Below are 54890 nucleotides of genomic sequence, written 5' to 3'. Positions count from 1 at the left end.
CATCCGGGCCTCGGCGAAGTGGCAGGCGCTCGGGTGGCCCTGCCCGCGGTCGACCAGCGCCGGCGCCTCGGTGGCGCAGACGTCCTGCGCCTTCCAGCAGCGGGTGCGGAACCGGCAGCCCGACGGCGGGTCCGCGGGGCTGGGCACGTCGCCCTGCAGCAGGATCCGGTCCTTCTGCCCGCGCAGGTGCGGCTCGTGCAGCGGCACCGACGACAGCAGCGCCTGCGTGTAGGGGTGCGACGGCGAGGCGTACACCTGCTCGTCGGTGCCCTCCTCGACGATGCTGCCGAGGTACATCACCGCGACGCGGTCGGAGATGTGCCGCACCACCGACAGGTCGTGGGCGATGAACAGGTAGGACAGGCCGAACTCGTCCTGCAGGTCCTCGAGCAGGTTGACCACCTGCGCCTGCACCGAGACGTCGAGCGCCGACACCGGCTCGTCGCAGACGATGACCTCCGGCTGCAGCGCCAGCGCGCGGGCGATGCCGATGCGCTGCCGCTGGCCGCCGGAGAACTGGTGCGGGTAGCGGTTGACGTAGTCGGGGTTGAGACCGACGCGGTCGAGCAGCTCCTGGGTGCGCTTGAGCCGGCCCTTCTTCGGCGCGACGTCGTCGTGCACCGCCCAGCCCTCGGCCACGATGTCGCCGACGGTCATCCGCGGGTTCAGCGAGGCGTAGGGGTCCTGGAAGATGATCTGGACCTCGCGCCGGTACTCCTTGAGCGCGCGCCCGCCCATGCGGGCGACGTCCTTGCCCTTGTAGAGGATCGACCCGGCCGTCGGCCGCTCCAGCGCGACGATCAGCTTCGACACCGTCGACTTGCCGCAGCCGGACTCGCCGACCAGGCCCACCGTCTCGCCGCGGCGCAGCGTCAGGTCGACGCCGTCGACGGCGCGGACGTGGCCGATCGTGCGCTTGAAGACGATGCCCTGGGTCAGCGGGAAGTGCTTCTGCAGCCCCCTGACCTCCAGCAGCGTGTCGCCCAGCGGGCCGCGCGCGCCGGACGCCGCGGGCTCCTCCAGCGTCGGGGCCACCGGGGTGGGAGCCGGCTTCGACAGGGACGACGCCGCGGTGGCGCCGTGCTCACGGGGCTCGGACACCGAGAACCTCCTCGCTGTAGTGGCAGGCCGCCTCGCGCCCCGGGACGACCAGCCGCAGCGGCGGGACGTCGGTCGAGCACTCGCGGCCCGGAGCGGCCTCGGCACCGAGCCGCCGGCGGGCGCAGCGCGGGTGGAACGGGCAGCCGCTCGGGATGCGCGCCAGGTTCGGCGGCTGGCCGGCGATCGGCTGCAGCCGCCCGCCCTTGGCCTCGACCTGGGGCACCGACCCCATGAGCCCCTCGGTGTAGGGGTGCGCGGGGCGGGTGAAGACGTCGTCGACGGTACCCCGCTCGACGATCTCGCCGGCGTACATGACGGCGACGTTGTCGGCCACCTCGTTGACCACGCCGAGGTCGTGGGTGATGAGGATCAGCCCCATGCCCGTCTCCCGCTGCAGGTCCTTGAGCAGGTCCATGACCTGCGCCTGCACGGTGACGTCGAGGGCGGTGGTCGGCTCGTCGGCGATGAGGATGCGCGGGTCCAGCGCGATCGCCATGGCGATCATGACGCGCTGGCGCATGCCCCCGGAGAACTGGTGCGGGTAGTCGTCGACGCGGCGGGCCGCGGCGGGGATCCGCACGCGGTCCATCAGCTCGACGGCGCGCTTGCGGGCCTCCTTCCGCGACATCCCCCGGTGCGCCCGGAACATCTCGCCGATCTGGAACCCGACGCTGTAGACGGGGTTCAGCGACGACAGCGCGTCCTGGAAGATCATCGAGATGCCGGGGCCGCGGACCTTGCGCTGGTCCTCGGCCGACATCTCCAGCACGTTGCGGCCCTCGAACCAGATGCCGCCGCCGCTGATGACCGCCGGCGGGGTCTCGAGGATCCCCATGATCGCCTGGGCGGACACCGACTTGCCCGACCCCGACTCGCCGAGGATGGCCAGGGTCTCCCCCGCCGCCAGGCTGTAGCTCACGCCGTTGACGGCGTGCACGGTGCCCGTGCGCGTGCGGAACTCCACGCGCAGGTCGTCGACGTCGAGCAGCGGGGTGCCGGCCGGGGCGGCGTCGGACGTGGGCTTGGACAGGTCGAGGTTGGTCATGCGCGCTGCCTCGGGTCGAGGGCGTCGCGCAGGGCGTCGCCCATCATCACGAACGCCATCACGGTCACGGTCAGAACGATGCTCGGGAAGAGCACCAGGTGGGGCGCGGTGCGCAGCAGCGACTGGCCGTTCTCGATCTGCAGGCCCCAGGAGATCGCCGGCCGCTGCAGCCCCACGCCGAGGAAGGTCAGGGTCGCCTCGGCGGCGATGAGCACGCCGATGGTGATCGTCGTGTAGACGAGCACCGGCGCGACCGCGTTGGGGAGGATGTGCCGCAGCAGGATGCGGCCGTTGGAGGCGCCCATCGCGCGGGCGGCCGCCACGTAGTCGGAGCTCTTCACCGCGATGACCTGGGAGCGCACCAGCCGCATCGCCGTCATCCAGCCGAAGGCGGCCAGGGCGATCGCCACGGCGACGACGCCCCGACCGAGGATCCCGCTGCGCAGGACCACGATCGCGCCGAGGATGAACGGGATCGCGTAGAAGATGTCGGTCAGCCGGCTCAGCAGGCTGTCGACCCAGCCGCCGTAGAACCCGGAGACGGCACCGACGACGACCCCGAGCACCAGGACGACGGCGACGGCGAGCAGGCCGATGATCAGCGAGTTGCGCGCGCCGTAGACGACGTTGGCCAGGTAGTCGCAGCCCTGCTGGTCGAAGCCGAACCAGTGCTCGGCCGAGGGCTTCTGGTTGCTGTTGCTCAGGCTGCAGGCGCGGGGATCGGCGCCCCGCGCGAACAGCTGCGGGACGATGGCCATCAGCAGGAAGAGCAGGCCGAACACGGCGCCGATCCAGAAGAGCGGGTTGCGCTTGAGCTCGCCCCAGGCATCGCTCCAGAGGCTGTTCTGCCGCTCGTTGGTGACGTCGACCGAGGGACTGGCCAGCCCCGTCGTCGTCCCGGCCTCGACCTCGTCCTTGCGCAGGTCCACCTGCTGCTGGTCAGTCATAGCGGATCCTCGGGTCGAGGACGGCGTAGAGCACGTCGACGACCAGGTTGAAGAAGATGAAGAAGAACACCATCAGGGTGACGATGCCGACGACGACCGCCCCCTCCTGGGCCTGGACGCTGTCGAAGACCGCGCGGCCGATGCCGGGGAGGTTGAACACCGTCTCGGTGACGATGGCGCCGCCCATGAGGGTGCCGATGTCGGCGCCGATGAAGGTGACGACCGGGATGAGGCTGTTGCGCAGCGTGTGCCGGGTGATCACGGTCCGGTTGGGCAGGCCCTTGGCCCGCGCCGTCCGGACGTAGTCCGCCCGCAGGTTCTCCGCCACGCTCGTGCGCGTGAGCCGCGCGACGTAGGCGAGCGAACCCGACGCCAGCACCAGGCCCGGGAGCAGGTAGCTGTACCAGCCCTCCGTGATGCCGGCGATGGGGAACCAGCCGGCCTTGACCCCGAGCACGTACTGGGCGACGAAGGCCAGCACCAGGATCGGGATCGCCACGACGATCGTGCTCGAGACGAGCACGAGGTTGTCGAGGAACCCGTTGCGCCGGATGCCGGCCAGGAGCCCGGCGATGATGCCGATGACCGTCTCGATGGCGATCGCCACGATGGTCAGCCGGATCGTCACCGGCAGGCGCTGCTCGATGGTGTCGATGACCTCGCGGCCGCGGAAGTCCGTGCCGAAGTCCCCCTGGACCAGGTCGCCGAGGTACTTGACGTACTGGACCGGCAGGGGGTCGTCGAGGTTGAACTCGTCGCGCAGCTCCGCGACCACGGCCGGGGCGAGCGGACGGTCGCCCCCGAGCGCGCGGATGGGGTCACCCGGGAGGGCGTACACCAGCGCGAAGATCAGGAAGGAGGCGCCGATCAGGACGGGGATCGTCAGCAGGAGTCGGCGCGCTATGTAGCGGCCCATGTCCCCCCTCGGGTGAGCGCGCCGGTGACGATCGCCGGCGCGGGTTCATCGTGCTCCTGTCCGGACACACGCGCCGCCGGGGGCGGCTGTCCCGTGGCGGGACGGCCACCCCCGGCGGGCGGTGGTGCGGACCGTGGGTCAGCTGTTGACGGTCACCGCGGCGACGTCGATGTCACCGAACACGTCGATGACGACGTCGCTGACGTTCTCCGAGCGGAGCGCCTGCTCCAGGTCGAAGAACATCGGCATGATCGGCATGTCCTCGAGCAGGATGTCGTCGGCCTGCTGGTACAGCTCGATCGCCTGCTCGTTGTCCGACGCCCCGTTGCCCTGCTGCACGAGGGAGTCGAACTCCGGGTTGGAGTAGAACGAGGCGTTCGAGCCCGCCGGCGGGAGCGCCGCGGTCGAGTACAGCGGCTCGAGGTAGTTCTGCGGGCTCGGGTAGTCCATGCTCCAGCCGAGCCGGAACGGACCGGTCATGCCCTTCTCGTCCTGCAGCGGCAGGTACTCCGAGAAGTCGAGGTCACCGCGCAGGGTGTACTCGATCCCGAGGTTCTCGCGCAGCTGGTTGCCGACGGCCTCGACCCACGCGTCGTGGCCGGCACCGGCGTTGAACCACAGCTCGATCGGCTGGCTGCGGTCGAAGCCGGCCTCGTCGAGCAGCTGGTTGGCCCGGTCGACGTCGAGCGCGCAGTACTCGCAGGCGCCCTCGCGGTAACCGTCGACGACCGGCGCGATGGCGTCGTCGGCGGCCGTGCGGCTGCCGCTGAAGATCGCGTCCGAGATCGCCTGGCGGTCGACGGCCATGGACAGCGCCTGACGGACCCGCTTGTCGGAGTAGCGCGGGTCGTAGGTCGGGAACGCCATGTACGTGAAGCCCGACGACGGCGCCTCGATGAAGCGGTCACCGAAGGTGTCCTCGGCCCCGGCGAGCGCGTCCGGCGGCATGTCCGGGAGCACGTCGAGGTTGCCCGCCTCGACGTCGTTGAGGCCGGTGTTCAGGTCGGCGTAGACGCGGAACTCGACCTCCTCGGCCTTCGCGGCCTCCTCACCGGCGTAGTCGTCGTACCGGGTGACGGTGAAGCCCTGGCCGGGGACGAAGTCCTCGCTCGCCTGGAACGGGCCGTTGCCGACCGGCCGGGTGCCGAAGGCCTCCGGGTCCTCGAAGAAGGACTCCGGCAGCGGGTAGAAGGCGTTGTAGCCGACGGTCACCGGGAACTGGGCGAACGGGCTGGCCAGCGTGACGGTGAAGGTCTGGTCGTCGACGACCTGCAGGCCGCTCATCTCGGTGGCGGCGGGCTCACCGGTGGGGTTGCCGTCGGCGTCGGTCGGGGCCTGGAGCTCGTCGTAGCCCTGGATGTTCGAGAAGAAGTACGAGGCGCCCTGGGCGTTGGGGCTGTAGGCGCCCCAGTTCCACGCGTTGACGAACGACTGGGCGTTCACCGGGGTGCCGTCGTGGAAGGTCCAGCCGTCCTTGAGCGTCACGGTCCAGGTGGTGTTGTCCTCGGACTCGATCGACTCGGCGACGCCGGTGTACTCGACCGCACCGTCCGCGGCGTACTGCACCAGACCGGTCCAGAGCGAGGAGATGACCTGGTGCCCCTCGGACTCGGTCGTGTTGCTCGGGATCAGCGGGTTCTCGGGCTCGCCGATGTAGATGCTGAAGGTGCCACCCTCACCACCGCCGCCGCCGCTGCCCGACTCGCTGTCGTCGCCGCCGCCACAGGCGGTCAGCAGCAGCGCGGCCGACAGACCGGTCGCGACGAGCGCCGACCGGCGCTTGCTCAACTTCACGTGCGATGCCTCCCTCGTCCCGCAGCTGCGGGGGGAACGGACTGGTCGATGCTCACCCGGACGCGCTGGCCGGGCGTCGGCGTCCATCAGGTGAACACCCGGGATCGGTCCCGGAACGCCGCGAGCGACACTAGGCAGCCCCGGAGAGGACCGTCCACGACCGTCACCGATTTGTGACCCTGGCTCACGACCTTGCGGGGCGCGATGCAAACGGCACGGTACGCGGCCCCCGTCACGACACGTGTTGCGGCCCCCGCCCGCTCATCCCGGAGGACTTCCGCCGACCGGGCGACCGGCGTGTCGGAACCGCAGCGAGGGGTAACCCGGGGTCTCCCGAGGAGAGGAGCTCACGGTGAGCGGGATCGACAAGATGAAGAACAAGGCCCAGGAGCTCTCCGGCGAGGGCAAGGAGCGCCTCGGCGAGGCGACCGGCGACCGCGACCTGCAGGCCGAGGGCGCCAACGACAAGGCGGCCGGCAACCTCAAGCAGGCCGGCGAGAAGGTCAAGGACGTCTTCAAGTAGAGGAAGGACCCCGTCCAGAGGCTCACCCCTCGCAGGCTCGGGGTGAGCCTCTGGACGGGGCCGTTCCAGCACGTCACCGGCCGCCCCGGTGCCGTCCCACCCGGGACGGTCACCGGGGCGTGCTCACGTGCCGGTGAGCAACTCCCGGACGGCGGGCAGCAGCGGACGGTCGGCGGCGATCCAGTCGAGGTCCTCGAGGTCGCCCGCGCGCACCCAGCGCAGATCGCGGTGCTCGTGGGCCACCGGCTCCCCGCCGACCAGCCGCGCCTGCCACACCCGCAGCGTGGAGGCGCCCGGCGCGCCCCCGGCGACGACGCCGTCGAGCGGCACCTCGCCCAGGAAGACCTGCGGCGCGACGGTGACCCCGAGTTCCTCGGCGCACTCCCGGACCAGGGCCGCCGCCTGGTCCTCCCCCGGCTCGACCTTGCCGCCGGGGAACTCCCACAGCCCCGCCAGCGGGCCGGCGTCCCGCTGCGCGACGAGCACCTCGTCCCCCCGGACGATCGCCGCGCCCACCACCTGGACGACGTCGAGCGCCCGCAGCGCCGCCGCCGCGGCGTAGCCGTCGAGGTGCCGCCGCATCGCCCGCCGCACCCGGCGCCGCAGCACCGCCCGGTCGACCAGGCCGCCGAGCACGCCGGGCAGGCCGGTGTCCCAGTCCACCCGCTCGTCGACGACGGTGCCCTGCCCGGTGGCGGTGAACGTCCGCGCGTGGGTGAGCCGGCGCCACCCCCGGCCGGGGCCGGCGGCGTAGACGTCGGACACCGGGCGGAGGGACTCGACCTCCTCCAGCGGGAACGGCCAGGGGCGGCCGAGGGCACGGGCGACGTCGAAGGCGACGGTCAGCGGCGCCGCCACGACGGTGGTGAAACGGAGCCGGTCCACGTCCCGACCCTCGCAGAACGGGCAGGATGGGCCCCGTGCGCATCACGGCCCGGGTCGACTACGCCGTCCGCGCGGCCGTCGAGCTGGCCGCGGTGGCGCCGGACGCGCTGACCTGCGACCGCATCGCGCGCGCCCAGGAGATCCCCTCCCGCTTCCTGCAGGGCATCCTCGGCGACCTGCAGCACGCCCGGCTGGTCACCAGCCAGCGCGGCCGCGAGGGCGGCTACCGCCTGGCGCTGCCGCCGTCGGAGATCTCGATCGCGCGGGTCATGCGCGTGGAGCAGGGCTTCCTCGCCGAGGTCCACGGCCAGCGGCCCGAGGACGTGAGCTACCCGGGCGTGGCAGCGGAGCTGGCCGGCGTCTGGGTGGCCGCGCGGGAGGCCTACCGGCGGGTGCTCGAGGAGGTCACCCTCGCCGACGTCGTCGCCGGGAAGCTGCCCGGCCACGTCGCCCAGCTCGTGGCGCTCGACAGCGCCTGGCGCTCCTTCGGCGACGACCCCGCCTGAGCGGCCCGCCCGGCGGCTGGGCGAGACTCGGCCGGTGAGCAGCGCGCAGCACGGCGGGGTCACCGTCTTCCTCACCGGACTGTCCGGCGCGGGCAAGTCGACGATCGCCGACGCCCTGGTCGCCGGGCTCGAGGCCGAGGGCCGGCCGGTGACGGTCCTCGACGGCGACGTCGTGCGCACGCACCTGTCCAGCGAGCTGTCCTTCTCCCGCGAGCACCGCGACCTCAACATCCGCCGCATCGGCTTCGTCGCAGGCGAGGTGGTCCGCCACGGCGGCACCGTCGTCGTCGCCGCCATCGCGCCCTACGAGCAAGCGCGCGAGGAGGCGCGGGCGCTGGTCGAGCGGCACGGCCGGTTCGTGCTCGTGCACCTGGCCACGCCGCTGGAGGTCTGCGAGGCCCGCGACGTCAAGGGCCTCTACGCCCGCGCCCGCGCCGGGGAGATCCCCGGCTTCACCGGCGTCGACGACCCCTACGAGCCCCCGGCCCGCGCCGAGCTGGTCATCGACACGTCGGTCACCCCGCTGGAGGAGTCCGTGGCCCGCATCCGCGCGGCCCTCGACGGCGGGACGGGTGACGGCGGGACACCCGCCCCCTGACCGGACGGGCTCCCCGGACGGGTGTGCGACCATGGGGGCGTGACGGATCGCGGCAGCCTGCTCGTCGCGCGTCTGCACGTCGACCTCGCCCGGGTCAGCAGCGCCGCCTGTCGCGCCGCGCGCTGACCACCAGTCCTCCCCGCGGCGCGAGTCGCGTCCCCGATCTGGCAGCGCGTTCCGCGCGGGTCGTCAAACCAGCGCGGACGGCGCAGGAAGAAGCCACCGTGTCCGCACCACCCCGTTCTGCCCGGCCGGTCCGCGGCCAGGGCCAGTGGGCCCTCGGCTACCGGGAGCCACTGAACCCCAACGAGCGCATGAAGAAGGACTCCGACGGCCTCGAGGTCCGGCAGCGGATCCTCGACGTCTACTCGAAGACCGGCTTCGACGGCATCGACCCGAGCGACCTGCGCGGCCGCATGCGCTGGATGGGCCTCTACACCCAGCGGGCGCCCGGCATCCCCGGCGGCAAGACCGCCGTCCTGGAGCCCGAGGAGCTCGAGGACTCCTACTTCATGATGCGGGTGCGCACCGACGGCGGGGCGCTGACCAGCGAGCAGCTGCGCACCCTCGGCGCGATCAGCACCGAGTTCGGCCGCGACGTCGCCGACGTCACCGACCGGCAGAACGTCCAGTACCACTGGATCCGCATCGAGGACGTCCCCGAGATCTGGGAGCGGCTGGAGGCGGTCGGCATGACCACGACCGAGGCCTGCGGCGACACCCCGCGCGGGATGCTCAACTGCCCGCTGGCCGGCGTCCTCGAGGACGAGGTCATCGACGCCACCGAAGTCATGGCGCAGACGGTGGCCCGCTACGTGGGCGACCCGGAGTTCAGCAACCTGCCGCGCAAGTGGAAGACGTCGATGTCGGGTTGCGTCGACCACTGCACCGAGCCCGAGATCGACGACGTCTCCTTCGTCGGCGTCGTCGGCCCCGACGGCGAGCCCGGCTTCGACCTGTGGGTGGGCGGCGGGCTGTCGACCAACCCGATGTTCGCCAAGCGGATCGGCGTCTTCGTCCGCCCGGAGGAGGTCACCGAGGTCTGGGCGGCCTGCACCGCGGTCTTCCGCGACTACGGCTACCGCCGGCAGCGCAACCGGGCCCGGATCAAGTTCCTCATGGCCGACTGGGGTCCGGAGCGATTCCGCCAGGTGCTGCAGGACGAGTACCTGCACCGCGCCCTGCCCGACGGCCCCGCCGCCGCGGCGCCCGCGCACGCCTCGCGCGACCACGTCGGCGTGGCGCGGCAGAAGGACGGCCGCAACGCCGTCGGCTTCGCGCTGCGCACCGGCCGGGTCACCGGGACGGTGCTCACCCGGATCGCCGACCTCGCCGACCGCTACGGCGCCGGCCGCATCCGGACCACGACGCAGCAGAAGATGGTCGTCCTCGACGTCCCCGACGAGCACGTCGAGGACCTGGTCGCCGCGCTGGCCGAGCACGACCTGCTGGTGCGCCCCAGCGCGTTCCGCCGCGGCACCATGGCGTGCACCGGCCTGGAGTTCTGCAAGCTCGCGATCGTCGAGACCAAGCAGCACGCGCAGGACCTCTACGCCGAGCTGGAGAAGCGGCTGCCCGGCTTCGACGAGCCGATCGGGATCAACGTCAACGGCTGCCCGAACAGCTGCGCCCGGTTCCAGACCGCCGACATCGGCCTCAAGGGCTCGATGGTGCGCGACGACTCCGGCGAGATGGTCGAGGGCTTCCAGGTCCACCTCGGCGGGCACCTCGGCGTCGAGGCGTCCTTCGGCCGGAAGTTCCGCGGCCACAAGGTGACCAAGGCCGAGACCGCCGACTACTGCGAGCGGGTGCTGCGCGGCTACCTCGAGCGGCGCGAGCCCGGCGAGGGGTTCGCCGCCTACGTCGCGCGGGCCGAGGAGGCCTGGCTGCTGTGAGCGAGGAGGAGTCGGGGGGAAGGCAGCGCCAGCTCCCCGTGTTCCACTGCCCGTACTGCGGTGACGAGGAGCTGACCCCTGCCGGGGAGTCCGGCGGCGAGTGGCACTGCGCCGCGTGCCTGCGCACGTTCACCGTCCGCCTGACCGGGACAGGAGTCCAGCGACCGTGACCACCGCCGTGCGGGCCACACCGGAGCTGGCCGCCGAGGCCGACGCCCGCTTCGAGGGGATCGCCGACCCGGTCGAGCAGGCGCTCGCCGTCCTCCGCTGGGCCGGCGAGACCTTCGGTGACGGGTTCGCCGTCACCTCGTCGATGGCCGACGGGCTGCTCGCCCACCTCGCCTCCCGGGCGGTGCCGGGCGTGCACGTCGTCTTCCTCGACACCGGCTACCACTTCGCCGAGACGATCGGCACGCGCGACTGGATCAGCAGCGTCCTGCCGATCACGCTGGTGAACGTGACGCCGCCGCGCACGGTGGCCGAGCAGGACGCCGAGCACGGCCCGGCGCTGCACGACCGCGACCCCGACCTGTGCTGCTCGCTGCGCAAGGTGCAGCCGCTGGCCACCGCGCTGGCCGGCTACGTGGCCTGGGGCTCGGGCGTGCGCCGCGACGAGGCGTCCACCCGCGCCGGCACGCGCGTCGTCGACTGGGACGCCAAGCGGGGCATGGTGAAGGTCAACCCGCTGGCGGCCTGGACGCAGGACGACGTCGACGCCTACCTCGCCGAGCACGACGTGCCGGTCAACCCGCTGCAGGAGCTCGGGTACGCCTCCATCGGGTGCGCGCCGTGCACCCGCCCCGTCGCCCCGGGCGAGGACCCGCGCGCCGGGCGCTGGGCCGGCCGCGGCAAGACCGAGTGCGGCCTGCACCTCTGAAGGACCTCGGCCCACCCCACGACCCGCTCCGCACGCCGCGGGACCCGAGGACGAGGCAGTTCCAGCACGGCAGGATGGGCACGTGCCCCGGCCGCCGAAGCTGTCCCCCGACGACGTCGCCGCCGCGCTGCGCGACCTGCCGGCGTGGTCCGGCGGGCCCGACGGCATCCGGCGCAGCCTGGAGCTGCCCGGCTTCCCGGACGCCGTCGCCGCGCTCGTGCGCATCGCGTTCGTGGCCGAGCAGCTGGACCACCACCCCGACGTCGACCTGCGCTGGCGCACCCTGCACCTGACGCTGGTCAGCCACTCCGCCGGCGGGGTCAGCGAGCTGGACCTCGAGCTCGCCCGCCGCATCGACGACCTCTTCCCCGGCTGACACCTCCCCGGCTGAGCCACCGGAGTCCAACGACTCTCCCGGCCCGCCCCCGCGCGCTCCTAGCGTGCGGCAGGGAGCGGGAGGAGGCCGCCATGGCCGACGTCGTCGTGCTCGGTGGCGGGGTGTGCGGCCTCGCCACGGCGCTGCTGCTGGCCCGCGACGGGCACGAGGTGACCGTCCTGGAGCACGACCCCGACCCCGTGCCGGGCACGCCCGGGGAGGCGTGGCAGCAGTGGCACCGCGGCGGGGTCGCGCAGTTCCGCCAGCCGCACTACCTGCAGCCGCGGGCGCGGCTGGTCCTCGACGCCGAGCTGCCGGACGTGAGCGCCGCCCTCGCCGCCGCCCACGCCGTCCGCTTCGACACCCTGACCACGGCCCCGGCCACGGTGCCGCCGCTGGACCGGCGGCCGGACGACGACCGCCACGTCACGCTGACCGCCCGCCGCTGCGTGCTCGAGCAGGTCCTCGGCCGCACCGCCGACGAGCAGCCGGCCCTGCGGGTCCGGCGCGGCGTGACCGTCACCGGCCTGCTCACCCGGCCGCTGGACGGGCGCCCGCACGTCACCGGCGTCGCCACGACCGGCGGCGACGTGGCCGCCGACCTCGTCGTCGACGCCACGGGCCGGCGCTCGCCGCTGCCGCGGTGGCTGCTCGAGGCCGGCAGCGCCCCGGTGCGGGAGGAGTCGGTGGACAGCGGGTTCGCCTACTACACCCGCTACTTCCGGTCCCGCGACGGCCGCCTGCCCGAGCCCCGCGACCGGCTCAACGTCGCGCTCGGCTCCTTCTCGGTGCTCACCCTGCCCGCCGACTCCGGCACCTGGTCGGTGACCCTCTACACCGCCTCCGACGACCGGCCGCTCAAGGAGCTGCGGCACGAGGCCGCGTGGACGGCGGTCGTGGCGGCCTGCCCGCGGCAGGCGCACTGGCTCGACGGCGAGCCGCTGACCGGGGTCCTGCCGATGGCGGGGATCCTCGACCGGCACCGCCGGCTGTCCGACGGCGAGCGCCCGGTGGCCACCGGCGTCGCCCCCGTGGCCGACGCGTGGGCCTGCACGAACCCCTCGATCGGCCGCGGCATCGCACTCGGCCTGGTGCACGCGGTCGCGCTGCGCGAGGTCGTCCGGCAGCACCTCGGCGACCCGCGGGAGTTCGCGGCGGCGTGGGACGCGGAGACGGAGGCCCGGCTGACCCCCTGGTACCGGGCCACGGTCGCCGTCGACCGGGCCCGGCTCGCGGACATGGACGCCGCGCGGGAGGGCCGTCCCCCGCCCCGGCCGCACGGCCCGGGGACGCCCGGTGCGGCGCTGGCCCGGGCCATGGCGTTCGACGCCGAGGTCTACCGCGCGTTCATGGAGGTGGTGGACTGCCTGACCCTGCCCGCGGAGCTGTTCACCCGCCCGGGGTTCGCCGACCGGGTCCTGCAGGTGGCCGGCGAGCACGAGCCCCCGCCGCCGGCCGGCCCGACGCGCGCGCAGCTCCTGGAGCTCGTCGGGGCGGCCTGACCGCGGGACGTGCTGCCGGTGGTCACTCCGCGACGGGGAGCACCAGCAGCCGCAGCAGCCGGTCGGCCTCGGCGTCGGGGTCCTCGGTCAGCCCGGTGTGCACCGGCCCCGGCTGCACCACGGTGCTCCGCGGGGCGGTCAGCCAGCGGAACCGCGAGCCCAGCGCCTCCCGGCCCGCCGCCCCCGCGGCGGGATCGGCGGCGCACACGTCGGCGGCGGCCTGCAGCGCCTGCGCGATCGCCGCCGGGTCGGCCGTCGGGTCCAGCACGCGCAGCCGGTCGGCGTCGAGGTGCACCCGGCTGCCGAGGTAGTCGCGCTGCCGGCAGTAGACGAGGACGCCGGCGTTGATCGCCTCGCCGCGCTCGACCCGCGGCACCACCCGCAGGACGGCGTACTCGAAGGTCTCCCGGCTCACCGCTGGGTGATCCCCTCGGGCGGGGGCGGGCCGAGCCAGGCCGGCCGGTTCTCCCCGCGCGGCGCCCGCCGCCGCGACCCGCCCGCGGCCGCCGCGGCCACCAGCCCGGGCAGCCAGGCGTCGCGGGCGGCCAGCCGGGCGAGCAGCTGGGCGACGTAGCGCTCCCGGACGTCGTCGGGGTCCTCGTCGGGCGTGGGTCCCTCGAGCCAGTCGTCGGGCACCTGGCGCAGGACCTCCTCCAGCAGCGGCCGGGTCACCCGGCCGGCCAGCGCGGTGTCGGCCGCGGGCACGTCGGGCGAGCACTCCACGAGCGCGTGCTGCGAGGCGTCGTAGGGCCGGGCGACGGCGGCCGGTGCGCCGGGCCAGTTGTGGTGGAAGGTCAGCGCGGCGCCGTGGTCGATCAGCTGCAGCCGGCCGTGCCAGAACAGCATGTTGGGGTTGCGCCAGGACCGGTCGACGTTGCCGACGAGCGCGTCGAACCACAGCACCCGCCCGGCCGGCTCGGGCCCGACCGTGCCGGCGCCGGCCTCGAAGTCCAGCGCGCCGGGCAGGTAGTCCAGCCCCAGGTTGCGCCCGGCCGAGCGCTGCAGCAGCTCCTGCACCTCGGGGTCGGGCTCCCCCACGGCCAGCTCCGGCGCGACGTCGACGGTGACCAGCGCCGGCACCGGCAGCGCCAGCGCGCGGGCCAGCTCGCCGCACACCACCTCGGCGACCAGCACCCGCACGCCCTGACCGGCGGCGCGCCACTTGACCACGTAGGTGCCCAGGTCGTCGGCCTCCATGAGGCCGGGCAGCGAGCCACCCTCGCGCAGCGGGGTGACGTAGCGGGTGGCGGTGACGGCGGGCAGCACAGTGCCGGTCAACCTACGCCGGGCCACACTGGACGCATGGGCCTGTTCCGGGCCGTGTCGCCCGAGGGCCTGCGCGACGCGCCGCTCACCTACGCCGAGGTCGGCGCCACGCGGGATCCCGAGTTGCCGGCCGGCTACCTGCACGGCACGTGGACCGAGGTGGTCGGCTCGGGGCGGGAGACGTTCGAGCGGGTGGCCGCGGCGGTGTTCGACTGGACCCCGCAGCGCAGCGTGGGACTGCGGGTGCGCGCGAGCGGGTCGCCGGCCGAGGTCGGCACCGTCGTCGTCCTGACCGCCGGGCTCCCTCGGCTGGGCTACGACATCCCCTGCCGGGTGGTGTGGGCGTCGACCACCGGCGACGAGCGCGGCTTCGCCTACGGCACCCTGCCCGGGCACCCGGAGAGCGGCGAGGAGTGCTTCACCGTGCGGCTGGCCGAGGGCGGCGACGTCGTCGTCACCATCCGGGTGTTCTCCCGGCTGGCCACGCCGGCGGCCCGCGCCGTGCCCCCGGTCAGCCGGTTCGTCCAGGGCCTGGCCACCCGGCGCTACCTGTCGTCCCTGCGGCGGGCGGCCACCGCCGACGCGACGCGCTCCACCAGGTCCTCGGGCACCGGGCGGCCGTAGCGCAGGTGCACCGCGTCCTTCCCGGAGCGCAGCGGCGCCACCTCCGCCTCCAGGTCGCCGTCGAGCGCCGGCACCGGGTACAGCGCCGCGTGCCGCTTCCAGGCCGCGAAGTGCAGGCCGTACCGGGTGCCGACCATCGCCGCGGGCATGCCGTAGCGGATGGTCTCGGTCGCGCCGGGCATGCCCCGCAGGACGGCGGCGCGGACCCGTTCCAGCACCGCCCGCGCCTCCGGGGGCAGCGCGGCCAGGTACTCCTCGACGGTGTCGGGCGCGGTCATCCCCGGATGGTGCCGCACCGATGAGTCCCCGTCCCGGCTCCGGTCACCCCCGCATGGGACTGGCGCGGGACGTGGAGCGGGTGGTGTCGGAGGCCGTGGCCGCCGGGGCGGTGCCGGGCGCTGCCTGGTGGGTGACCCGCGACAGCGAGGTCGCCCGCGGCGCCGCCGGCACGCACACCCCGGGCGGGGACGACCCGGTGGGCCCCGACACCGTCTTCCGCATCGCCTCGGTGACCAAGCCGGTGGTCGCCGTCGCCGCCCTCGCGCTGGTCGACGACGGCACGCTGCGCCTGGACGACCCGGTCGACGCGCACCTGCCCGAGCTGGCCGGCCCGCGCGTGCTCGCCGACCCCGCCGACCCGTCCGCCGGCACGGTCCCGGCCCGGCGGCCGGTCACGGTGCGCGACGTCCTCACCCTGCGGCTCGGGACCGGGCTGGACTTCACCGCCCCATGGCCGACGCCGACCGTGGCCGCCCTCGGCGCGGCCGGGCTGCCGGCCGGTCCGCCGCAGCCGCAGGCCGCGCCGCCGCCGGAGGAGTGGCTGCGCCGGCTGGCCTCGGTCCCGCTGGCCCACCAGCCCGGGGAGCGCTGGCTCTACCACACCGGCTCCAGCGTGCTGGGCGTCCTGGTCGCTCGGGCCGCGGGCCGGCCGCTGCCCGAGGTGCTCGCCGAGCGGGTGCTGGTGCCGCTCGGGATGAGCGACACCGGGTTCGGCGTCCCCGACGCCGCGCGCCCCCGCCTGGGCCCGCACTGGACGCCGCCGGACGACACCGGCCGGCGCGCGCTGTACGACCCGCCCGAGGGCCAGTGGGCGCGGCCCCCGGCCTTCCCCGACGGCGGCGACGGGCTGGTGTCCACCGTCGACGACCTCGCCGTCCTCGCGCGGGCGCTCCTCGCCGGCGGGGAGCCGGTGCTCCGGGAGGGGACGGTCCGGGCGATGCTCACCGAGCAGGCCGGCCCGGTCGACGACGAGGGCGGCGGCTGGGGCCTGGGCCTGGGTGTGCGGCGCGAGGACGAGCCCGGCGGCCGGCACGCCGGCTCCTTCGGCTGGGACGGCGGGCTGGGCAGCACGTGGTGGACCGACCCGGTCACCGGCACGACGGCGGTCCTGCTCACCAACCAGGTGTGGGACTCCCCGGCTCCCCCGCCGGTGTTCGAGGCGTTCCGGGCGGTGGCGTTCGGCCCGCGCTGAGCGGACGGGACCGTCCGCGTGGGTCGTGAACGCACCGGGCCGGCGCCCGTAGACACCGGTGCACGCACCTCACCGGTGAGGTGGGCACGTCCACGGGGAGACCGACCATGCGCACACGACCGACCACCGCCCTGACCCTGACGGCCGCGGCCCTCGCCGTCGCCCTGGCCCCCGCGACGGCCTCGGCCGGCGACGGGCGCCCCTCCGGCTGGTCCGCCGCCGACCGGCTGACGGCGATCGGGCTGGCCGGTGACCGCACGCTCGTCCGCTTCGACACCGACCGGCCCCGGGACGCGCGCCCGCTCGGCGACGTGCGCGGCCTGGCGCCGGCCGACCAGGAGCTGGTGGGCATCGACCACCGCGCCGCCGACGGCAGCCTCTACGGCGTCGGGCGGGGCGGCGGTGTCTACACGATCGACACCCGCACGCTGCAGGCCACGAAGGCGCTGCAGCTGACCGTGCCGCTGCAGGGCGAGTCCTTCGGCGTGGACGTCAACCCGGCCGCCGACGCGCTGCGGATCGTCAGCGACACCGGCCAGAACCTGCGCCAGCCCCTCGCCACGGCCGGGGCCACCGTCGCCGACACCCCGCTGAACCCGGCCCCGGGCACCGGCGTGACCGGCGCGGCCTACACCAACAACGACCGCGACCCCGCCACCGCGACCACGCTGTTCGACCTGGCCACGGCGGCCGACCAGGTCGTCGTCCAGGCGCCGGCCAACGCCGGCTCCCTGTCGCCGACCGGCGCGGCCGGGGTCGACCTCACCGGGGACACCGGCTTCGACGTCTCCTCCACGGTCCGGCAGGGCTCGACCGTCGCGAACGCCGGCTGGGCCGTCAACGCCGGCCGGCTCCACCGGGTCGACCTGCTCACCGGCCGGTTCACCGACGCCGGCCGCGTCGGCCGCGGCGACGTCACCGACCTGTCCTTCCCGACCGGGCAGCGCTGACGGGCGGGGCCCGGCTCCCGCGCGGGAGCCGGGCCCTAGACGTCGCGCCGCTCGAGCAGCACCGCGCCGGCGACCCACGCCGCGGCGGCCCACGCGCCGGCGACCGCGAGACCCATCGGCCAGCCCGTGGGGACGGCGAGGAACGCGTCCTCCCCCACCCGCAGCGCGGGCATCGCCCGGGAGAGCAGCGAGGCCAGGCGCCCGCCGGCCAGCGCCAGGGCCGGCGGAGCGACGATCACCAGCGCCAGCCCCACCCCGAGCGCCCCGGCGGTCGACCGCAGCACCGCGCCCAGGCCGGCGGCCAGCACGGTGACCAGCACCGCCCCGGCCACCTGCAGGCCGGCCGGTCGGAGCACGCCGGGATCGGTGAGCGACACACCGCCGGGGACGGCGACGAGCGTCCGCGCCGCCAGCACGCAGGCCGCCACGAGCAGCGCCGTGGTCAGCGCCGCCCACCCCGCGACGACGGCGGTCTTCGCCGCCAGGAGCCTCGTGCGGCGCGGCACCGCCACCAGCGAGGCCAGCGCCATCCCGGTGGCGGACTCCGCGGTCACCGCGAGCACCCCGAGGACGACCAGCACCACCTGGCCGAACGCGAAGCCGGTGAGCACCACCCCGACGGCGGCGTCGGCGGTCGGTGCGCTGTGCGTGGTGGCGGCGGCCAGCCAGGCGAAGGCGCCGACCACGAGCAGGTACACCGCGGTGCACCACCACGTCGAGCGCAGCGTGCGCAGCTTGGTCCACTCGCTGCGCAGCACCGCCGCCGGCCCGACCCTCACGCCGCACCGGCGCGGTACTCGACGTCCTCCCCGGTGAGCGCCAGGTAGGCCGCCTCCAGCGAGGCCGTCACCGTGGCCAGCTCGTGCACCGGCACCCCGGCGGCGAAGGCGACGTCGCCGACGGCCGCGGCGGACAGCCCGTCGACCCGCAGCGCGCCGTCGGGCTGCGGCGACACCGCGGCCCCGGCCCGGTGCAGCGCCGCCGCCAGCACCGGCGCCCGCGGGCTGCGCACCCGCACCGACGCGCCGCGGCCCAGCAGGTCGGCCATGGCGACGTCGGCGAGCAGCCGGCCGCGCCCGAGCACCACCAGGTGGTCGGCGGTGTCCTCCATCTCGCTCATCAGGTGGCTGGAGACCAGCACCGTGCGGCCCTCGACGGCGAGGTCGCGCAGCAGCCCGCGCACCCAGCGGATGCCCTCGGGGTCCAGGCCGTTGACCGGCTCGTCGAGCAGCAGCACCTCGGGATCGCCGAGCAGCGCCGCGGCGATGCCCAGCCGCTGCCCCATGCCCAGGGAGAAGCCGCGGACCCGCTCGTGCGCGACGGCACCCAGCCCCACCAGGTCGACGACGTCGTCGACGCGGGACGCCGGCAGCCCGTTGCTCTGCGCCAGCGCCAGCAGGTGGGCGTACGCGGTGCGGCCGGGGTGGCGGGCCCGCGGGTCGACCAGCGCACCGACCCGGCGCATCGGGACGTCGAGCTGCCGGTAGGGCACGCCGAGGACGGTCGCGGTGCCCGCGGTGGGCCGCGTCAGCCCGAGGACGCAGCGCATCGTCGTCGTCTTGCCCGAGCCGTTGGGGCCGAGGAAACCGGTGACCCGCCCCGGGGGGACGGTGAAGGACACGTCCTCGACGGCGACGCGGGTGCGGTAGCGCTTGGTCAGCCCGTCGACCTCGATCACGCCGACAGTCTGGCCACCGAGAGCGCCCGGCCGCGGCAGGACGGGCCGGTCAGCGCTCCGCGGCGACCTCGGCCCGCTCGCGCTGCAGCAGCTCCTTGCTGCGCACCAGGCGCAGCAGCGTGACCACCAGCAGCCCGCCGGCCACGTTGAGCAGCGTCGTGTACCAGAACCAGGCCAGCCACTCCCCGTAGCCGAACGGCGCGGTACCGGTGTGGAGAGCGCCGAAGACCAGCAGCGAGTCGAGGATCGAGTGGAACAGCTGCAGCCCGGCCAGCACGAACGCGCCGGCCACCGCCGCCACGATCTTCGCGCCGTCGGCGCTGGTGCCGTTCTGCATGCGCGTCATCAGCGTGATGACGGTGCCGCCGAGGAAGGCCAGGCAGACCGCGCGCAGGTCCAGCGGCGACTCGACGAAGTGCCGGGCGGACTCGACCATCGTGGGCCCCAGCTGGGGGAAGCCGTGCGCGACCAGCCACATGAACAGCCAGCCGCCGGCGAGGTTGGCCACCAGCGTCCCCGACCACAGCCGCGCGAGCTGCGCCCCGCTCGCGCGGCGGGCGACCACCGCGGTGACCGGCAGCAGGAAGCCCTCGGTGAACAGCTCGCTGCGGGCCAGCAGCAGCGCGACGAACCCGACGGAGAAGGCGAGCCCGGCGAGCAGGTGGCTGCCGGTCTCGGCGTACACGGCCAGCAGCGCCAGCACCCCGACGCCCACCTCGAGCCCGCCGGCCAGGCCGGTGGTGAGCACCTCGCGCCAGGTGCGGTGCAGCCGCTGCGCGCCCTGGCTGACCACCCGGTCGAAGGCCTGCACCACCTCGTCCTCGGCCGGGGCGTCGGTGTCGCCGAGCTGGACGCGGCGCTGGTCGGTCACCGCGCGCACCTACCCTCGGCGGCGTGCCCTCACCCGACCCGGTCGTCACGCTCCACTTCTGGGGCGTCCCCGGCCGCGCGGTGCCGGGGGCGGTGCTGCGGATGGCGACGCTGCGGCCGGCCCTGGCCCGCACCCCCGGCCTGCGCTTCGCCAAGCTGCTGGGCACCGGTGACGGGCGCACGTTCACCGTCCGCGACGCCGACCCGCGCCGGTGGGGGCTGCTGGCGGTGTGGGACGACGCCGCCGCGGCCGGCGCCGTCGACGACGGGCCGGTGGGGGCGAGCTGGCGGCGGGTCGCCGACGAGGAGTGGTCGGTGCGGCTGCGCCCGCTGGCCGCGCGCGGACGGTGGTCGGGACGCGAGCCGTTCGGCAGCCCGCGGCCGCGGCGCTGGGACGGGCCGGTCGCCGCGGTCACCCGCGCCCGGCTGGTGCTGCGCCGGGCTGCGCGGTTCTGGTCGGCGGTGCCGCCGGTGTCGGCCGGCCTGCACCGGGCGCCGGGGCTGCGGATGGCGGTCGGGGTCGGCGAGGCGCCGCTGGGCCTGCAGGGCACCTTCAGCGTCTGGGACTCCGCCGCGGCGCTGAACGCCTTCGCCTACGACCGCCCCGAGCACGCCGCCGTCGTCGCCCGGACGGCGCGGGAGGGCTGGTACGCCGAGGAGCTGTTCGCCCGGCTGGCGGTGCTCTCCTCGCGCGGCACCGTCGACGGCGTCGACCCGCTGGCTCAGCCCTCGGGCAGCGGCAGTGGCGGCCCGACGATCCCGGCGCCGTGACGGCTGCCCACCTCGACCAGCCGGGGCACGTCGGGTGCGCTGGGTTCCGGCAGCCCCGGCCCGGTGGGCGGCCGCCCGATCTCGGCGACGAAGTCCTCGAAGCCCGCCGGTGAGGTGAGCTGCAGCGCGCGCAGGGGGCCGGCCGACACCACGAAGACGTGCGGCACGCCGCAGGGCAGGAAGACGAAGTCCCCCGGGCCGGCCGTCATCCGCCGCTCCCCGCACTCGGCGACGAGCTCCCCCTCGAGGACGTAGAAGGCCTCGTCCTCGGCCGTGTGCACGTGCCGCGGCGGCCCGAACCCGCGGGGCGCCGACCACTCGAGCAGGGCCCACGCCCCGCGGGTCTGGACGGCGCCCGCCTCGACCGTCATCCGGGTGTCGAGGAACCAGGAGGCCTCGCCGTCCTCGCGCCCGAGGACGCAGCCCCGCGACCCGTCGTCCACCCCGCACCTCCGCGTCCGGTCCCGTCGCGTCCGTGGAGGCCGAGCGTGGCCCCCGGGACGGCGGCTGTCGAGGCCCCGGGCGTGCGGCCGCTCAGGAGGCGGGCTCCCCCAGCCGCGCCACGAGGTGGATCTCCTCCCGGTCGTCGCCGGGGGCCAGCCGGATCGCGCCGGGCATGCGGCCGAACTCGCGGTAGCCGAAGCGCGCGTAGAACCGCTCGAGACCGGAGCCGCCGCGCACGGTCAGGTGCAGCATCTCCAGGCCGCTCGCGCGGGCGACCTCGTGCACGCCGGACACCAGCACCCGGCCCAGGCCCCGGCCCTGCAGCCGCGGGTGCACCTGCACCCGCAGCACGGTGGCCCAGTGGCGACGCAGCGGGCTCATCGACAGCGACAGCACGGCGAAGCCGCCCAGCTCGCCGTCGACCCGCAGCACCACCAGCCGCTCGCGGCCCAGCGCGACCCGTCCGACGACGGCGTCGAGCACCGGTGCGACGTCGTCGGGGGTGACCGGCGGGACGAAGCCGACCGCGCCGCCGGCGTTGGTGACGTCGGTCCAGCAGGCCAGCAGCTCCTCGCGCAGCCGCGCATCGACGGCGTCGACGGCGGTCACGACGGCGGAGGGCACCCTCCGATCATCGCCCCCGCCGCCGCGGCGACGGGGGCCGCCCCTGGACCGTCCACCCGCACGGGTGGAGGCTCGGCGCCATGAGCGACGCACCCGGTCCTGTCCCGACCCCGCGCCCGGTGGACGACGAGCTGCGCGTCCCCTTCTGGATCGTGCTCGCCGGCGTGGGCGCGGGCGCGTTCTGGGCCCTGGCCGGGGTGGCGCTGGGCTCCTGGCTGCGCGGCCGCGGCCGGCCGCCCCAGCCGCCGGTCAGGCGGGGCCGCTGGGGCCGAACCGCTCGACCCTGACGTCGGCGGCCGGCACGCCGAGCCCCACCAGCAGCTGGCTCGCCGCCTCGGCGAACGGGGTGGACCCGCAGACGTAGGCGGTCTGACCCGGTTCCCACAGCGGCACCAGGTCGGCGGCGGTCAGCCGGCCGGGCGGGCGGATGCCGGACCGCTCCCGGGTGGTGACCACCAGCGCGCCGGCCGCGCGCAGCTCGTCGACGTAGGGCAGCTCGGCGGCCGTGCGGGTGGAGACGGCGAGCCGCAGCAGGTCGGCCCGGCCGAGCTCGGCGGCGGTGCGCAGCATGGACACGAAGGGCACCACGCCGGTGCCGCCACCGACCAGCAGCGCCGGCCGGTCGCCGGTCCAGACGAACCAGCCGCCGATGGGGCCGCGCACCTCGAGCTGGTCGCCCGGCTCGACGACGTCGGCCAGGTAGGTCGACACCTCGCCGTCGTCGAGCCGCTCGACGAGCAGCTCCACGAGCGGGTCCCCCGGCGCGGAGGCCACCGAGTAGGACCGCTGGGCGCGGTAGCCGTCCTCGGCGGTGAGCCGGACGACGTAGTGCTGCCCGGCGAGGTGGTCGACCCGGTCGGGGACCTCCAGCCGCAGCCGGACGGTGCGCGGGGTCGGGCGGTCGACCCCGCGCACCGTCGCCGTCCGCCACCCCCCGGCCGGCGCCGCCCGGCGGCCAGGTGAGGGATCCGTCGGCCCCGCTGCAGGGGCCCGCCGCGAGCCTGCGAGCGGCGGGGGGCAGCGGGGTCCTTCCTCAGTCACCCTGGTAGCGCTGCTCGCGCCAGGGGTCGCCCCGGTCGTGGTAGCCGTTCTGCTCCCAGAAGCCGGGCTGGTCGCGCTGCAGCAGGGTCAGCCGGGTGACCCACTTGGCGCTCTTCCAGAAGTACAGGTGCGGCACCAGCAGCCGGACCGGGCCGCCGTGCTCGACCGGCAGCGGCGCGCCGTCGAACTCCCACACCAGCCAGGCCCTGCCGCCGGTGACGTCCTCGAGCGGCAGGTTGGTGGTGTAGCCGGTCTTGGCCGTCGCCACGACGAAGTGCGCGTCGGCGGCCGGCCGGGCGGCCTCGAGCAGCGTGTCGACGCTGACGCCGGTGAAGCGGGTGTCGAACTTCGACCACGTCGTCACGCAGTGGATGTCGCCGCGGTACTCCGCGGGCGGCAGCCGGTGCACCTCGTCCCACGTCCAGGTCGTGGGGCTCTCGACGCGGCCGTCGACGGTGATGCTCCAGGTCTCCGGCGTGATGCGCGGCGTGGGCTCGGCGGTGAGCACCGGCCAGTCGCGGCCGACGTCGTACTGGCCGGGCGGCAGGCGGGGATCCCGCTCGCGTCGGCGGCCGAGGAAGCCCCGGGTCGGTCCTGCCACACGTCCTCCTCCGGTCGGGTGCTGCTGCCGGCACGCTGTCACGCCCGGCGGACGGCCCTCAACGTCCTGACCTGGGCTGAGGGTTCCCTTACATGAGCCGTGTCACTGTGTGTTCACGTGGCCGTCAAGGGGTTAGGGAGCCTAACTTTGGTGCCGTGGTGACGGTGACGCAGTCGGGTCAGCGCAGGACCCCGCGGGCAGCGAAGACCAGCTCGGTCGCGAAGAAGGCCGTGATGGCCGTCAGCGGCATCATCCTGGTCCTCTACCTGATCGCGCACATGGTCGGGAACCTCAAGCTCTTCGCCGGCGCCGAGACCTTCAACGGGTACTCCGAGTGGATCCGCCGGATCGGCGAGCCGGCCGTCCCGGGGCAGACCGTCCTGTGGATCATCCGCGTCGTCCTGCTGGTGGCCGTGGTCGCCCACATCTGGGCCGCCATCTCCCTGTGGCGCCAGGCCAAGCGGGCCCGCCCGACCCAGTACGTCGCCCGCAAGGCGGTGGCGCAGAGCTACGCCTCGCGCACCATGCGCTGGGGCGGGGTCATCCTGGGGCTGTTCATCGTCTACCACATCCTCGACCTCACGCTGGGGGTCGCGAACCCGGAGGGGCCGGGCTCCACGCCCTACGACCGCGCGATCGCCGGGTTCTCCAACCCGCTCGTCACGCTGGTCTACGTCGTCGCGCTGCTGGCCCTGGGCTTCCACCTCCGGCACGGCATCTGGAGCGCGACCCAGACCCTGGGGCAGAGCAACCGGACGCGCGAGCGGACCGTCAACGCGTTCGCCACCGTCTTCGCCGTGGTGCTCACCGCGGGCTTCCTCATCCCGCCGCTCAGCGTCCTCGTCGGCATCATCGAGTAGGAGCACCTCGACCATGGCTCTGGAACTGTTCACCCTCGGCGACCCGATCGCCGACACCAAGGCCCCGCGCGACGTGCCGATCAGCGAGCGCTGGAGCGAGCGCCGCTTCCGGGCCAAGCTGGTCAACCCGGCCAACCGCCGCAAGCTGACGGTGATCGTCGTCGGCACCGGCCTGGCCGGCGGCTCGGCCGCCGCCACGCTCGGCGAGGCCGGCTACAAGGTCAAGTCCTTCTGGTACCAGGACAGCCCGCGCCGGGCGCACAGCGTCGCCGCGCAGGGCGGCATCAACGCCGCCAAGAACTACCGCAACGACGGCGACTCGGTGCACCGGCTGTTCTACGACACCGTCAAGGGCGGCGACTTCCGCGCCCGCGAGGACAACGTGCACCGGCTGGCCGAGGTCAGCGTCAGCATCATCGACCAGTGCGTCGCCCAGGGCGTGCCCTTCGCCCGCGAGTACGGCGGCCTGCTCGACAACCGCTCCTTCGGCGGCACCCAGGTGTCGCGGACGTTCTACGCCCGCGGCCAGACGGGCCAGCAGCTGCTCTACGGCGCCTACCAGGCCCTCGAGCGGCAGATCGCGGCCGGCACCGTCGAGCAGCACGCCCGCACCGAGATGCTCGACCTGATCGTCGTCGACGGCCGGGCCCGCGGGATCGTCGCCCGCGACCTCGTCACCGGCGAGATCAGCACGCACTTCGCCGACGCCGTCGTGCTCGCCACCGGCGGCTACAGCAACGTCTTCTATCTGTCCACGAACGCCAAGGGCTCCAACGCCACGGCGATCTGGCGGGCGCACAAGCGCGGCGCGCTGTTCGCCAACCCCTGCTACACGCAGATCCACCCGACCTGCATCCCGGTGCACGGCGAGTACCAGTCGAAGCTCACGCTGATGAGCGAGTCGCTGCGCAACGACGGCCGGGTGTGGGTGCCCAAGGAGCGCGGCGACACCCGCGACCCGCGGGACATCCCCGAGAGCGAGCGCGACTACTACCTCGAGCGGATCTACCCGTCGTTCGGCAACCTGGTCCCCCGCGACATCGCCTCGCGGCAGGCCAAGAACGTCTGCGACGAGGGCCGCGGCGTCGGCCCCAACGGCCTGGGCGTGTACCTCGACTTCGCCGAGGCCATGCAGCGGCTGGGCCGGCCGGCCATCGAGGCCAAGTACGGCAACCTCTTCGACATGTACGCCCAGATCACGGGCGAGGACCCCTACGAGGTCCCGATGCGGATCTACCCGGCGGTCCACTACACGATGGGCGGGCTGTGGGTCGACTACGACCTGCAGTCGACGATCCCCGGCCTGTTCGTGATCGGTGAGGCGAACTTCTCCGACCACGGCGCCAACCGGCTGGGCGCCAGCGCGCTCATGCAGGGCCTGGCCGACGGCTACTTCGTGCTGCCCAACACCATCAGCGACTACCTGGCCTCCGGCCCGTTCGGCGCGGTCGACCCGAACCACCCGGCCGCCGTCGAGGCGCTCGAGGGCGTCCGGGTGCAGACCGATCGGCTGCTGTCGATCAACGGCAACCGGACCACCGCGTCGTTCCACCGCGAGCTCGGCCGGCTGATGTTCGACCTGTGCGGCATGGAGCGCTCGGAGGAGAGCCTGCGCAAGGCCCTCGACCGGATCCCCGAGATCCGGCAGGAGTTCTGGACGAACGTCAAGGTGCCCGGTGAGGCCGGGCGGTTCAACCAGAGCCTCGAGCACGCCGGCCGCGTCGCCGACTTCATCGAGCTCGCCGAGCTCATGTGCGTCGACGCCCTGCACCGCAACGAGAGCTGCGGTGGGCACTTCCGGGCGGAGAGCCAGACCCCCGACGGGGAGGCCCTGCGCGACGACGACAACTACACCTACGTCGCGGCCTGGGAGTGGACGCCCGAGGGCGTCCCGCCCGTCCTGCACAAGGAAGCCCTCGAGTTCGAGTACGTCCACCTCGCCCAGCGGAGCTACAAGTAGATGAACCTCAAGCTGCGTGTCTGGCGCCAGCGGAGCGCGGCAGAGAAGGGGAAGATGGTGACCTACGAGGTCACCGACGTCTCCCCGGACATGTCGTTCCTGGAGATGCTCGACGTCCTCAACGAGCAGCTCATCCTCAACGGTGAGGACCCGGTCTCCTTCGACCACGACTGCCGCGAGGGCATCTGCGGCTCGTGCGGCGTCATGATCAACGGCCGCGCCCACGGCAACGGCCTGTTCGACAACCACCCGCAGACGACCACGTGCCAGCTGCACATGCGGTCGTTCAAGGACGGCGACACGATCGACATCGAGCCGTGGCGGGCGACGGCGTTCCCCGTCATCAAGGACCTCGCCGTCGACCGGTCGGCGCTGGACCGGATCATCCAGTCGGGCGGCTACATCAGCGCCCCGACCGGCACCGCGCCCGAGGCGCACTCGATCCTGGTGGCCAAGAAGGACTCCGACGCCGCGTTCGACGCCGCCACCTGCATCGGCTGCGGCGCCTGCGTGGCGGCCTGCCCGAACGCCTCCTCGATGCTGTTCACGGCCTCGAAGGTCACGCACCTGGGCCTGATGCCGCAGGGCCAGCCCGAGCGCAACGACCGCGTGGTCAACATGGTCCACCAGCAGGACCTCGAGGGCTTCGGCGGCTGCACCAACATCGGCGAGTGCTCGGCGAGCTGCCCCAAGGGCATCTCGATGGAGAACATCTCCCGGCTCAACCACGACCTGCTCGGCGCCCTGCGCGCCGGTGCACGTCCCAAGAGCTGAGGGCGGCACCTCGACCGCCGACGGGCGGGAATCCCTGCGGGGGTCCCCGCCCGTCGCCGTCTCCGGCGGTTGCCCGAGCATCGGAAGGGCAGCGGTGGCGCCGCGTCGGTTCGACGGGCAAACTGACTCGGGTGAGCACCGCCCCGTACGACCTCGCCGGCCTGCCCGGCCGTCCCTGCACGATCGCCGCCGCCCTGGAGCTGGTCGGCGAGCGCTGGTCCCTGCTGGTCGTGCGGGAGGTGTCGCTGGGCAACCACCGCTTCAGCGACATCGCCCGCGGCACCGGCGCCCCCCGCGACCGGCTGACCGCGCGCCTCAACGCGCTGGTGGCCGCCGGCGTGCTCGAGCGGCGGCAGTACAGCCAGGCGCCGCCCCGCTCGGGCTACCACCTCACCGAGTCCGGCCGCGACCTGCTGCCGGTGCTGCAGGCGCTGCTGCAGTGGGGCGACCGCTGGGCCGCCGAGGAGCCGCCGGTGCACCTCCAGCACGCCCCGGAGGGGCACGAGGAGCACCGGGTCGACGCCGAGTGGGTGTGCCGCACCTGCGGCGAGCCGGTGAACCGGTCCCGGGTGGAGCGGGTGCTCACCCCCGCCGGCCGGGCGCTGGCCGGGGTGCCGGAGGACCAGCGGCATGAGCACTGAGACCGACCCGGTGGCCGACCCGCTCACCGAGGCGCCCGCCGACCCCGTTCCCGCCTCCTGGGGCGAGCCGCGGTCCCGGACCGTCACCTGGTACGACCCGCTGGTCACCGCCGCCGGCGGCCGGGAGCGGTCGGGCCTGGAGACGCTGGAGGCCCTGCGCGACGGCGTGCTGCCGCCCCCGCCGATCTCCGAGCTGGTGCAGATGGACGTCGTCGCCGTCGAGCACGGGCGGGTCGAGTTCCGCTGCGTGGTCGACGAGTCGGTCTACAACCCGATCGGCGTCGTCCACGGCGGGCTGGTCTGCACACTGCTGGACTCCGTCGCGGGCTGCGCGGTGCACACCACCCTGCCCCGCGGCGTCGGGTACACCTCGATCGAGATCAAGGTGACCTACCAGCGAGCGGTGACGCGGGACAGCGGCCCGCTCACCGCGGTCGGGACGGTGGTCAAGCCGGGGCGCCGGGTGGCCTTCGCCGAGGGGCAGGTCCTCGACGCCGCCGGCCGGGTCGTGGCGACGGCGTCGAGCTCGCTGCTGGTCTTCCCGCTGCCGGACTGAGCCCTCAGCGCCGGCGGATCCGCACGTCGTCGGTGCACGTCGCCGTCGAGCGCAGCCGGCGCGCGCCCAGACCGGCGTCCTCGAGCCACTGCAGCGCCGACAGCTCCCCCGCCGTGCGGGCGTCGGCCTCCTCGTCCGGGCCGGCGTCGACGTGCACCACGACCCGGTGGCTGAACGCCGACAGCGACCCGTCGTAGGCGGTGCTGCCCCGCTCGGTGAACGCCGAGGCGAACAGGTCGTGCTCGGCGGCGTGCTCGCGCAGCCAGGCGCGCCGGTCGTCGTCGAGACCGTCGAAGGTGCCGCGCACGATGACGCGGTAGGTGCGGCTGGACACGGCCGGCGAGGTTAGCCGGGACCGCCCGGCCGGTCACCCGGGTTCCCGCGGATCCAGTCGACGACGAGCTCCGGCACGACGTAGGGCTCCCCCGGCACCGCCTTCTCCGGGAAGTCGAAGACGGCGAGCATCGCCTGCACCGGGTAGTCGGGGGTTCCCGCGACCTCGCGCACCGGCCGGCCGTCCACGGAGAACACCGCGCCGTCGGGCCGCCAGTCGACGGCGTAGACGTGCCAGTCGGCGACGTCGATCCCGGGCCGCGGCGCGGCGAAGTCCTCGACCAGCCGCGGGTCGCGGAACGGGTGCACACCCGTGCCCACCGCGGCGCCGGCCACCGGGTCGACCGCGTCGCCGAACACCTCCATGACGCAGAGCTCCCCGGAGCGCTCCGGGGAGTCCTCGAGCCCGACCAGCCACCAGGCCACCATCGACCGGGGCGTCACCGTGGCGCGGGCGCGCATCTCCAGCACGCCGTGGTGCGGCGTCCAGCCCCAGTGGGCGGGCTGCTCCTCCCGGACGACGGCGCCGGGCCGCACCGGCTGCTGCCCGACGGTGCTGCCCACCGGCCCGGAGAAGACGCCGGACTGGACGCCCGAGACGCGCAGCGGCGGGTGGTCGCCGGGGCACCACAGCGGCGCGTCGTCGGGCAGGTACAGCCGCAGGCAGGAGTCGCGGACCTCGTAGCGGGCCGCCGTCGCCGCCCGGGAGCTCCACTGCGGCAGGTAGTGGGGCACCCAGACGTCGCGGTCGAGGTCGTCCCCCTCGAACTCGTCGGTGAAGGCGTCGGTGGAGGCGTCGTGAGAGCCGGTCACCGGCTCTGCAGGGCGTCCAGGGCGACGGCCATCGAGGCGGCGACCCGGAAGTCCAGCCGCGGGTCGGGGACGTGCACGTCGTAGCGGTCGCGGATGGACTTGCGCCGCTCGACGACCAGGACCGGGGCGCCGGTCGCGGTGTCGACGAAGTCGAAGTGGAAGACGAAGGGCACCCAGACGTCGCCGAGGAAGGGGATGAAGTCCCACACCCGCCGGAGGATCGCGAGGAACGGCCGGCGCTCCCGGCCGACGGCCTCCAGGCCGGGGACCGACAGGGTCCAGGTCGAGCGCAGCAGGCTCGCACCGAAGCGCTTGCCGAAGGTGCCGAGGACGCGGCCACCCTCGTCGAACACGTCGTGCTGGGCGTGCACGTCGAGCCGCTGGCGGGCGCGGAAGGAGAAGACCGGACGGGTGCGCGCCTCGTCGGCGGTGAAGACCACCTCCTCCTTCAGCTTCATCCGCTTCTGCTGGGCCATGGCCAGCAGCCCGCCCTCGCTGCCGTCGGGCTGCACGGCGCGCACCTCGTAGCGGTTGACCATCACGGTGATGCGCTGGTGGACGGTGAAGCGCGGCACCACCATCGGCGCGGGCGGCTGCTGGGCGTGGGGAACGGTCACGGGGCACCTCCGAGTGGGTGGCTGGACCCCCATCCTGGCCACCCCGTCCAGGACGCGCGGTACACGACCGGGTTGGGCAACAGAATCTCGTTCTCATCCAGCGGGTGCACAACCGCTGTGCCAGGGTCGGGTCCAGGTGGAGCTCGTCCACCGGGAGAGCGCGGAGGTCGTGGTGTCACAAGGGTCCCGTCGCGTCGGCGTCGCTGTGGTCGGACTCGGAGGTGCGGTCGCGACGACCGCCGTCGCGGGGCTGGAGCTGCTCCGGATCGGGGCCGCGGCCCCGGACGGGCTGCCGCTGGCGGGCCTGGAGGTGGCCGGCGGCCCGGTCGAGGAGACGACCGGCCTGGTCGGCTACGACGCACTGGTGGTCCGCGGCTGGGACCTCGACGGATCCGACCTGCGCAAGGCCGCCGAGCAGCACGGCGTCCTGGACTCCCGGCAGCTGGAGGAGGCCGGCCCGGCGCTGTCGGCGCTGACGCCCTGGCCGGCCGCCGGCGACGCCGACTTCTGCCGCAACGTCACCGGCGGCAACGTCGTGCTGGCCGAGACCCGCCGCGCCCAGGTCGACGCCGTCCGTGCCGACCTGCGCCGCTTCCGCGACGAGGAGTCCCTCGACGGCCTGGTGCTGGTCAACCTCGCCTCCACCGAGCGCTGGCCCGACCCGGCCGCCCCGGCGCTGCAGTCGGCCGGGGCGTTCGAGGCCGGTCTCGACGCCGACGACCGCGCCATCACCCCGGCGATGGTCTACGCCTACGCGGCCATCGCCGAGGGCGTCGGCTACGTCAACTTCACGCCGTCGCTGGCCGCCGACGTCCCGGCCCTGGTGGCGCTGGCCGAGGCGCGCGGCGTCCCGGTCGCCGGCAAGGACGGCAAGACCGGCCAGACGATGATGAAGACGGTGCTCGCGCCGGCCTTCCGCGCCCGGTCGCTGACCGTGGAGGGCTGGTACTCGACCAACATCCTCGGCAACCGCGACGGCCTGGCCCTCGACGACCCCGACTCGCTCAACAGCAAGCTGCAGACCAAGGGCAGCGTCCTGGACTCGATCCTGGGCTACCCGGTCGAGGACCACGTCGTCCGCATCGACTACTACCGGCCGCGCGGTGACCAGAAGGAGGCATGGGACGCCATCGACCTGGTCGGCTTCCTCGGGCAGCGGATGCAGGTCAAGGTCGACTTCCAGTGCCGCGACTCGATCCTCGCCGCCCCGCTGGCCATCGAGCTGGCCCGGCTGACCGACCTGGCGCAGCAGCGCGGCGAGGGCGGCGTGCAGCGGCAGCTCGGCTGGTTCTTCAAGGCGCCGATGACCGCCGACGGCAGCGTCCCGGAGCACGCGTTCCACCGCCAGGAGACCGCGCTGCTCGACTGGCTGGCCGCCGGCGCCGGCACCCGGTGACCGCGCTCGACACCCCGGGCACGCTGACCGCACTGGCCGGCCTCCGGCCCCTGCTGGCCGAGATCGGCGACGCCAAGCGCGTCCGGGTCGCCGGCACGCCCGGTTCGCTCGCCGAGCAGGCCTTCGTCCGCGCGTGGGCGCGCCTGGTCTCCGGCGAGGACGTGGAGACCGTCGCCTTCTCCGAGACGGCGGCCGCGGTCGCGCGGGCCCGGCTCGCCGGCATCGACGCGCACGTCCTGGCCGCCGCCGGGCTGGACGACGACGAGGCGCGCACGGTGCTGCGGCGCGGCTTCGACGAGGTCTCCGCCCCGCTCGACAGCGTGCTGCGCGAGCGGCTGCGCGCGGCGCTGGGCCCGCTCGGCTCCCCCGGGCCGCCCCCGCCGCTGGCCGGCGCGCTCAACGCCCAGCCGCGAGCCGGCGCGACCGCCCCGGGCAGGCCGCGCATCGTCGTCGAGCCCCCCGAGAGCCACGGCGACCACTGCCTCACCGTCGCCGTCTACGGGACGCTCGTCGCCCCGGTGGTCGGCGCCGACCCGGTCACCCCCTTCCTGCTGGGCCTGGCCCACCACCTGCACAACGTGGTCCTGCCCGACGCCGGGTTCGCCGGGGAGGTGCTGCTCGGCGACGCGCTGGAGCGGGTCGTGGCGACCCTGGAGCAGCGGGAGCTCGCCGCGCTGCCGCCCGCGCTGGCCGGGCGGGTGCGGGAGGTGCTGGCGCTGCGGGCGGGCGCCGACGTGCCCGAGGCGCGGGCCTTCCACGCCGCCGACGTCCTCGACCGGGTGCTGCAGGTGCACCACCACGCGCGGGCGGCGGCGTTCACCGCGGCGCAGGCGCTCGACGACCTGGAGCTGGTGCACGCCGGCCCGGTGCAGGCCTACCACCTCGACGTCCTGGCGGCGGCGGGGCTGTGACGCTGTCGGTCGGTGCCCCCGTCGTCGACGGGATCCCCTACCTCCGGGCAGGACGCGACGACCTGCGCGCGGAGGTCGCGGGGCTGCTGGCCGCCGGGGAGACCGACCGGGCGCGGGTGCTGCTGCTCGCCGACGCCGACGACTGGTGGACCGAGCCGCCACCGCCGCCGGACCAGCTGGCCCGGGTCCCCGCCGCCCGCACGCTGCGGGAGGCGATGGACCTGCTCGGCATGGGCCGGGTCGCCGACTACTTCGCCCACCGCTGGTCGGACCCCACCCACCTGGCCGGCCTGGCCCTGCTGCAGGCGCACTGGCCGGGGCGGAGGCCGGTGGTCGACGTCGCCTGCGGGGTGGGCGCGCACCTGCGCGAGCTGTCGCGCCGCGGGGTGACCGACCTGCTCGGCGTCGACGTCGTCTGGGCCAAGCTGTGGCTGGCCCGGCGGTTCGTCTGCCCGGCGGCGCGCTACGTGTGCGCCGACCTCACCGCCGCCCCGCCGCTCGACGTCGGCTCCCCGGCCTACGTCGCCTGCCACGACGCGTTCTACTTCCTGCTCGACAAGCCCGCGGCCGCCGCGGCGATGCGGGCGCTGGCCGGGGACGGCGGCACCGTCGTCGTCGGGCACGCGCACGTGGCCGACCCGCACGGGCAGCCGCTGACGCCCGAGGGCTACGCCGAGGTGCTCGGCACCGACCTGCTCTACGACGACGACGAGCTCACCCGCTCGCTGCTCGAGGGGCGCCCGCCGCGGCCGGCGGCGGCCGCGGACCTGCACGCCAGCGAGGCGGTGGCGCTGGTGGCCGGCGACCCGCTCGGTCCCGCGCCGGCGGACCTCGGCGCGCCGCTGCCGCCGCTGGTCCCCAACCCGCTCTACCGCGACGGCGTGCTCACCTGGCCGAACGAGCGCTACGCCGCCGAGTACGGGCCGCGGTCGTCCTACCTGCCGCCGCGCTGGCCCGACCCGCTGCCGGCCGACGCCGCCCGCCGCCGGCTGCTCGTCGACCTCCCGGAGGCCTGGTGAGCACGGTGAGCCCTCGTCGAGATCACGTGATCTCGACCGTCCACGGGGCCCGCCCGCGTCGAGATCGCGTGATCTCGACGGAGAGGGGGACGGCACGGTGAGCACCGTCGGGTGGGGCATCGCCGGGTGCGGCTGGGTGGCCCGCGACCACGCGCTGCCCGGCCTGCTCGCCGTCGACGGCGCCCGGGTGGTGGCCCTGCACGACCTCGACCCCGCCGCGCTGGACCGGATGCCGGTCGAGGGTGCCCGGCGCACGACCGACCTCGCGGGGTTCCTCGCCACCCCGGGCCTGGACGCGGTCTACGTGGCCGTCCCGAACGCCGGGCACCGGCCGCTGGTCGAGGCGGCCGCCGCGGCCGGCACGGCGGTGCTGTGCGAGAAGCCCCTGGCCGCCGACGTCGACGACGCGCAGGCGCTGGTCGACGCCTGCGCGCGGGCCGGCGTGCTGCTCGGCGCCGCCTACGACCAGCGCTGGCACCCCGCCCACGTACGGCTGCGCGAGCTGGTGCCCGAGCTGGGCACGGTGACCGCCGTCCGGATCGTCTACTGCTGCTGGCTACCCGGGGACTGGACGCCCGACGGCCGGCCGCACGACAACTGGCGGGTCGACCGGGCGCGCGCCGGCGGCGGGGCGGCGATCGACCTCGCCCCGCACGGCCTGGACCTGGTCGGCACGCTGCTCGGCGAGGACGTCACCACGCTGTCGGCGCTGCTGCAGACCCGGGTGCACGACTACGGCGTCGACGACGGCGCGCTGCTCACCGGCGCCACCCCCAGCGGGGTGCTGGTGGGCCTGCACGTCGCGTTCAACACCCCCGACGCGCTCCCCCGCCGCCGGCTGGAGGTCGTCGGCACCCGCGGCATGGCCGTCGCTCTCGACACGATGGGCCAGACGGCGGGAGGCTCGCTGACGCTGTACCGCCCCGACCCGGTGGACGTGCCCTTCGCCGACACACCGCCGTTCGAGGCGCAGTTCGCCGCCTTCACCGACGCGGTCGCCGGCCGCGGGCGGGCGGGGACGGCATGGCCGTACGACCCCGCCCGCGACCTCGCCCTGCACCGCCTGCTCCTCACCGCTCTGTCCGAATCCGCTCCGTCCGAATCCGCTCCGTCCGGAGGGACCCCGTGACCTCGGTCGACACCAACCCCTACCGCGGGCTGCTCCCCGACCTGCCCGCCTACGCCTGCACCAACTGCGGGCACTGGCAGCGCTGGCCGGCGCCCGGACCATCGGTCTGCCCGGTCTGCGCCGACGTGCGCAACGCGCTGCCCGAGCACGGCTTCGAGTTCGTCACCGACAAGCAGGCCGACGAGCTGGTCACCGGGTTCTGGCGGCCCGCTCCGGTCGACGGCGTCACCGAGTTCGGCACCGAGCCGCGGTTCGGCCTCGACAGCCGCGGCTGGGTCGTCGAGACCGACATCGGCCTGGTCGGCTTCGAGTGCGCCCCCTGGTACACCGCCGACATGCTCGCCGAGCTGCGCCGCATGGCCGCCGAGAAGGGCGGCTTCCCGGTGCTGGCGTCGTCGCACGTGCACGGCTACGGCGCGCTGTGGCAGCTGCAGCAGGAGCTCGAGCCGCGGGTCGTGTGCGTCAACGTGCACGACCTCGTCTGGACCAAGGCCTTCCGGGTCACCTGGCCGGCCGACGACGTCCTGACCCTCGCCCCCGACCTCACGCTGCACCACACCGGCGGCCACTTCCCCGGGCACTCGGTGCTGCACGACTCCCGCCGCGGGATCCTGTTCTGCGGCGACTCGCTGAAGGTCGACCTGTCTCCCGACGGCGACCCGGTGGCGCTGAGCGCGCACAAGGCGTTCCACGCACAGATCCCGCTCTCCCACGGCGAGTTGCGGGAGATGCTGGCCGTGCTCGCCGAGCTCGACTTCGAGGTGGTGGCGACGCCGTTCGAGATGGTCCCCGGCGTCACCACCGACAACGTCGTCCACCTGGTGCAGCGGCTGCTGTCCGGGCCGCCGGACGCCGCGCCCGTGCCGCTGGCCGAGCTGTGACGACGACGGAGGTCACGCCGTCGCAGCGGTACCGCGACTCCTTCCCCACCCCGGTCGAGGACTTCGCGATCGAGGGCATCGACGTCCTCGACGTGCCGCTGCACTCGGCCGTGCTGCCGCCGTCGGAGCGGCACCCCGGCGGCAGCGGGCTGGGCTACGGCGCCACCCGCGAGGAGGCCCGCACCGGCGGGATGGGCGAGATGGCCGAGATGGCGCTGTCGCTGCGGGCGCACCGGGGCGTGCAGCGGGAGCAGGGCTCCCACGCGGAGATGACCCGCCGCCACGGCCGCGACCGCGTCGCCGACCCGCGCACGCTGTGCCTGGAGGCGGGCAGTGACTACTCCGACGACCGGCCGCTGCACTGGCTGCCGATGACCAGGCTGCGCGACGGCGAGCGGGTGCTGGTGCCCGCCGAGCTGGTCGCGTCGGCGCCCGACGACCTGCCCGGCGCCCCGCCGCCCGGCGGCTGGCTGACCACGGTCATCACCAACGGGCAGGGCGCCGCGTTCGACGCCGACCGGGCGGTCACCCACGCGCTGCTGGAGGTGCTGCAGCGCGACGGCAACTCGACGGCGTTCCGCGCGATGGACCGCGGCGTCGTCGTCGACCTGGCCGGGCTCACCGACCCCGACGCGCTGGCGCTGCTCGACCGGCTCGACGCCGCGGGCATCGACGTGGTGGTGAAGCTGGCGGCCACGGAGTTCGGCGTCGTCGACCTGTACGCCGTCGGCTGCTCGCGGGACGGGTCGGAGCCGGTGCCGGTCATGGCGACGGCGTGCGGCGAGGCGGCCCACCCCGACCGCGACACCGCCGTCCGCAAGGCGCTGCACGAGTTCGCCTCGGCCCGCGGCCGCAAGGCGTTCATGCACGGGCCCTTCGACGTCGTGCTGCCCGCCACGCCGCCGGGCTACCTGGAGCACTGGCGCACCGGGCACCCGCCGGAGCGGCTGGTCGAGGAGGACCGCGCGCTGCAGGCGATGCTGGCGTGGACCCGGATGGGCACCGGCGCGCTGGTCGACCTGCTGCAGGACACCGTGCTCGCCCGCCGGTCCACCGTGGCGCTGGCCGACCTGCCCACGTGGCGTCCGGGAGCCGGGCCCGGGGACGACCTGCACGCCCACGTCACCGGCGCGGTGCAGGCCGCCGGGCACGACGTGCTGGTCGAGCTGCAGCCCTCCGAGGGCGACGCGGTCGCGGCGAAGGTGCTGGTGACCGGGCTGGAGGTGGAGACGATGTCCTACGGCCGGATCGGCGAGCGCGGCGTGCGCCGGCTGCTCGAGCAGGGCGACCCGCTGGTGGCCGTGGGCGCCGACCCCGGCGGCTGGGCACGGGTGCACCTGACCGCCGACGCCGAGGAGCGCCTGGGCGGGCCGGCCTGGTTCGACCGGGCCGGCGCCGACCGGCGGGTGGGCGCGCTGTACGCCCTGTACCGCGAGCCGGGCCGGCACGTCGTCGCGGAGGTCCTCGGGACGTGACCGCACTCCGGTACGCCTACAACACCAACGGGCTGACCTCCCACCGGCTGTCCGACGCGCTGCCCTTCCTCGCCGACTGCGGCTACGCCGGGGTGGCGCTCACCCTCGACGTCGTCCACCTCGACCCGTTCGCCGACGACGCGTTCGCGCAGGCCGAGCGGGTGCGGGCGCGGTGCGACGAGCTGGGCCTGGGCGTGGTGGTGGAGACCGGCGCGCGGTTCCTGCTCGACCCCCGGGTCAAGCACGAGCCGACGCTGGTCACCGCCTCCGCGGAGGGCCGGGCGCGGCGGCTGGCCTACCTGCGGCTGGCCTGCGACCTGGCGGAGGTGCTCGGCGCCGAGGCGGTCAGCTTCTGGGCCGGCGTGCCGCGGCCCGGCGTGGACCGCGCGGCCGCGTGGGGCTGGCTGGTCGACGGCGTCCGCGCGCTGGTCGACAGCCACGGCGGGCGCTCCTCCGCCCTCGCCGTCGAGCCGGAGCCCGGGATGCTGGTCGAGGACTGCGACGGCTGGGCGCGGCTGGCCGCCGAGGCACCGGGGATCGCGCTGGCGCTGGACACCGGGCACTGCGTCGTCGCCGGGGCGTACGCGCCGGAGGAGGCGGTGACCCGGTTCGCGCCGCACCTGGGCACGGTCGCCGTCGAGGGGATGCGCCGCGGCGTGCACGACCACCTGCCGCTCGACGAGGGCGACGTCGACCTGCCCGCGGTGCTGCGGGCGCTGCGCGAGGCGTCGTTCGGCCGGCTGGTGACGCTGGAGCTGTCCCGCGACGGGCACCGGGCGCACGAGATGGTGCCGCGGTCGATCGAGGCCCTGCGCCGGGCGGAGGCCGCCGCGTGAGGATCTGCTTCGTCAGCCGCCGCTACTGGCCCGCGGTCAGCGGGATGAGCGTCTACGCGGAGAACCTGCTGCGCGAGCTGGTCGCGCTCGGCCACGAGGTGGTGCTGGTCAGCCAGTACCGCGACGACGAGGCCGGCACCCGTGTCTACGGCGGCGGCCCGCCCCCGCCCGACCGCGTGCCCACCGGGGTGGAGGTGCACGCGCTGCCCAGCCGCGGCGAGACCGTCGTCCCCGCCGACTGGGAGGGCGACGTCGACGAGATCGTGCGCACCGTCGTCGACCTGCACGCGCAGCGCCCGTTCGACGTGCTGCACGCCCAGTACGGCTACCCGCCGGGCCTGGCCGTGCTCGCCGCCGCGCGGGAGACCGGGCTGCCGGCGGTGGTGAGCATCCAGGGCGGCGACGGGCACTGGGTGGGCACCTGCTGCACCACCCACGCGCACGCGATGCGCGCCGTCGTCGACGCCTCGAACGCCGTGCTCATCGGCAGCGCCAGCTTCCGCGACGAGGTGGTCGGCAACCTCGGCTCGGACCCGCAGCGGTTCACGATCGTCCCGGGCGCCACCGACACCCGCCGCTTCACGCCCGCGGAGCGGCCGCTCGGCGCGCTGCAGGACCCGCCGGTGCTGCTGTTCCACGGCCGCGTCGACCGCCGCAAGGGCGTGCTCGACCTGCTCGAGGCGCTGCCCGGCGACGTGCGGCTGGTGGTCTCCGGCATCGGCCCCGATCTCGACGAGGCCCGGGCCCGCGCCGACGGGCGGACGACGTTCCTCGGCTACGTCCCGCCCGAGCAGGCGCCGCCGGTGTACCGCCGCGCCGACGTGTTCGTCAGCCCCACCTACAGCGAGGGGTTCTCCAACACCCTGCTCGAGGCGATGGCCAGCGGGCTGCCCACGGTGAGCACCGACTCGGTCGGCGTCGTCGACTGCCTGCGCGACGGGGAGAACGGCCTGCTGCACACCCCGGGCGACGTCGCCGGCCTGCGCGCGGTGCTCGACCGCCTGCTGGCCGACGCCGCGCTGCGGGAGCGGCTGGCGACGACGGCGCTGCACGAGGTGCGCCGGCTCTACTCCTGGCCGGTGCTGGCCGCCTCGATCGACGACGTCTACCGCTCGGTGGTGGGGACGGCGCCGTCCGCGGACTGGACGATGCCGCCGGAGGTGGACCTCTCCTGCCGCTTCCGCTCCGCGGCGCACCTGCTGTGAACGTCACCGCCGTCAGCCCGCACCTCGACGACGCGGCCTTCTCCGTCGGCGGGACCCTGACCGCGCTGGCCGACGCCGGGCACGCGGTCACCGTGGTCACCTGCTTCACGCGCAGCGTGCCCGACCCGGAGGGGTTCGCGCTGGCCTGCCAGCTGGACAAGGGGCTGCCGGCCGACGTCGACTACATGGCCCTGCGGCGGGAGGAGGACGCCGCCGCGATGGCCGTGCTCGGCGCGACGCCGCTGCACCTGGACCTGCGCGAGGCGCCGCACCGCGGGTACGGGAGCGCCGCGGAGCTGTTCGCCGGCGTGCGCGAGCACGACGACGTCTGGGAGGACGTGCGGGCGGCGCTGACCGGGCTGCCCGGCGACCTCTGGCTGGCCCCGCAGGCGCTGGGCGGGCACGTCGACCACCTGCAGGTGCTGCGCGCGGTCGCCGGCACCGGCCGGCCGGTGCTGTGGTGGCGGGACTCCCCCTACGTGCTGCGCGACCCCGGCGCGCGGCCGGGCCCGGACCTCCCCGCCGGGCTGGTCCCGCTCGAGCTGCCGCAGGACCTCGACCGGCGCGCCGACGCCTGCGCCTGCTACGCGACCCAGCTCGGCTTCCAGTTCGGCGGCGCCGACGCGATGCGGGCGGCGCTGACCGACCTGGACGAGGTGCTGCTCGCCGACGCCGGCGCGCGGGAGCTCGCCCTCGGGATGGTGTCCCCCGCCCGCTAGTGCTCTGCCCCGCCGGTGTGGGCAGGGCTCGAAGGCCGGAAGCGCACAGGTGCTCCGCGCTCGCTCGTGCTCTGCACACAGGTGTGTGCAGAGCACGAGCGCGCTCAGGACAACCGCTGCTGTAGGTGGACGGTGACCTCCTGTCCGGCAGCGTCCTTGCCGATCGCGGCGCACACGGCCTTGCGCAGGGGCAGCCAGTGCGGCCCCTGCCCCGACGGCATGCAGGTGGCCGAGAAGGAGTGCCCGTCCACCGTGCCGGTGACCTTCACCGCCTTGCGGGTGCCGAACAGCTCGGCCGAGCCGGGCACGGTGACGAAGGTCGGGAACGCGCCGTCCTTCTCCAGGGGCGCGGTGAACGTCGTGTCGAGGGAGTCCATGCTGCCTCCGACCGCGGGGACGGCCGGGACTCATCGGTGACGACACGCCTTGTCCGGCGGGGAGGGCGGCTGCCACCGTTCACCCAGCGGGGGCCGACGTCGCCACAGCGGGAGGGGCCATGACCGACGAGCCCGTCGTCGTCTACCACAAGCCGGGGTGCCCGTACTCGACGAAGCTGCGGGCGAAGATGCGCCTGACCCGGCTGCCGCACCGCTCCGTCCGCTTCGCCGACGACCCGGAGGCGGCCGCGGAGGTCCGGTCCCGGCACCCGCAGGGGTGGGAGGTCTCCCCCACCGTCGTCGTCCGCGGGCGGTACCTGACCAACCCCTCGCTGCGCGAGGTCCGCGAGGCGATGCGCTCCTGAGGGACGGTGCGGGGCTCGGCGGGCCGGCGCCGATGACTCCGCCGGCCCCGGCCGGTCTCCCGAGCCAGGCCGACCCGAGGAGGCAGACGTGGACGAGCTCCGCGCCACCCCGCAGCAGGACACCGTGCCCGGCGCGCGGCCCGACGGCCGGGACGCGTGGTGAGCGCCGCCCGCGTCGCCGCCGCGGCCGGCGCGTCGTTCGCCGCGAGCTCCGCCTGGTACGCCGCCTTCGGCGAGCGGCTGGCCCGCCTCGACGAGGCCTACGCGGGCCCGGGTCCCTCGCCGGCGGTCGTCGCACCAGTGGAGCTGGTCCGCAGCGGCGTCGTCGCCACCGCCGTGTCGGTGCTCGCCGGCCGGCTGCCGGTGCGCGGCCCGCGGCAGGCGCTGGCGCTCGGCGCCGGGCTCTGGGCCGCCTTCCCGGTGGTGCTGCTGACCGGGTCGGTGGTGCACGAGAAGGTGCCCTGGCAGCAGGCGGCGATCCACGCCGGCGACTGGCTGGTCAAGCTGCTGCTGGTCTCGTCGATCGTCGGGCGCCGGTCCCGTTGAGCGTGTGCGCCGGCGCCGCGTCCCCGCCGGGAGGACGCGGCGCCGGCGCACACCGTCAGTCGGTCCAAATCCCGCCGTCCACGAGAGCCACAGCGCTGTCGAGGATGCTGTCGCTGCTGTCCGCCGCGGCGATGCGCACCGTCACCGGCTGCCCGGGTGTCACGGGGACGGAGCAGGTCAGGGGGACCGTCAGGCCGTCCATGCTGGTGGCATAGCCGGCAGCGCCGTTCTGGTTGTCGACGTAGTGGTCCGCGTGGGACCACGGGTTGACGGTGTTCACCGACACGGGGGTGGACGTGCCGGGGACGGTCGCACAGTTGACGCCGTCGACGAAGACACCCATCACGTCGTTGAACGGGCTGCCCACGTACTCGGGGTACTCCTCGCTGGCGAAGACGTACCGCACGTGGAGGGTGTCCCCGGTCGGGACGAGGGTCACCTGGTAGTACGCGGCGTCGTACGTCGGACGGCCGGACATGGCGCTGAGCATCTCGTCACCCGGCGCGCCGAGGCCCGTGCTGGCGAAGTCCCCGGGTGCTCCGACGGCGTGCGCCATCACGCCGGTGCTCAACACCCAGGTCTTCTGCCCCGGCACGAAGCCCTCGACGTGCCCCCACTGGTCGGCGCTGCCTCCGACCGAGTCACCGACCTTCGTCACTCCCGGGCCGAGCAGTGTCGTCCCGGGGTCGACCGCCGGCGCCTCGTCGCAGCCGCTCGGCAGGTGCCACGGCGAGCCGGGGTACTGGAAGGTCCTCTGCAGTGCCTCGGGGGAGACCGTGCGCGACGCACTCCACGACCCGAGCCACGCCTTCGCCGTGACGTGCACGCCGAGAGTGAGGGCGGCACTCGCCTCCACGCACGCGTCGAACCGGCCGTGACCCACCGAGAACTCCGGACGGAAGGAGGCGTCCAGGGGCTTGAGCTCCCCGCCCACCCCAGCGACGACACCGGCGTCCTCGCTCGCGGCGCCGGGCCCGACGAGGACGTCGCCACCGAGCTCGAGCCGGACCTCCCCGTTGGCCTCCGCGACGGGGGTCAGCGGAGTCGCGTGGTGGACCGGGCTCCCGGTGAACGACGAGCCCGACGTCGCGCCGAAGTGCCCGGCGACGCGGAAGCCGGCACGCGCGCTCACGCCGATGTCCCGGATCCTGACCTCGCCGGTCACGGTGATCTCCACGGTGGGCGTGAAGACGAAGGCCAGCGGCACGGGGTACGCGGACAGGCTCCTCTCGTAGTCGGGGAGGTCGAGGCCGCAGGTCACCGTCCGGCTCGTCGCCACCGCCACGGCGGCGGTGACGTCGGCGTACAGCTCCATGTCGAGGCTGGCTCCGGTCGGGACGTCGACCCCCAGGACGCGGTACTTGTCCACGCGCGCCGAGAACCGACCGCCGAGCGAGACGGAGGGAGAGAACTCGACGGAGGCTTCGCTCGCGTCGTCGCAGTCCACGCCGACTGCTGCGACCGCCGCCCCTGCAGCGACCTGCGCACCGGCAGCCGCGGCGGCCGGGGCGGCCCGGGCTGCCGCCTCCTCCCGCTGCTCCCTCGACGGCGGCTGCCCGCCGGACTGGCCGGAGGACGGCGCGGCCGCGGCCGCGGCAGCGGCGACGCCACCGCCGTCGTCGCCCCCACCGGCGATGTCCGGGACGTCCAGCGCGTAGTAGTCGAAGGCGTCCGCGAGTCCGCCCGCGGCGAGCCGCAGCCGCCGCCCGTCGGTCCCCACCTCCTGCACCGTCCCGAGGAAGCCTCCCGGCAGCACGTCGGAGACGGGGAGGACCACGGCCGTCCCGGGGGCCGGCGTCGTCACCTGGTCGGCCAGGACCACCGTCACCCCGTCACCGGTGGTGGCGGCGCTCACGACGTCCTGGGCGGTCGCCAGGAGGGTCCCCGGGGAGGCGACGAAGGTGGCGTCGTCCGCCGCCCCGGACGGGGTGCCCACGACGACGGTGACGGGAGGTGTCCAGCCCTGGGCGACGCGCTCGGTCAGCGAGTAGGCGTACTGACGACCGGGTTCCAGACCTTCGTCGACCGCCGTCACCCCCCTCGTGACCAGCAGCGTCCCCTGACCCCCGTTCGGCGCGCTCGTCCCGTCCAGCAGCACGCGCCGGACCTTGACCGTGGTACCGGCCGGTGCCGTCCAGGCGAGGGCGACCGAGGACGGGCCGACGTCGGTCACGTGGAGGTCGCGCACCACCCCGGCCGCCGCGTAGGTGACCGCCACGGTCGCCGCGACCCCGGACCGGACGGTGACCGTCGGCCTCGCTGCCGTCCCGACGTACAGGCGTCCGGCGGAGACGACCGGCTGCGGCTCCACCCGCACCGTGCCCGGGGCGGTCGGGACGGTCACGGTGCTCGACGTCCCCGCCGCTGCCTTGGAGGCGACGGACCGCTCCCTGCTCCCGACGAGGAGGACGCTCGCCGGCACCCCGTTCGGTGTCCGGATCGAGACCGCGAGCGTGCCCGGGGGTCCCGCGCTGGGCCCCGCCACCGCCACCGACGGTGGCAGTGAGAGGACGACGAGGAGACTCGTCAGGACAGCCAGCACGACGTTCCGGGCACTCGCCACTACTCACCCCGTGTGATCGTGATCACCTGATCCGGTGACCATCGGAGGGGACCGTAGTGAGCCGTGATCACCGTCACAAGACGCGCGGACATCCCGGTTCGGTCACGGTGGGGAACCTCGCCACCGCACCCCGTCAGCCCGTACGAGCGACCGCGGACACGCGTGCAGAGCGTCGTCGCAGGCCGGTCGCCGGCGCGTGCGCCGGGTCGGTTGGGTCCGAGGTCGCGGGGTAGGGGCGGTCGGACGCGGCCGAGCCGGGCCAGCAGGGTCCGGCCACGAGTGGGGAGACAGCCATGACACTGCCCGAACGGGAACAGGTGATCGACTGGATCGGCAAGCCGGTCGTGGACCGCGACGGCAACGAGATCGGCACGGTGACGCACCTGCTCGCCGACGAGGACACCGGCCGTCCCGAGTGGCTCTACGCCGAGCACGCCGGCGCCACCGTCGTCGTCCCGCTGGTGGGCGCCACCGGGAACGGCGGGCGGGTGCAGGTGACCGTCGAGCGCGGCCTGGTCGACGGCGCCCCCCGGTACGGCGAGAGCCGCGAGCTGACCACCGACCAGGAGGAGGCGCTGTACCGCCACTACGGGATCCCCGCGACGACGGCGACCTCCGACACGCTGCTCCCGGCGGAGGGCGTGGAGCCGGCGGCCACCACGACGACGGAGCCCACCCCGACCCTGCCCACGGTCGACGAGGAGGCGCTGCCGCCGACGCCGCCGCCGCCCGTGGCCCAGCCCGGCGACCGCGACTTCGGCCGGGCCGAGGACACCTCGGGCGTCGGGGCCGGCCGCATCGCCGCCGCCGCGGCGGCGCTGGTGGCCGCCGGCGCGGTCGGGTTCTCGCTGGTCCGCCGCGGGCAGCAGCCCACCGTCCGGCTCTCCCGCAGCGCCCGGCGGGCACGGGTCAAGGCCTCCCGCACGGCCTCGCGCACAGCCGGCCGCTCGGCCGCGAAGGCCGCGAAGGCCGCGAAGGCCGGCCGCCGCGCCGGCCGGCGGGCGAAGGCCGCCCCGGTCACCGGCCGGGACCGGCTGCAGCAGTTCGCCGCCGGTGTGGCGCCGGTGGTGCTCAGCGCCACCGAGCAGGCGCGCGAGGCGGCCCGCGCGAGGGCGGCCGGGGTCGCACCGGCCGTGAGCACCGCCGCGCAGCAGGTCCTCGACGCCACCCGCTCGACGACGGCGGGGGTCGGCCCCGCGCTGGGCAACGCCGCCCAGCAGGTCCTCGGGGTCACCCGCGGCGGCGCCGCGGCGGCCGGCCCGGCCGCGTCCGCCGCCGCCGCGCAGGTGCTCGGGGCCACCCGCCGGGGTGCGCTGGCGGTCGCCCCGCTGCTGGCCGGCACGGGCGCCGCGGTGCGGCAGGTGGTCGACGAGGGCGCCGTCGTGGCCCGCCAGGCGCTCCTCACCGGTGGCGAGCTGGCCACCACCGCGGTGTCCCGGGTTGCCGAGGCGGGGGCCGAGCTGGGCCAGACCGGTCTGCGGGCCGCGATGCGGGCCGAGCGCGCCGTCGGGGCGGTGCCCGAGGAGGTCGCCGAGGCCGGTCACCGGCTGAAGAAGAAGGGCAAGCGGATCGTGCGCCTGACCTCGTTCGGGGTGGGCGCGGGCACGGGGTACGTGGTGGGCGCCGGCTACGGCGACTACGCGCAGATCCAGCGCGCCGCCGGCCGGCTCACCGGCCGCGTCACCGGCCAGGCCTGACCGCAGCCGGCCGGGTGCCCGCCGCGTACGGGCACCCGGCCGGTGGGCCGGTCAGCGGCTGCCGCCGCCGATCATCGGGTCGTCGCCGTCGTCGCGGACGCCCCGCTCGACACCCTCGGTCGACGTCGTCGTCGTGTAGCCCTCCGGGTCGGACTCCGGGACGAGGACGTCGTCACGCACCACGGCGTCCGGCGGCGGCTGGTCGACGACGGTGACCTCCTGCGGCTGGACGGTCCCCTCCGGCTGCCCCACGGGCTGCTCCACCGGCCGGGTCTCCTGCTGCCCGCCCGACGAGCTCGCCACCGCCGCCGCTGCGGCCGCGACACCGGCCACCGCCGCCGCCGCACCGGCGACCACCTTGCCCGACACCCCGGCCTTGCCGCTGTCCCCGTGGGACTGGAAGGCGGTCTCGGTGGTCGGCGTGCCGACGTCGAGCTCCTCGTTGATCGACCCGCGCCACGCGCCGCTGGCGTAGCCCTGGCTCTCGACCAGCGCCTTGAACCGCTCCAGGTCGGACCGCACCTGCCGCTCGACGATGCCGAGCTTGTCGCCGACCTGCTCGACGAGACCCTCGGGCTCGTACTCCAGCTCCAGGTACACGATCGTCGAGCCGGCACCGGCGGGCTCGAACCGGACGGCGCCGGCGTTGGTGGCGCCTCCCGTGGCGGCCCAGGCCACCTTCTGGTCGGGCACCTGCTCGAGGACCGCCGCCTCCCACTGCCGGCGGACACCGGCGATCTCGGCGACCCAGTGCAGCCGCCGGTCGTCGAGCTGGCGGACCTCCTTCACCCCGCCCATGAAGTGGGGGAAGTCCTCGAACTGGGTCCACTGGTCGTAGGCGGTGCGCACGGGTACGTCGACCTGGATCGACTTCTCGACCTTCGTCGTCATCGCTCGTCTCCCTTCGTCGTGTCAGGACGTGCTGGAGGAACGTGACGTGCGTTACCCCTGGTCGGAGTGCACAACCTCCGGTCCGGTTCCGTTACAGCAGGGAGGCGGTGGTCCCCGTGACGGGTGGGGCACACGGGGCTCCCGCGTTCCCGCCGCGCCGCCACCGGCCGATGAGGACGGCATGCGCGCCAGCCACGTCGCCACCGCCCTCGCCGCCTTCACCGCCGGGCTCACCGCCGCCTCGGCCCTGCACCGCCGCGCCGCCCGCCCGGCGCCGGCTCCCACCGTCGGCCCGGCCACGGGGCGCGGCGTGGAGTTCGCGGCGGCGCCGGAGCCGGACGCCGTCGTCCTCCCCTTCCCGCGCCCGGCGCTGGTCGTCGAGCAGCCCGCGCGCCCGGCCCGCTGCGGGGACAGCGGCGGCGTGACCCGGGCCGGTGCGCCCTGCGCCGCCCGCGCCACCGCCGGCGGCCGCTGCCACCACCACCGGCTGGCCGCCTGAGGACGCCGCCCCGGTCCGGCCCGTCGACGCCGGACCGGGGCCCTTCCATCGGCCCACCCGGCAGGTCAGGCTGTCCGGCGTGCCTGCCGAACTGCGACTGACGACGACGCTCGAGCCCCGGGGACCGGCGGCGGCGATCGTGCTCACCGACGACCAGGTGGCCGGCCTCGGCGCCGGCCGGACGTTCCCCGTCCGGGTCACGATCGGCCCGGCGACCGTCGAGGGACGGCTGGCCCGGATGGGCGGGGAGAACCTGATCGGGCTCAGCAGGGAGCGCCGAGCCGCCCTCGGCGTCGAGACCGGGGACACCGTCGAGGTGCTGGTCGCCGTCGACACCGGCGAGCGCACCGTCGACGTGCCGCCCGACCTGACCGAGGCGCTCGGCGCGGCCGGGGTGCGGGAGGCCTTCGACCGGCTGGCGCCCAGCCACCGCAGGGAGCACGTGCGGTCGGTGACCGACGCGAAGCGGCCCGAGACCCGCGCCCGCCGGGTCACCGCCGTGGTCACCGCCCTGTCGGGGCGCTCCGGTTGACGCGCGCGGGGCGCTCGGCGAGTGTCGTGGGCCCCACCGCGCGAGGAGAGGTGTCCGTGGAAACCGACGTGATCGTCGAGGTCCCCAAGGGCTCGCGGAACCGGTACGAGTACGACCACCGGCTCGGCCGGATCCGGCTGCTCCGGATGCTGTTCACCGCGACCGGCTACCCCGGCGACTACGGGTTCGTCCCCGACACCCTCGCCGAGGACGGCCACCCCATCGACGCCCTGCTCCTCCTCGGCGAGCCCACCTTCCCCGGCTGCCTGGTGCGGGCCCGGGTCATCGCCGTGTTCTGGGTCAACGACGAGCAGGGCCCGGACGCGAAGCTGCTCTGCGTGCCCGCGACCGACCCGCGGCAGAAGCACCTGCAGGAGCTCGAGGACGTGCCGATGCACCAGATCGCCGAGATCTGGCACTTCTTCGAGATCTACGAGGCGCTGACCCCGGGCAAGTCGGCCGAGACCCGCGGGTGGGAGCAGCGGGCCAAGGCCGTCGCCGCCCTGGAGGACGCCCGCCGCCGCTTCGCCGAGCAGGCGGCCACCGCCACCGGCTGACGCCCGCCGTCGGCCGGCCGGCGCCGGGGCGGCACCGGCCGGCCGACCGGTCAGGCGCGCCGGGCGGTCAGGAGGAGGTACTCCCACTCCAGCACGGTGGACCCGGTGCCGCGGTCGTACCGCCGGGCCAGGGCGGCGAGGTCGCGGTCGAGGGCCGCGGTCCGCTCCGGGTCGTCGGCGATGCCGCGGTAGATGGCGATCGTCGGCCCGTACACCGCCTTCCAGGAGTCCCGCCACGCCTCCGGTGACTCCCAGCCGCCGACGGTCACGGTCTGCCGGCGGGCGACGACGTCGGTGACCCGGTCCCCGAGGAGCTCGCGCACGTGCTGCTCGTCGCCCCACAGCGGCGGAGGCTGGGCGCCGGCCGGCGGCGGCGGGGCGTAGGGCCGCATCGCCCGGAACATCTCACCGACGAAGCCCTCGGGCGTCCAGCTGACCAGGCCGATCCGCCCGCCCGGGCGGCAGACGCGCACCAGCTCGTCGGCGGCCCGCTGGTGGTGCGGCGCGAACATGACCCCGACGCAGGACAGGACGACGTCGAAGGTCGCGTCCGCGTAGGGCAGCGCCTCGGCGTCGCCCTCCTCCCACGCCAGCTCCACCCCGGCGCGGGCCGCCGCCTCCCGCCCGGCGTCGAACAGCTCCGGGGTGAGGTCGGAGGCCACGACCTCGGCGCCGGTCAGGGCGGCGGGGACGGCGGCGTTGCCGGTCCCGGCCGCGACGTCGAGCACGCGCTCGCCGCGGGTCACCCCGGCCGCGGCTACCAGGACCCGGCCCAGCTCGGGGATGAGGTCCCGGGCCACGTACGGGTAGTCGCCCAGCGCCCACATCGCGCGGTGCCGGTCCTTGAGCGCGCGGTCGGCGGTGGTCGCGTCGACGGTGTCGGTCATCGGTCTGCTCCTCGTCGTCAGGAGGGTCGTGCGGGTCGTCCCGCGGTGGACCGACCGTGGTGCCGGCACGTTGCAGGCCGGCTGCACCCCGCATGCAGGGTCAGGCACGCCCGGAGGGGACCGGCCCGGCCACGACCCGGCCGAGGGCGGCGCGGGCGTGCGCGACGGCGGCGGCCTCGACCGCACGCACGTCGGCGACGACGGGCGCCGCCGGGCCGGGCGGGCCCATCGGCGACGGCTTGCCCGCGGCGAGGAGGAACCCGTGCAGGACCGCGGCGTCCTCCGTCGCGTCGACCCGCTGCAGCAGCCGGGCGACGTAGCGCAGGTTCAGCCACTGCTGCGTGGCGTCCCCGACCCGGTCCCAGTGCGCGAGGACGGCGTCGAGCGCCCGCGCGGCCACCACCGGGTCGCCGTGCACCGCGCGGGTGGCCGCCGCCTCCATCATCGCGATGCCCTGCCACCAGAAGTTGCGCACGGCCGCGGCCAGCTCCTCCGCCCGGTCGAAGAGGACCAGGGCACGGTCGGGGTCGGACTTCTTGAGCACCAGCCCCAGCGCGTAGCGCGCCATCGACTGCGCCGTCGGGTTGGCCGTCGCCTCCGCGACCTCGAGGCTCTCCTGCGCGGCGGCCAGTCCCCGCTCCGGCCGGCGGTCCACCGCGTGGCAGACGGCGACGTAGTAGAGCGTCCACACCAGGCGGATGCGGTCGCCCTCGGCGCGGGCGCGTCCGGCCTCGGCCGTGTAGTGCGCCAGCGCGGTCCCGACGTCGCCCTGGTAGAGCGCCACGTCGGCGAGCACGTCACCGGGGTGGGCGATGCGCGCGGTCCCGGCCGGGGGCACCCGGTCGCCGGCCAGGCGCGCGGTCGCGACGGCCCTGGGGAAGTCGCCGCGGTTCCACGCACCCCGGGCGGCGGCACCGACGGCGGCCGGGTAGGCGGGGTGGGCGGGGTCGACCACGGGCAGCAGCTGCTCGGCCCACGCGTAGGCCTCGTAGCCGACCCGCAGGTGCACCAGCTCCGGCACGGCCGCCACCAGCCGCAGCGCCGCGTCCCACGCACCGTCGGCCGCGGCCCGCGTGAAGGCGGCGCGCAGGTCGTCGTAGACGCCGAGGGCGTCCGCCGCCCACGCCCGCTCGTCGGGCCCCTGCAGTCCCCGTCCCGCCCGCTCGGCGAGGTCCACGTGGTAGCCGACGTGCCTGCGGGCGAGGTCCCGCGCCTCCCCGGCGGCGTCGGTGCGCGCCCGGCCGTAGGCACGCAGCGTCTCCAGCAGGCGGTAGCGGCTGTGGACGCCGCTGCGGACCTCCACCATGGAGCGGTCCACGAGCCGGGTCAGCCGGTCGAGGACGTCGTCCTCGGTCGCCTCGGGGTCGACGACGCCGTGCACCGCGCGGAGGTCGGCTCCGCCCGCGAACACCGACATGCCGCGGAAGAGCCGCTGCTCCGGCTCCGACAGCAGCCGGTAGGACCACTCGACCGCGGCGACGAGGCTCTGGTGGCGCGGCACGGGCCCGCGCCCGCCGCCCAGCAGCGGGGCGTCCTCGAGCCGGCGGGCCACCTCCCCCGGGCTCATCACCCGCATCCGGGCCGCGGCCAGCTCGATGCCCAGCGGCAGCCCGTCGAGCCGGGCGCAGATGGTCGCGACGGCGTCGGCGGTGGCGGGGTCGAGGCGGAAGTCCGGCGTCGCCGCCCGGGCCCGCTGGACGAACAGCGCCGTGGCGTCCGCCGGCGGCAGCGGGGGCACGGGCCACACCTGCTCGCCCTCGACGGCGAGGGGCTCCCGGCTGGTCGCGAGGACCACCACCCCGGGACAGTGCTGCACGATCTCGGCGACCAGCGCCGCCGCGGGCGCCAGCACGTGCTCGCAGTTGTCCACGACCAGCAGCAGCGCGCGTCCGCGCAGGTACTCCAGCACGGTCTGCTCGATGGACAGCCCCGACCGCTGCCGGATGCCGAGCGCGGCGGAGACCGCGTCGCCCACCGGGCTGCCGTCGGGGAGGGCGGCGAGCTCGCACAGCCACGCCCCGTCGGGGAAGCGGGACCGGTCCCGGGCCGCGACCTCCACCGCCAGCCGGGACTTCCCCGCTCCGCCGACGCCGGTCAGGGTGACCAGCGGCCCGGCGCGCAGCGCGGCCAGCACCCGCTCGACCTCCCGCTCCCGCCCGACGAAACCGCTCGCCCGCCGCGGGAGGTTGCCCGGCGACGGCGTCGCGGCGAGGGCGGGGTCGTGGACCAGGATCCGCCGGTAGAGCTCCTGCGCGGGCGCGGCGGGCTCCACTCCCAGCTCGTCGGCGAGGCGGGCCCGCAGCTCGTGGTAGACGGCGAGCGCGTCCGCCTGGCGTCCGGTCGCGTACCGGGCGCGCATGAGGGCGACCGCGGGCCGCTCCCAGGAGGGGTGCGCGCGCACCAGCACCTCGAGCTCGGGCACCGCCTCGGCCGCCCGGCCGAGCTCGACCAGCGCGTCGGCCCGGTCGGCGACGGCGCCCCGGCGCAGCTCGGTCAGCCGGGCCACCTCGGCCACGGCGAACTCCTCGTCGGCGAACTCGGCCAGCGCGTCGCCCCGCCACAGGGCCAGCCCGGCGTCGAGGTCGGCCAGCGCCCGCCCGTGGTCCCCCGCGGCGGCGGCGGACCGGGCGCTGCGGACCCGCTCCTCGAACTCGGCGGCGTCCAGGGTCGCGGCCTCGAGCGACAGGCAGTACCCGGGCGGGCGGTGCCGCAGCGGGGCGGCGGACCCGAGGACACCCCGCAGCCGGGAGACGTAGGCCCGCAGGGCGGTCAGGGCGCCGTCGGGTGGGCTGTCCCCCCACACCGCGGCGACCAGGCGGTCGGCGGCGACGACGTCGCCGCGGGCGACGAGGAGGACGGCCAGCAGGGTGCGCGGCTTGTGCCCGCCGACGGCGAGCGGCCCCTCGCCGTCCTCGACCTGGAGCGGACCCAGGACCGAGACGCGGACGTGCGCTGCACCTGTCATCGTCGCCTCGTCTGCCAGCGGATCGCCGGGCGCGGCCGACCCTAGCGGCGGCCCGCGGCGGAGGGCCAGATCGGACCGCCGCCCCGGTCAGCTCGCCGCGACGCCGGCCAGCCGGGGCAGGTTCCCCATGGCGGCCACCGCCTGCTCGCGGTAGCGGGCGAGGACCGCCTGCCGGTGCTCGTCGTCCCGGTCGACGCCGGCGACCAGCCGGCCGAACCCGTCGAGGCGGCTGTGGCGGATCCACCGGCGCAGTTCGCGGTCCTGCGACCAGTGGAACTGGTTCCACATCGTGGTCATCGTCGCGCCGGCGTAGTCGTCGAGGTTGTGCGGGAACGCCACCGGTCCGCAGAGCCGGTTCTTCTCCTCCTCGTCGTCGCGGTGCGCCTCGACCCAGGCGATCAGCGCGGCGCTGAAGGCCGGCTGGGGCAGCCGCACCATCTGCAGCACGATGCGGTCGCCCTGGAAGACCGGCTGCACCGGGCGGCGCCGGACGGCCGAGGCGGTGCAGTCGACGAACAGGGTGTCCGGCGGCACGGCGACCTCGCCGTCGTCGAGGACCATCCGGCCGGCCTCCAGCGCGCGGACCCGGCCGAGCCGGACGACGTCGCGGATCCGGCGCAGCACCTCCACCTCGCCGGGCGCCACCGTGGCCAGGTGGAACATGCCGGGTGTGCGCTCGCGGTCGACGCGGGTCAGCGCACCGCAGGCCTCCAGCCGCAGGAACAGGTCCTCGGTGGAGGTGGCCTCGGCGAAGGCGGCCATCTGGTCGGCCTGCCCGCCGATGACCTCGTCGAAGAACTCCGGCGCGGGCTGGGTGGTCACCCGGTTGATCAGCCACGAGTCGCGGGGCACGACCCAGGTGATCGCGTCCGGGTCGGCCCCGGCCTGGACCAGCCAGACGCAGGTGTCCATGGCGGTCTTGCCGGCGCCCAGCACGGTGAAGCGACTGGGGGGCGGCTGCTGCCGGCTCCACAGGCCCGGCAGCGCGTTCGGCGGCACCAGGTGCACCCCGGGTGCGACGGCGAACGACGGCGTGTGGGTCGAGGGGACCGACGGGCTGTTGTAGGTGGCGTCGACGACCCTGCGTCGCACCTGCACCTGCGTGACGGCGCCGGACAGCAGCGACCGGAAGCGGCCCTCCCCCTCGTACTCGCACATCGGGTGGTAGGAGACCCGCCCGCTCGGGACGAGGCGGCTGCTCACGAGCCGGTCGTAGTAGCCGCTGATCTCCGGACCCGAGGCGAGCTCGTACAGCCCCCGGTTGAGGCCGGTGGTGTCCTTGCGGCCGGTGCCCAGCTCCGTGGAGTTGACGCCGTAGAAGGCCGAGGGCTGGTGCAGCGTGACGAAGGGGTAGGCGTCGTTCCAGTGGCCGCCGGGCTTGCCGTGCCGGTCGACGATCGTGACGTGCGCGTCGGTCTCGTCGAGCAGCGTGTCGGCGAACGCCAGCCCCGTGGCGCCGCTGCCGACGACGAGGTAGTCGGTGTCGATGACGGAGGGCATGACGGAGGGCATGACGGAGACGGTATAACAGTGTCATGACACTGTCATCCGGCTCCCTGTCCGCCGGCTCCTGGCCCGAGCCGCCGGACGACGACCGCCGCACCCGGGTGGTCGAGATCGCCGCGCGGATGCTGGCCGAGGAGGGACCGCACGGGTTGTCGCTGCGACGGCTGGCCACCGCGGCCGGCGGCTCGACGCAGCTGGTGTACACGCTCTTCGGCGGCAAGCCGGGTCTCGCCGACGCGCTCTACGCGGAGGGCTTCCGCCGGCTCGGCGACGCCGTCCGGGCGGCCTCGGCGGCCGACCCCTCGCCGGTGGGCGACCCGGAGCGGCTGGTCACGCTGGCGCGCGCCTACCGCCGCTTCGCCGTCGCCGAGCCGGCGTTCTTCTCGGTCATGTTCGGCCCGGCGATCCCCGGGTTCGTCCCCGGCCGGGCGACCCGTGCGCAGAGCCGCGAGCGGTCCTTCGGCCTGGTGGTCGCCGCGGCACAGGAGTGCCTCGACGCCGGGACCCTGCGCGCGCCCGACGCGCTCACCCTGGCGCAGGCGTGCTGGACGGCCACCCACGGCGTCGCCGCGCTGCGGCACGCGGGACTGCTCGAGGGCGATCCCGAGGACCTCGGCGACTCCCTGGTGCGGACGGTGGTCGACGCCCACCGCCGCTGAGCGATGAGCCCGGTCCTCCGGCACCGTCTCCCCTGCGGGCGGCACGGCGCCGCCGGTGAGGAGGGGGAGCTGTCGTGGACATGAAGCTCGAGCTGGTGCCCGTCCCGGTCGCCGACGTCGACCGGGCCAAGGCCTTCTACGTCGAGCGGCTCGGCTTCGTCGAGGACGTCGACGTCTCCCCCGCCGACGGCGTGCGGGTGGTGCAGCTGACCCCGCCCGGGTCGGCGTGCTCGATCGGTCTGGGCACCGGGTTGCCGGTCTACGGCGCCGCACCGGGCTCGATCCGGGGCCTGCACCTGGTGGTCCCCGACATCGAGTGCGCCCGCGCCGACCTCCTGGCCCGCGGCGCCGAGGTCGGTGAGGTCGTGGACGTCGGCGGCGGGGTCAGGTACGCCGGGATCACCGACCCCGACGGCAACACCCTGACCCTGCAGGAGATGGCCTGGCGGACCGGCGACGCCTACTGATCGCCGGGTCGACACGAGCCGGTTTGCGGACCGGCCCCGCGCGATATCCCTGCAGGGACCGTCACGACCAGGCTGCGAGGGCTGGAGGAGACATGGGCAAGGTGACGTTGGGGCTCGGCTTGGGTGTCGGGTACGTGCTCGGCGCACGCGCCGGCAAGGAGCGCTACCGGCAGATCGTGCAGGCCACGCAGGGCCTCCTCGGGCGGCCGGAGGTCCAGCAGACCCTGGAGAAGGCCCGGGACGCCGCACCGGCGCCGCTGCAGAGCAGCATCGACAAGCTGACCCAGGCCGGCTCGGGCGGCTCGTCCGGCGGCTCGTCCGGCGGCTCGGCCGGCTCCGGTGGCTCGTCCGGCTCGGGCCGCTCCGGCGGGCAGGGCGGCTCCGGGGGGATCGCCACACCGACGGTGTCCACCGGGACGGTCGACGTCGACCCCGCCCTGCCCGGGGACGCCGGCGTCGCCGCGACCCCGCCGCCGGTGGGTGGCGCGGGCGACCCCGGCCTGACCGGCGCCGGCCTGCCCGACCCGCTGGTCCCGCCCGCGAAGTCGGACGGCCCCCCGACCGGTCGCCCCTGAGCATTCCGCGCTGAGGCCGGTGCAGGTGGGCGCCGCCCACCTGCACCGGCGGCCGGTCACGCCGGGCGGCGCCGGACGGCCCACCAGCCGTGGGCCCCCGTGGCGACGACCACGGTGAGCAGGGCCCCGTAGGCCCACAGGACCGGGCCGCCCCGCATCTCGTCCTGGTACCGGAGCACGACCGCCCACTGGAAGGCGCCGAAGGCCGCGTAGGCGATGGCCGGGACGCGCAGGCGGCCGAGGTCCCGCTCCCGGATCACCAGTCCGGCGCCCACGCCCAGCGCGATCAGCCACGCGCCCACGACCTGGGCGCTCAGCGGGGTCAGGGGCCAGGGCCAGAACGCCGCCATCGGGTGGGTCCCGTGGTGGAGGGT

Annotated in this window: 63 protein-coding genes (2 of these 63 cut by a window edge); 37 read left to right on the top strand and 26 right to left on the bottom strand. The window is 75.3% G+C overall.

Annotation, left to right across the window (positions count from 1 at the left end; genetic code table 11):
• The 5 genes from CHC04_RS14125 to CHC04_RS14105 all read right to left on the bottom strand — a co-directional run.
• A protein-coding gene (locus CHC04_RS14125; protein ID WP_245817204.1) for an ABC transporter ATP-binding protein crosses the window boundary here: on the bottom strand, positions 1 to 1101 show its 5' portion. The gene continues 24 nt to the left of window position 1, outside the view; only the first 1101 of its 1125 coding nucleotides appear in the window; its start codon is at positions 1099 to 1101; the stop codon falls past the left edge of the window.
• The gene (locus tag CHC04_RS14120) at positions 1085 to 2146 is read right to left on the bottom strand and encodes an ABC transporter ATP-binding protein (protein ID WP_089404592.1); all 1062 of its coding nucleotides are present in this window, start codon (positions 2144 to 2146) and stop codon (positions 1085 to 1087) included. The genes CHC04_RS14125 and CHC04_RS14120 overlap by 17 nt, the downstream gene beginning before the upstream one ends.
• On the bottom strand, positions 2143 to 3093 hold the full coding sequence (locus CHC04_RS14115) for an ABC transporter permease (RefSeq protein ID WP_089404591.1): 951 nt from the start codon (positions 3091 to 3093) through the stop codon (positions 2143 to 2145). The genes CHC04_RS14120 and CHC04_RS14115 overlap by 4 nt, the downstream gene beginning before the upstream one ends.
• Positions 3086 to 4009, bottom strand: coding sequence for an ABC transporter permease (locus CHC04_RS14110; RefSeq protein ID WP_089404590.1), 924 nt, complete (start codon positions 4007 to 4009; stop codon positions 3086 to 3088). Before CHC04_RS14110 ends, CHC04_RS14115 begins: the two co-directional genes overlap by 8 nt.
• A 138-nt stretch (positions 4010 to 4147) precedes the next feature.
• The gene (locus CHC04_RS14105; RefSeq protein ID WP_217897366.1) at positions 4148 to 5803 is read right to left on the bottom strand and encodes a peptide ABC transporter substrate-binding protein; all 1656 of its coding nucleotides are present in this window, start codon (positions 5801 to 5803) and stop codon (positions 4148 to 4150) included.
• A 352-nt stretch (positions 5804 to 6155) separates the two neighbouring features.
• Here CHC04_RS14105 and CHC04_RS14100 point away from each other — a divergent pair, with 352 nt between their 5' ends.
• Positions 6156 to 6326 carry a CsbD family protein gene (locus CHC04_RS14100; protein ID WP_217897365.1) on the top strand — a complete coding sequence of 57 codons (171 nt, stop codon included), beginning with the start codon at positions 6156 to 6158 and terminating at the stop codon, positions 6324 to 6326.
• A gap of 123 nt (positions 6327 to 6449) precedes the next feature.
• Here CHC04_RS14100 and CHC04_RS14095 read toward each other — a convergent pair whose 3' ends face one another.
• A complete protein-coding gene (locus CHC04_RS14095; protein WP_089404588.1) occupies positions 6450 to 7211 on the bottom strand; it encodes a (deoxy)nucleoside triphosphate pyrophosphohydrolase in 762 nt (253 codons plus the stop codon).
• Between the two features lie 26 nt (positions 7212 to 7237).
• Here CHC04_RS14095 and CHC04_RS14090 point away from each other — a divergent pair, with 26 nt between their 5' ends.
• From CHC04_RS14090 to CHC04_RS14065, 8 genes are all read left to right on the top strand, one after another.
• Complete coding sequence (locus CHC04_RS14090) at positions 7238 to 7717, top strand: RrF2 family transcriptional regulator (protein WP_245817202.1); 480 nt, start codon at positions 7238 to 7240, stop codon at positions 7715 to 7717.
• A gap of 34 nt (positions 7718 to 7751) precedes the next feature.
• Positions 7752 to 8315, top strand: a complete 564-nt coding sequence (gene cysC, locus CHC04_RS14085; protein WP_089404586.1) for an adenylyl-sulfate kinase — start codon at positions 7752 to 7754, stop codon at positions 8313 to 8315.
• 21 nt (positions 8316 to 8336) lie between these two features.
• Entirely contained in the window at positions 8337 to 8441 is a 105-nt protein-coding gene (locus CHC04_RS25560; RefSeq protein WP_425432455.1) for a putative leader peptide, read from the top strand.
• A 98-nt stretch (positions 8442 to 8539) separates the two neighbouring features.
• Positions 8540 to 10210 carry a nitrite/sulfite reductase gene (locus CHC04_RS14080; protein WP_089404585.1) on the top strand — a complete coding sequence of 557 codons (1671 nt, stop codon included), beginning with the start codon at positions 8540 to 8542 and terminating at the stop codon, positions 10208 to 10210.
• A complete protein-coding gene (locus CHC04_RS24215) occupies positions 10207 to 10380 on the top strand; it encodes a hypothetical protein (RefSeq protein ID WP_176450008.1) in 174 nt (57 codons plus the stop codon). Before CHC04_RS14080 ends, CHC04_RS24215 begins: the two co-directional genes overlap by 4 nt.
• Positions 10377 to 11087, top strand: coding sequence for a phosphoadenylyl-sulfate reductase (locus CHC04_RS14075; protein ID WP_089404584.1), 711 nt, complete (start codon positions 10377 to 10379; stop codon positions 11085 to 11087). Before CHC04_RS24215 ends, CHC04_RS14075 begins: the two co-directional genes overlap by 4 nt.
• Positions 11088 to 11169: 82 nt before the next feature.
• Complete coding sequence (locus tag CHC04_RS14070) at positions 11170 to 11463, top strand: 4a-hydroxytetrahydrobiopterin dehydratase (protein ID WP_089404583.1); 294 nt, start codon at positions 11170 to 11172, stop codon at positions 11461 to 11463.
• Positions 11464 to 11555: 92 nt separating this feature from the next.
• Entirely contained in the window at positions 11556 to 12965 is a 1410-nt protein-coding gene (locus CHC04_RS14065) for an NAD(P)/FAD-dependent oxidoreductase (RefSeq protein WP_089404582.1), read from the top strand.
• 22 nt (positions 12966 to 12987) lie between these two features.
• Here CHC04_RS14065 and CHC04_RS14060 read toward each other — a convergent pair whose 3' ends face one another.
• Together CHC04_RS14060 and CHC04_RS14055 are read right to left on the bottom strand one after the other, a co-directional pair.
• Entirely contained in the window at positions 12988 to 13380 is a 393-nt protein-coding gene (locus tag CHC04_RS14060) for a DUF3037 domain-containing protein (RefSeq protein WP_089404581.1), read from the bottom strand.
• A complete protein-coding gene (locus tag CHC04_RS14055; protein WP_089404580.1) occupies positions 13377 to 14231 on the bottom strand; it encodes a HipA family kinase in 855 nt (284 codons plus the stop codon). Before CHC04_RS14055 ends, CHC04_RS14060 begins: the two co-directional genes overlap by 4 nt.
• A 36-nt stretch (positions 14232 to 14267) precedes the next feature.
• Here CHC04_RS14055 and CHC04_RS14050 point away from each other — a divergent pair, with 36 nt between their 5' ends.
• Positions 14268 to 14855 carry a DUF1990 domain-containing protein gene (locus tag CHC04_RS14050; protein WP_089404579.1) on the top strand — a complete coding sequence of 196 codons (588 nt, stop codon included), beginning with the start codon at positions 14268 to 14270 and terminating at the stop codon, positions 14853 to 14855.
• On the opposite strand, the gene CHC04_RS14045 is transcribed toward CHC04_RS14050, so the two are convergent.
• Entirely contained in the window at positions 14777 to 15133 is a 357-nt protein-coding gene (locus CHC04_RS14045; RefSeq protein ID WP_089404578.1) for an iron chaperone, read from the bottom strand. The genes CHC04_RS14050 and CHC04_RS14045 overlap by 79 nt on opposite strands.
• Before the next feature lie 53 nt (positions 15134 to 15186).
• Here CHC04_RS14045 and CHC04_RS14040 point away from each other — a divergent pair, with 53 nt between their 5' ends.
• On the top strand, positions 15187 to 16326 hold the full coding sequence (locus CHC04_RS14040; protein WP_176450007.1) for a serine hydrolase domain-containing protein: 1140 nt from the start codon (positions 15187 to 15189) through the stop codon (positions 16324 to 16326).
• A gap of 107 nt (positions 16327 to 16433) precedes the next feature.
• Positions 16434 to 17276 carry a DUF4394 domain-containing protein gene (locus CHC04_RS14035; protein ID WP_089404576.1) on the top strand — a complete coding sequence of 281 codons (843 nt, stop codon included), beginning with the start codon at positions 16434 to 16436 and terminating at the stop codon, positions 17274 to 17276.
• Positions 17277 to 17311: 35 nt separating this feature from the next.
• Here CHC04_RS14035 and CHC04_RS14030 read toward each other — a convergent pair whose 3' ends face one another.
• The 3 genes from CHC04_RS14030 to CHC04_RS14020 are packed head-to-tail and all read right to left on the bottom strand — an operon-like array spanning position 17312 to position 19825.
• On the bottom strand, positions 17312 to 18055 hold the full coding sequence (locus CHC04_RS14030) for an ABC transporter permease (protein WP_089404575.1): 744 nt from the start codon (positions 18053 to 18055) through the stop codon (positions 17312 to 17314).
• Positions 18052 to 18954 (bottom strand): ATP-binding cassette domain-containing protein, encoded by a 903-nt coding sequence (locus tag CHC04_RS14025; protein ID WP_089404574.1) that lies wholly within the window; start codon positions 18952 to 18954, stop codon positions 18052 to 18054. The genes CHC04_RS14030 and CHC04_RS14025 overlap by 4 nt, the downstream gene beginning before the upstream one ends.
• A 49-nt stretch (positions 18955 to 19003) precedes the next feature.
• A complete protein-coding gene (locus tag CHC04_RS14020) occupies positions 19004 to 19825 on the bottom strand; it encodes a formate/nitrite transporter family protein (RefSeq protein ID WP_089404757.1) in 822 nt (273 codons plus the stop codon).
• A 23-nt stretch (positions 19826 to 19848) separates the two neighbouring features.
• Between CHC04_RS14020 and CHC04_RS14015 the strand changes: the two genes are divergently transcribed.
• On the top strand, positions 19849 to 20595 hold the full coding sequence (locus CHC04_RS14015) for a monooxygenase (protein WP_089404573.1): 747 nt from the start codon (positions 19849 to 19851) through the stop codon (positions 20593 to 20595).
• On the opposite strand, the gene CHC04_RS14010 is transcribed toward CHC04_RS14015, so the two are convergent.
• A complete protein-coding gene (locus CHC04_RS14010) occupies positions 20547 to 21038 on the bottom strand; it encodes a cupin domain-containing protein (protein WP_217897364.1) in 492 nt (163 codons plus the stop codon). The two genes, CHC04_RS14015 and CHC04_RS14010, sit on opposite strands and share 49 nt — an antisense overlap.
• 91 nt (positions 21039 to 21129) lie before the next feature.
• Positions 21130 to 21663, bottom strand: a complete 534-nt coding sequence (locus CHC04_RS14005) for a GNAT family N-acetyltransferase (protein WP_089404572.1) — start codon at positions 21661 to 21663, stop codon at positions 21130 to 21132.
• 80 nt (positions 21664 to 21743) lie between these two features.
• Between CHC04_RS14005 and CHC04_RS23610 the strand changes: the two genes are divergently transcribed.
• Positions 21744 to 21950, top strand: a complete 207-nt coding sequence (locus tag CHC04_RS23610) for a hypothetical protein (RefSeq protein WP_141233810.1) — start codon at positions 21744 to 21746, stop codon at positions 21948 to 21950.
• Here CHC04_RS23610 and CHC04_RS14000 read toward each other — a convergent pair.
• Both CHC04_RS14000 and CHC04_RS13995 read right to left on the bottom strand, forming a co-directional pair.
• Positions 21913 to 22578, bottom strand: a complete 666-nt coding sequence (locus CHC04_RS14000) for an FAD-binding oxidoreductase (RefSeq protein WP_245817200.1) — start codon at positions 22576 to 22578, stop codon at positions 21913 to 21915. The genes CHC04_RS23610 and CHC04_RS14000 overlap by 38 nt on opposite strands.
• A 118-nt stretch (positions 22579 to 22696) precedes the next feature.
• A complete protein-coding gene (locus tag CHC04_RS13995; RefSeq protein WP_089404570.1) occupies positions 22697 to 23305 on the bottom strand; it encodes a sulfite oxidase-like oxidoreductase in 609 nt (202 codons plus the stop codon).
• A 164-nt stretch (positions 23306 to 23469) separates the two neighbouring features.
• Between CHC04_RS13995 and CHC04_RS13990 the strand changes: the two genes are divergently transcribed.
• From CHC04_RS13990 to CHC04_RS13970, 5 genes are all read left to right on the top strand, one after another.
• Positions 23470 to 24165 (top strand): succinate dehydrogenase cytochrome b subunit, encoded by a 696-nt coding sequence (locus CHC04_RS13990; protein ID WP_245817198.1) that lies wholly within the window; start codon positions 23470 to 23472, stop codon positions 24163 to 24165.
• A 13-nt stretch (positions 24166 to 24178) separates the two neighbouring features.
• Positions 24179 to 26125 (top strand): fumarate reductase/succinate dehydrogenase flavoprotein subunit, encoded by a 1947-nt coding sequence (locus CHC04_RS13985; RefSeq protein WP_089404568.1) that lies wholly within the window; start codon positions 24179 to 24181, stop codon positions 26123 to 26125.
• Positions 26126 to 26899 (top strand): succinate dehydrogenase/fumarate reductase iron-sulfur subunit, encoded by a 774-nt coding sequence (locus tag CHC04_RS13980; RefSeq protein WP_089404567.1) that lies wholly within the window; start codon positions 26126 to 26128, stop codon positions 26897 to 26899.
• A gap of 131 nt (positions 26900 to 27030) precedes the next feature.
• On the top strand, positions 27031 to 27540 hold the full coding sequence (locus CHC04_RS13975) for a winged helix-turn-helix transcriptional regulator (protein WP_245817196.1): 510 nt from the start codon (positions 27031 to 27033) through the stop codon (positions 27538 to 27540).
• Complete coding sequence (locus tag CHC04_RS13970; RefSeq protein ID WP_089404566.1) at positions 27530 to 28096, top strand: PaaI family thioesterase; 567 nt, start codon at positions 27530 to 27532, stop codon at positions 28094 to 28096. Before CHC04_RS13975 ends, CHC04_RS13970 begins: the two co-directional genes overlap by 11 nt.
• 4 nt (positions 28097 to 28100) lie before the next feature.
• On the opposite strand, the gene CHC04_RS13965 is transcribed toward CHC04_RS13970, so the two are convergent.
• Genes CHC04_RS13965 through CHC04_RS13955 form a run of 3 tightly spaced genes read right to left on the bottom strand, consistent with a single transcriptional unit; the run spans position 28101 to position 29859 of the window.
• Positions 28101 to 28430: a DUF6204 family protein gene (locus CHC04_RS13965; RefSeq protein ID WP_089404565.1), complete on the bottom strand. Its 330-nt coding sequence runs from the start codon at positions 28428 to 28430 to the stop codon at positions 28101 to 28103.
• Positions 28431 to 28441: 11 nt separating this feature from the next.
• Positions 28442 to 29242, bottom strand: a complete 801-nt coding sequence (locus tag CHC04_RS13960) for a glycoside hydrolase family 16 protein (RefSeq protein WP_089404564.1) — start codon at positions 29240 to 29242, stop codon at positions 28442 to 28444.
• Positions 29239 to 29859 (bottom strand): LURP-one-related family protein, encoded by a 621-nt coding sequence (locus CHC04_RS13955; RefSeq protein ID WP_217897363.1) that lies wholly within the window; start codon positions 29857 to 29859, stop codon positions 29239 to 29241. Before CHC04_RS13955 ends, CHC04_RS13960 begins: the two co-directional genes overlap by 4 nt.
• Before the next feature lie 205 nt (positions 29860 to 30064).
• Here CHC04_RS13955 and CHC04_RS13950 point away from each other — a divergent pair, with 205 nt between their 5' ends.
• The 9 genes from CHC04_RS13950 to CHC04_RS13910 all read left to right on the top strand — a co-directional run bounded on the left by CHC04_RS13950 (position 30065) and on the right by CHC04_RS13910 (position 39430).
• Positions 30065 to 31255 carry an inositol-3-phosphate synthase gene (locus tag CHC04_RS13950; RefSeq protein WP_245817194.1) on the top strand — a complete coding sequence of 397 codons (1191 nt, stop codon included), beginning with the start codon at positions 30065 to 30067 and terminating at the stop codon, positions 31253 to 31255.
• Positions 31252 to 32166, top strand: coding sequence for a hypothetical protein (locus CHC04_RS13945; protein WP_245817192.1), 915 nt, complete (start codon positions 31252 to 31254; stop codon positions 32164 to 32166). The genes CHC04_RS13950 and CHC04_RS13945 overlap by 4 nt, the downstream gene beginning before the upstream one ends.
• On the top strand, positions 32163 to 33185 hold the full coding sequence (locus CHC04_RS13940; protein ID WP_089404563.1) for a class I SAM-dependent methyltransferase: 1023 nt from the start codon (positions 32163 to 32165) through the stop codon (positions 33183 to 33185). The genes CHC04_RS13945 and CHC04_RS13940 overlap by 4 nt, the downstream gene beginning before the upstream one ends.
• Before the next feature lie 97 nt (positions 33186 to 33282).
• A complete protein-coding gene (locus CHC04_RS13935; protein ID WP_089404562.1) occupies positions 33283 to 34314 on the top strand; it encodes a Gfo/Idh/MocA family protein in 1032 nt (343 codons plus the stop codon).
• Positions 34311 to 35195 carry an MBL fold metallo-hydrolase gene (locus CHC04_RS13930; RefSeq protein ID WP_089404561.1) on the top strand — a complete coding sequence of 295 codons (885 nt, stop codon included), beginning with the start codon at positions 34311 to 34313 and terminating at the stop codon, positions 35193 to 35195. The genes CHC04_RS13935 and CHC04_RS13930 overlap by 4 nt, the downstream gene beginning before the upstream one ends.
• Positions 35192 to 36670, top strand: a complete 1479-nt coding sequence (locus CHC04_RS13925) for a YcaO-like family protein (protein ID WP_089404560.1) — start codon at positions 35192 to 35194, stop codon at positions 36668 to 36670. Before CHC04_RS13930 ends, CHC04_RS13925 begins: the two co-directional genes overlap by 4 nt.
• Positions 36667 to 37506, top strand: coding sequence for a sugar phosphate isomerase/epimerase family protein (locus tag CHC04_RS13920; protein ID WP_089404559.1), 840 nt, complete (start codon positions 36667 to 36669; stop codon positions 37504 to 37506). The genes CHC04_RS13925 and CHC04_RS13920 overlap by 4 nt, the downstream gene beginning before the upstream one ends.
• Entirely contained in the window at positions 37503 to 38711 is a 1209-nt protein-coding gene (locus CHC04_RS13915) for a glycosyltransferase family 4 protein (RefSeq protein ID WP_089404558.1), read from the top strand. The genes CHC04_RS13920 and CHC04_RS13915 overlap by 4 nt, the downstream gene beginning before the upstream one ends.
• Positions 38708 to 39430, top strand: coding sequence for a PIG-L deacetylase family protein (locus CHC04_RS13910; protein ID WP_089404557.1), 723 nt, complete (start codon positions 38708 to 38710; stop codon positions 39428 to 39430). Before CHC04_RS13915 ends, CHC04_RS13910 begins: the two co-directional genes overlap by 4 nt.
• 104 nt (positions 39431 to 39534) lie before the next feature.
• On the opposite strand, the gene CHC04_RS13905 is transcribed toward CHC04_RS13910, so the two are convergent.
• Entirely contained in the window at positions 39535 to 39807 is a 273-nt protein-coding gene (locus tag CHC04_RS13905; RefSeq protein WP_089404556.1) for a DUF1905 domain-containing protein, read from the bottom strand.
• Positions 39808 to 39926: 119 nt separating this feature from the next.
• Between CHC04_RS13905 and CHC04_RS13900 the strand changes: the two genes are divergently transcribed.
• Together CHC04_RS13900 and CHC04_RS13895 are read left to right on the top strand one after the other, a co-directional pair.
• Complete coding sequence (locus CHC04_RS13900; protein ID WP_089404555.1) at positions 39927 to 40172, top strand: glutaredoxin family protein; 246 nt, start codon at positions 39927 to 39929, stop codon at positions 40170 to 40172.
• A gap of 159 nt (positions 40173 to 40331) precedes the next feature.
• Entirely contained in the window at positions 40332 to 40718 is a 387-nt protein-coding gene (locus CHC04_RS13895) for a DUF1761 domain-containing protein (RefSeq protein WP_176450006.1), read from the top strand.
• Positions 40719 to 40773: 55 nt separating this feature from the next.
• Here CHC04_RS13895 and CHC04_RS13890 read toward each other — a convergent pair whose 3' ends face one another.
• Positions 40774 to 43062: a choice-of-anchor L domain-containing protein gene (locus CHC04_RS13890; RefSeq protein ID WP_089404553.1), complete on the bottom strand. Its 2289-nt coding sequence runs from the start codon at positions 43060 to 43062 to the stop codon at positions 40774 to 40776.
• A gap of 512 nt (positions 43063 to 43574) precedes the next feature.
• Between CHC04_RS13890 and CHC04_RS13880 the strand changes: the two genes are divergently transcribed.
• Positions 43575 to 44978 (top strand): PRC-barrel domain-containing protein, encoded by a 1404-nt coding sequence (locus tag CHC04_RS13880; protein ID WP_089404551.1) that lies wholly within the window; start codon positions 43575 to 43577, stop codon positions 44976 to 44978.
• A gap of 51 nt (positions 44979 to 45029) precedes the next feature.
• On the opposite strand, the gene CHC04_RS13875 is transcribed toward CHC04_RS13880, so the two are convergent.
• The gene (locus CHC04_RS13875; RefSeq protein WP_089404550.1) at positions 45030 to 45869 is read right to left on the bottom strand and encodes an SRPBCC family protein; all 840 of its coding nucleotides are present in this window, start codon (positions 45867 to 45869) and stop codon (positions 45030 to 45032) included.
• Between the two features lie 181 nt (positions 45870 to 46050).
• Here CHC04_RS13875 and CHC04_RS24210 point away from each other — a divergent pair, with 181 nt between their 5' ends.
• The 3 genes from CHC04_RS24210 to CHC04_RS13860 all read left to right on the top strand — a co-directional run bounded on the left by CHC04_RS24210 (position 46051) and on the right by CHC04_RS13860 (position 47457).
• On the top strand, positions 46051 to 46368 hold the full coding sequence (locus tag CHC04_RS24210) for a hypothetical protein (protein ID WP_176450005.1): 318 nt from the start codon (positions 46051 to 46053) through the stop codon (positions 46366 to 46368).
• A gap of 79 nt (positions 46369 to 46447) precedes the next feature.
• Positions 46448 to 46900: a YdeI/OmpD-associated family protein gene (locus CHC04_RS13865; RefSeq protein ID WP_089404548.1), complete on the top strand. Its 453-nt coding sequence runs from the start codon at positions 46448 to 46450 to the stop codon at positions 46898 to 46900.
• 56 nt (positions 46901 to 46956) lie between these two features.
• Positions 46957 to 47457 (top strand): inorganic diphosphatase, encoded by a 501-nt coding sequence (locus tag CHC04_RS13860; protein ID WP_089404547.1) that lies wholly within the window; start codon positions 46957 to 46959, stop codon positions 47455 to 47457.
• A 50-nt stretch (positions 47458 to 47507) separates the two neighbouring features.
• Here the strand turns inward: CHC04_RS13860 and CHC04_RS13855 are convergent, their stop codons facing one another.
• The 3 genes from CHC04_RS13855 to CHC04_RS13845 form a co-directional block, all read right to left on the bottom strand.
• The gene (locus CHC04_RS13855; RefSeq protein ID WP_089404546.1) at positions 47508 to 48344 is read right to left on the bottom strand and encodes a class I SAM-dependent methyltransferase; all 837 of its coding nucleotides are present in this window, start codon (positions 48342 to 48344) and stop codon (positions 47508 to 47510) included.
• A gap of 100 nt (positions 48345 to 48444) precedes the next feature.
• Positions 48445 to 51309: an AfsR/SARP family transcriptional regulator gene (locus CHC04_RS13850; RefSeq protein ID WP_089404545.1), complete on the bottom strand. Its 2865-nt coding sequence runs from the start codon at positions 51307 to 51309 to the stop codon at positions 48445 to 48447.
• 87 nt (positions 51310 to 51396) lie between these two features.
• A complete protein-coding gene (locus CHC04_RS13845) occupies positions 51397 to 52821 on the bottom strand; it encodes an NAD(P)-binding protein (protein ID WP_217897362.1) in 1425 nt (474 codons plus the stop codon).
• A gap of 23 nt (positions 52822 to 52844) precedes the next feature.
• Here CHC04_RS13845 and CHC04_RS13840 point away from each other — a divergent pair, with 23 nt between their 5' ends.
• The 3 genes from CHC04_RS13840 to CHC04_RS24205 all read left to right on the top strand — a co-directional run bounded on the left by CHC04_RS13840 (position 52845) and on the right by CHC04_RS24205 (position 54516).
• Complete coding sequence (locus tag CHC04_RS13840) at positions 52845 to 53474, top strand: TetR/AcrR family transcriptional regulator (protein ID WP_089404544.1); 630 nt, start codon at positions 52845 to 52847, stop codon at positions 53472 to 53474.
• 80 nt (positions 53475 to 53554) lie between these two features.
• The gene (locus CHC04_RS13835; RefSeq protein ID WP_176450025.1) at positions 53555 to 53941 is read left to right on the top strand and encodes a VOC family protein; all 387 of its coding nucleotides are present in this window, start codon (positions 53555 to 53557) and stop codon (positions 53939 to 53941) included.
• Between the two features lie 92 nt (positions 53942 to 54033).
• Positions 54034 to 54516, top strand: coding sequence for a hypothetical protein (locus CHC04_RS24205; RefSeq protein WP_089404542.1), 483 nt, complete (start codon positions 54034 to 54036; stop codon positions 54514 to 54516).
• A gap of 56 nt (positions 54517 to 54572) precedes the next feature.
• Here CHC04_RS24205 and CHC04_RS13825 read toward each other — a convergent pair whose 3' ends face one another.
• Positions 54573 to 54890: the 3' end of a hypothetical protein gene (locus CHC04_RS13825; protein ID WP_089404541.1), read on the bottom strand. It continues 585 nt past the right edge of the window; only the last 318 of its 903 coding nucleotides appear in the window; its start codon lies off the right edge, out of view — the gene reads right to left on this strand; the stop codon is at positions 54573 to 54575.

The organism is Geodermatophilus saharensis, assembly GCF_900188205.1.
GTDB lineage: Bacteria > Actinomycetota > Actinomycetes > Mycobacteriales > Geodermatophilaceae > Geodermatophilus > Geodermatophilus saharensis.
This window is presented reverse-complemented; position numbering and strand designations above follow the sequence as displayed.

Coding starts and splice junctions, on each gene's coding strand:
- CHC04_RS13840 (WP_089404544.1), top strand. CDS start 52,845: ATGACACTGTCATCCGGCTCCCTGTCCGCCGGCTCCTGGCCCGAGCCG.
- CHC04_RS13880 (WP_089404551.1), top strand. CDS start 43,575: ATGACACTGCCCGAACGGGAACAGGTGATCGACTGGATCGGCAAGCCG.
- CHC04_RS14040 (WP_176450007.1), top strand. CDS start 15,187: ATGGGACTGGCGCGGGACGTGGAGCGGGTGGTGTCGGAGGCCGTGGCC.
- CHC04_RS13985 (WP_089404568.1), top strand. CDS start 24,179: ATGGCTCTGGAACTGTTCACCCTCGGCGACCCGATCGCCGACACCAAG.
- CHC04_RS13900 (WP_089404555.1), top strand. CDS start 39,927: ATGACCGACGAGCCCGTCGTCGTCTACCACAAGCCGGGGTGCCCGTAC.
- CHC04_RS13850 (WP_089404545.1), bottom strand. CDS start 51,309: ATGACAGGTGCAGCGCACGTCCGCGTCTCGGTCCTGGGTCCGCTCCAG.
- CHC04_RS14050 (WP_089404579.1), top strand. CDS start 14,268: ATGGGCCTGTTCCGGGCCGTGTCGCCCGAGGGCCTGCGCGACGCGCCG.
- CHC04_RS13875 (WP_089404550.1), bottom strand. CDS start 45,869: ATGACGACGAAGGTCGAGAAGTCGATCCAGGTCGACGTACCCGTGCGC.
- CHC04_RS13905 (WP_089404556.1), bottom strand. CDS start 39,807: ATGGACTCCCTCGACACGACGTTCACCGCGCCCCTGGAGAAGGACGGC.
- CHC04_RS23610 (WP_141233810.1), top strand. CDS start 21,744: ATGAGCGACGCACCCGGTCCTGTCCCGACCCCGCGCCCGGTGGACGAC.
- CHC04_RS13855 (WP_089404546.1), bottom strand. CDS start 48,344: ATGACCGACACCGTCGACGCGACCACCGCCGACCGCGCGCTCAAGGAC.
- CHC04_RS14065 (WP_089404582.1), top strand. CDS start 11,556: ATGGCCGACGTCGTCGTGCTCGGTGGCGGGGTGTGCGGCCTCGCCACG.
- CHC04_RS14090 (WP_245817202.1), top strand. CDS start 7,238: ATGGGCCCCGTGCGCATCACGGCCCGGGTCGACTACGCCGTCCGCGCG.
- CHC04_RS13835 (WP_176450025.1), top strand. CDS start 53,555: ATGAAGCTCGAGCTGGTGCCCGTCCCGGTCGCCGACGTCGACCGGGCC.
- CHC04_RS14045 (WP_089404578.1), bottom strand. CDS start 15,133: ATGACCGCGCCCGACACCGTCGAGGAGTACCTGGCCGCGCTGCCCCCG.
- CHC04_RS24205 (WP_089404542.1), top strand. CDS start 54,034: ATGGGCAAGGTGACGTTGGGGCTCGGCTTGGGTGTCGGGTACGTGCTC.
- CHC04_RS14110 (WP_089404590.1), bottom strand. CDS start 4,009: ATGGGCCGCTACATAGCGCGCCGACTCCTGCTGACGATCCCCGTCCTG.
- CHC04_RS13970 (WP_089404566.1), top strand. CDS start 27,530: ATGAGCACTGAGACCGACCCGGTGGCCGACCCGCTCACCGAGGCGCCC.
- CHC04_RS13980 (WP_089404567.1), top strand. CDS start 26,126: ATGAACCTCAAGCTGCGTGTCTGGCGCCAGCGGAGCGCGGCAGAGAAG.
- CHC04_RS13845 (WP_217897362.1), bottom strand. CDS start 52,821: ATGCCCTCCGTCATGCCCTCCGTCATCGACACCGACTACCTCGTCGTC.
- CHC04_RS14115 (WP_089404591.1), bottom strand. CDS start 3,093: ATGACTGACCAGCAGCAGGTGGACCTGCGCAAGGACGAGGTCGAGGCC.
- CHC04_RS14035 (WP_089404576.1), top strand. CDS start 16,434: ATGCGCACACGACCGACCACCGCCCTGACCCTGACGGCCGCGGCCCTC.
- CHC04_RS14120 (WP_089404592.1), bottom strand. CDS start 2,146: ATGACCAACCTCGACCTGTCCAAGCCCACGTCCGACGCCGCCCCGGCC.
- CHC04_RS24210 (WP_176450005.1), top strand. CDS start 46,051: ATGCGCGCCAGCCACGTCGCCACCGCCCTCGCCGCCTTCACCGCCGGG.